Origin of the sequence: Corallococcus sp. AB030, assembly GCF_003668965.1 — a bacterium.
Classification (GTDB): Bacteria; Myxococcota; Myxococcia; order Myxococcales; family Myxococcaceae; genus Corallococcus; species Corallococcus exiguus.
Genome location: NZ_RAWQ01000069.1, coordinates 1 through 41,882 on the forward strand (window position 1 = coordinate 1; position 41,882 = coordinate 41,882).

Consider the following 41,882-nt stretch of genomic DNA (forward strand, 5'->3'; position numbering starts at 1 on the left):
GCCCGTCATCGTCCCGTCCCGTCCCGTGCTCACCCCGGTGATGGCGCCGAAGGTGACGGACGCGGAGCTGCTGGCCACCTGGGAGAAGTGGAAGTCGGCCCGTTCCCGCAATGATCTCGCCGCGGCGGAGGCCGCCCAGAAGGAACTGCTCACGCTGCGCGAGGAGGTGCTCGCCTCCGACCTGGAACCCCTGAGCATGGGCTTCGTGCGCGAGGCCGGGGTCCGCCGCCGCGCCGGGGACCTGAAGGGCGCGCTCGCGCTCCTGGACGTGGCCGTGGCCCTGTCGCCCGGGCTGCCCGCCGCGCGCTTCGCCCGGGCGGAGGCGTACGTGGTGGAGGAGCCGCTGAACGTGCCGCGCGGGCTGGGCGAGTGGAAGACCGCCCTCGTGACGCTGCTCGGAGACGCCCGCTACCGCCGGCCCGCGCTCACGGACCTGGGCGCGCTGGTGCTCGCGGCGTGGGCGGCCACTGCGGTGGCGGTGGTCGCGGTGCTCTTCCTGCGGCGGATCCGCTACGCGCTGCATGACTTCCACCACCTGCTCCCCCGGGCGGTGACGCGCTGGCAGTCCGGGCTCCTGGGCCTGATGCTCCTGTCGCTGCCCGCGGTGCTGGGCGCGGGGCTGGTGCCGGTGCTGCTCCTGCTCTTCGCCTCGGTCGCGCTGTACGTGGGCCGCGCCGAGCGCTGGGTGGCCGCGGTGCTGCTCATGGGCCTGGGCGTGATGCCGCTGGCCGCGGGGACGCTGACGCGCTTCACCGTCTTCGCCGGCACGCCCGCGGAGGACGTCTATCTGCTGGAGCGCGGGGGCCTGTCCGCGGGGGGCGCGGCGGCCCGCGTGCGTGCCCGCGCGGAGGCTCGCACCGCCCGCTTCCAGGAGCTGGGCGCGCTCGCCTGGTACGAAACGCGCCGGGGACTGCTGGAGGAGGCGCGGGCGGACTTCAAGGCCGCCTCCGCCCTCAAGTCAGGCGACGCGCGGATGCTCACGCGCTTCGGCAACGCGCTCATGGGCCTGGGCGACGTGGACGGCGCGGTGCTCCTCTACACGCAGGCGTCCAAGGCGGATCCGTCCATGGCGGATCCGCACTACAACCTGGGGCAGGTGTACCGGCGCCGGGCCCGGCTCCTGCCGGATGATCAGCTGGGCAAGGAGCTGGACCGCTCCACCTCCGCCATCGCCCAGGCGCAGACCCTGGACAACTCGCTGCTGCGCCGGGATCCGCCCCCGGAGGACCGCCCCCTGCTCAACCTCCTGCTGCTGGCCCCGACGGTGCCGGAGCGCGACTGGATGGAGCTGGCGGACGGCACCCAGGAGGGCGCCCGCGTGGAGGGCCAGGTGGGCCGGTGGCTGTCGCCCATCCTGCCTGCGGGCCCGGTGGGCTGGGGGCTGACCGCGGCGCTCGCGGCCCTGGTCGCCGTCTTCGGAGAGGCCTCCTGGCGCATGAAGGCGTCGCGCGGCTGCGAGCGGTGCGGAAACGCCGTCTGCCTCCGCTGCGACAAGGACCTGTCCGTGGGCAGCGCGATGTGCGGCCAGTGCGTCCACGTCTACGCGCGCAAGAGCCAGGTGCCCAAGGAGTTCCGCTCGCGCAAGCAGGGCGAGGTGGACCGCCACCAGGCATGGACGAAGCGGGTGACGTACGCGCTGGGCAGCCTGGTGTCCGGCGCGGGCCACGTGGGCACGGGCCTTCCGGTGCGGGGCGCCCTCTATGCCTTCCTGTTCAGCTTCGCGGTGGCCGCGCTGGTGCTCCACCGGGGCCTCGTCCGCACGCCGTACGGGGATGCTCCGCTGTACCTCAAGCTCGTGCCCGCGGGCACGGTCCTCTTCTTCGTCTACCTGCTGACCCTGCGCGGCCTGCGCCGCCACCAGCGGGGGGAGGCCTGAGCCATGGCCCTCAAGGGCACCCTCAAGGATTTCGGAATCGGCGACATCCTGCAGCTGATTGGTCAGCAGCAGAAGACGGGCACGCTCCACCTGCGCAACAAGGACCAGGAGGTGCGCGTCGGCTTCCAGGACGGCCACATCATCAAGGCCGAAAGCCTCACCCGGAAGCGCAAGGAGCTCATCGGCGCCATGCTGGTCCGCGCCGAGATCATCACGGAGACGCAGCTGGTGGCCGCGCTGGAGGTCCAGAAGCGCACCCTCAAGCGGCTGGGTGACGTGCTGGTGCAGAGCCACGCCCTCACCGCGGAACGCTTCCAGCACATGGCCCAGCTCCAGGTGACGGAGACGCTCTACCGCCTCTTCACCTGGAAGGCGGGCACCTACGAGTTCATCCAGGAGCCCGTGGAGCCCGGCCCCGAAGGCATCACCCCGCTGCGCGCGGAGACGGTGCTGATGGAGGGCTTCCGGATGGTGGACGAGTGGCCCGTCATCCGGAAGCGCATCCACCGCGACGACATGACCTTCGAGCGCGTCAAGGCGCTCCCGCCGCCCCGCGCCAACGCCGACGAGGGCGGAGAGCTGGGCGTCATCGGTCCGACGGAGCGCCACGTCTACGAGGAGATCGCCGTGGGGCGCGACCTGCGCCGCATGGTGGACCTCAGCGGCCTGGGCGAGTTCGAGACCTGCAAGGCGCTCTACAACCTGGTCAAGGGCGACTATGTGCGCGCCATCGACCCGGAAGGCCGCGCGCCCGTGCCGGAGGACAACCGCCTCGTCGCGCGGGTGGCCGGCCCCCTGGGGCGCATCGCGGTGACCATGGCGGTCATCGCGGGGCTGGCCTTCATCGCGTCCCGCTGGGCCGGGGGAAGCGGCCACGAGCCCGGCGCCTCCCGGTTGGGGGATCCCGCCGCCCAGCGTCAGATTGCCCACGCGCAGCGCGTCCGCATCGAGGCCGCGCTGGAGGTGTTCCAACTGGAGAAGGGAACCCTCCCGGAGCGGTTGGATGCTCTGGTGGATGCCGGATTGTTGAGTCCGGAGGAACTGCGCTACCCGTGGCGGGAGGAGTATTATTACCGTCGCACGGACGCCCGGCAGTTCATCCTCCTACCGCCCGTGCGCTAGCCTGCGGGCAGGCTCGCCGTCGAGAGATGGCGGGCGTGGGGGGAGGGGCGGCGTTAAATTGAGGGCAAGCGATCACTGAACGAGGAATGACGCGCATTGCGAAATCCCGCCACGCTGGAAGTGCCCGCAGCCCGCGCTGAAACCACTCCCACCTCCGCCAAGGTGGACGTCCGTGACAACGAGACGACCCTGGCCCTTTGCGGAAATCAGAACGAAAACCTCAAGCTGATGGAGCGGCGCCTGGGGGTCCGGGTGGGGCAGCGCGGTACGGAGCTGCTCCTGTCGGGGCCCGCGGACGCGGTCGCCTTCGCGGTGCGCCTCGTGGAGAACCTGGAGGGGATGATCCGCGCCGGACGCCCCGTCTACCGCGAGGACGTGGAACAGGCCATCAAGGTCCTGGGCCGCGGCACGGAGTCGTTGCAGGAGGTGATGCTCGGCACCGTCCTCAAGAGCTCCGGCAACCGGCAGATCGCCCCCAAGAGCATCGCGCAGAAGCGCTATGTGGACGCCATCCGCAACCACGACATCGTCTTCGGCGTGGGCCCCGCCGGCACCGGCAAGACGTACCTCGCCATGGCCATGGCGGTCGCCTTCCTCCAGGAGCGCAAGGTCAAGCGCATCATCCTGGCGCGCCCCGCCGTGGAGGCCGGTGAGAAGCTCGGCTTCCTCCCCGGCGACCTGGCGGAGAAGGTGAACCCGTACCTGCGCCCGCTCTACGACGCGCTGCACGACATGATGGCCGTGGAGCGCGCCCAGGCCCTGGTGGAGCAGGGAGTGGTGGAGGTCGCGCCGCTCGCGTTCATGCGCGGCCGCACCCTCAACGACGCCTTCGTCATCCTCGACGAGGCGCAGAACACCACCGTGGAGCAGATGAAGATGTTCCTCACCCGCCTGGGCTACAACAGCAAGGCGGTCATCACCGGCGACGTGACGCAGGTGGACCTGCCCACGGGCAAGCTGTCCGGCCTGAACCACGCGCGCTCCGTGCTGAAGAACATCGACGGCATCCACTTCTCGGAGTTCTCCGACGTGGACGTCGTGCGCCACCCGCTCGTACAGGAGGTCATCCGCGCCTACGAGCGCTCCGAGGCCGCCCAGAAGGCCGCCCCGGCGGCCCGCGAGACTGCCTCGGCCTCCGAAGGCACAGCCCCTGCGGTGGAACGCACGGAGTCCTGACGTCGTGACGCCGCACCCGCCACCCCCGCTCCCAGCCTTGCGCCGGGACGGGGGTGGAGTCGCTGGGTGACCCACACTGCTGCCTGTTGGCTTACCTGCAAATATCGCAGAGCGAACTGGCGTCCGGGCGGCGGCTGTCCCACCCTCACGAATTTTCCCCGTCGCTGCTTCCTTCTAGGGAGCCTGACGTCTTCGCAGGGTGAGGAGTTCCCCCATGGCCGATCCTGAATCACCAACCCCCGGGCCCAGTCCGCTGGACGCGCTCGCGGTGCGCCTGGGGCTCGGGCGGCGTGGGGAGTGGGGTCGGCGCATCGTGCAGGCCTTGTTGCTGCTCGTCGTCTCGGTGGGGGCGGGCTTCGTCATCTCCCCGGGCCTCTACAGCCAGCAGATTCCGGCGCTCACCACGGAGAACCTGGGCAAGCCCTTCCGCGCCAACTCGCCCGCCGGCTTCAAGGCCGCGCGCGATTACGACATCGTCCACCAGTCGATGACGGAGCAGCGCCGCCGCGAGGCCCGGAGCGCCGTGCGCCCGGTGTACGACCTCAACCCGGCGGTGGTGGGCAACCTGCGCGCGTCCGTGCGGGCGGGCTTCGCCTCCGCGCGTGAGCACCTGGAAGAGGAGAAGGACGCCCGCGCCGAGGAGACCCCGCAGGAGGAGGGCCAGACCAAACGCCGCCGCGCCACGCCGCTCACGCCGGAGGCCCTGGAGCGCCAGCGCCGCGACCGCGAGGAGATGCAGGCCCGGTTCCAGGAGCAGCTCTTTGGCCAGCGGGACGCGGGGCTGGAGTCCGAGGACTTCCAGGCGCTCGTCGCCAACGGCTTCTCGGAGGAGTCGGAGACCGCCACCCTGGTGCTGCTGGACCGGGCCTACCGTGCGGACGGCAGCCAGGTGTACGTGGCCGGCTCGCGGGAGGAACTGGTGCGTGAGGCACCCCAGGGCCTCACCGTGCGCGACGTGCAGCACAAGAACGAGGAGACGCTGCCCGCGGGCGCCGCCCAGGTGGTGGACATGCGGGAGGCGCACCAGGAGATGGACCGGTTCGCCTCCGTGCCCGGCAACGTGATGCCGGAGGCCCCGGCGGTGCAGCGCCGCGCGGTGCTGCGCATCGCCAAGCGACTCGTGCGCCCCAGCCTGACCATCAACATCGCGGAGACGGACCTGCGCCGCCGGCTCGCGGGCGACGCGGTGAAGGACGCCGTCATCGCCATCAAGAAGGGCCAGCGCGTCATCGGCGACGGCGAGCTCGTCAACGAAACGCACCTCGTCATGCTGCGCGGGATGCGCGCGCAGACGGACCGCCTGGACCTGCTCCAGCTCCAGGTGGGCGGCACGGGCCTGGTGGCCCTGCTGGTGGTGGCCTTCTACGGCTTCTGCCGCGCGGCCTTCCGCCGCTTCCGCCCCACGCGCAAGGACGGCATGTTGCTGGGCCTGTTGCTGGTGGGCCTGTTGGGCCTGCTCCAGGTCTGGGTGTCCATCGCGGACGCGGTGCAGGACCGCTACACGGCGCTGCCGATTGAGGCGTTCTATTACGCCTTCCCGGTCGCGGCGGGCGCCATGCTGGTGCGCTTCATCCTCGCGCAGGAGCTGGCGCTGTTCTTCGCCATGGTGTTCGCGTGCCTGGCGGGCGTGATGCTGGGCAACTCGCTGGCGTTCGGCATCTACACGCTGGTGGGCTCGCTGGTGGCGGCGGACCGCATCGTCAAGGCGAAGGACCGCGTGGGCATCTTCCGTGCGGGCCTCGTCACAGGCATCGCCAACCTCATCGCGGTGATCTTCCTGTTCCTCGTGGAGGGCAAGGGCCTGGCCGGGGACACGCTGATCACCGCGGTGTGTGCGTTCTTCGGCACCGCGCTCGCCGTCCCGGTCATGGTGATGGCGCTGACGCCGCTCATCGAGGCCACGTTCGGCTACGCGTCGGACATCAAGCTCTTGGAGCTGGCGAACCTGAACCACCCGGCGCTCAAGGAGCTCATCGTCCAGGCGCCCGGCACGTACCACCACTCCATCATCATCGGCACGCTGGTGGAGAACGCGGCGGAGACGATTGGCGCGAACCCGCTGCTGGCGCGCTCGTGCGCGTACTACCACGACATCGGAAAGGGCCGGAACCCGCTCTACTTCGGGGAGAACCAGAAGGGGGAGAACCGGCATGACGGGCTGGCGCCCGCGATGAGCGCGGTCATCATCAAGCGCCATGTGACGGAAGGCCTGGAGATGGCCCGGCAGTACCGCCTGCCCAAGCTGGTGGCGGACGCGATTCCGCAGCACCACGGCACGCGCACGGTGGGCTTCTTCTTCCACAAGGCCATGAAGGAGCAGGAGGGCAAGGAAGGCGCGCCCCCCATCGACGAGAGCATCTACCGCTACCCGGGCCCCAAGCCGCAGTTCCGCGAGGCGGCGCTGGTGATGATCGCCGACGCGGTGGAGGCCTCCACGCGCTCCATGCCGGACCCCACCAGCGCGAAGCTCCAGGCGCAGGTGCAGAAGATCATCAACATCATCTTCTCCGAGGGCCAGCTCGACGAGTGCGACCTGACGCTCAAGGACCTGAACCTCATCGCCCAGTCCTTCCTGCACACGCTGGAAGGCATCTACCACACGCGCCCCGTCTACCCGGCGGGCGCGATGGGTGGGGGCAAGGGCGGAGGCGCGCCGCTGATGATGGCGCCCGCCCCCGCCAAGACGGAAGCGAAGGACACGAAGGTGCGAACGGCGGGCATGTCATGAGCCGCAAGGTGGAGGGCGTGAAGCTGCGCAAGGGCAAGGTGATTCCGCGCGACGACGGCAAGCGCATCGAGGAGTTCGTGGGCGTGGCCAGCACGCAGACGGAGTCCGCGTCCGTGGCGCGCATGCGGGCGCCGCCGGGCTGGAGCGAACCCGCGCAGAAGCCGGAGTTCGACGAGGTGGTGCTCGTCCTCACGGGCGAGCTCACCCTGGTGGTGGACGGCAAGCGCGAGCGCATTGGCGCGGGCGAAGTGGGCCTGGTGCCGCGCGGCAAGCGCGTGGTGTACCGCAACGACTCGCAGGGCGCGTGTGACTACTGGTCCATCTGCGCCCCGGCGTTCCGCGTGGAGCTGGCGCACATGGAGAAGCCGGCGCCCAAGGCGAAGGCCGCGGACAACCACGTGACGGTGCAGGTGGCGCACGGCCAGGGCGCGGACTACGAGCGCCTGCTCACCACCTGGTCCCGCGACTACCTGAAGCGCCTGGGCCTCACCGACTGTGAGCTGTCGCTGTCGCTCGTGGGGGACCGGGCCATCCGCCGGCTCAACCGCACCTGGCGCCAGAAGGACAAGGCCACGGACGTGCTGTCCTTCCCCGCGGGCGACCTGCCCAAGGGCACCCCGGGCCCGCGCCCGCTGGGCGACGTGGTCATCTCCCTGGATACGGCGAAGCGGCAGGCGAAGGAGTACGGCCGCACGCTGGAGTCGGAGATGGCCCGCTACCTGGCGCATGGCCTCCTGCACCTGTTGGGGCATGACCATGAGAAGCCTCGCGACGCGAAGCGCATGGCGGCCCTGGAAGAGCAGCTTCTGGGTGAGCGGGGCATGGTGGCGGACTCGCTGACCATCGACTCGCGCGCCCGCCGCGCGAAGCTCATCTGAAATCCCCGCCGGGGGGCTTGCGGCCCCCCGTGCCTCGTGTTGGATGGAACGATGCCCCGCCTGTCGTCTCTCATCGTCGCAAGCCTGTTGGGTCTCCTGCTGTCCGCGTCCCCCGCGCGCGCCGCGTCGGTACCGCCGTGGGGCACGGGAGAGAGCCGGGGCGAGGACCTGTCCATCTGGCTGGTGACCTTCAGTCCTGGCGACGACGTCTTCTCATGGTGGGGCCACGGCTCGCTGGTGGTGGAGGACCGCGCCCGCAACATGCAGCGGCTCTACAACTACGGGATGTACTCGTTCGACGACCAGACGGTGGTGCACTTCGCCAAGGGCCGCCTGGAGTTCTGGGTCGGCGAGTCGAGCGTCAACGGCACCTTCCGCTTCTACAAGTCGCTGGGGCGCGACGTGCGCGTGCAGGAGCTCAACCTCACGCCGGAGCAGCGCGTGACGGTGGCGAAGAAGCTGGCGGACAACGTGCTGCCGGAGAACCGCGACTACCTCTACGAGCACTACAGCGACAACTGCGTGACGCGGCTGCGCGACATGATCGACGTGGCCGTGGGCGGCCGGCTGTCCGAAGCGGAGAAGGCCCCGGCCCGCATGACGCTGCGCGAGCACACGCGGCGCTACACGTCGGTGAGCCCGCCCGTGAGCTTCCTGCTCGACTTCATGATGAATGACTCCATCGACAAGCCCATCACCCGCCGCGAGGAGGCCTTCCTCCCGGACGAACTGGAGCAGCAGGTGGCGGAGCTGAAGGTGCCGGGCCCGGACGGGCAGCCGGTGTCGCTGGTGGAGAAGCAGTGGGACTTCTACGCGTCGCCCACGCGCCCCCGGCCCCCCGCGCAGCCTCCCGCGTTCGGCCCGTACATCCTCGCCCTGGGCGTGCTCCTGGGCGGCGCCGCGCTGGGCCTGGCCGCGTGGGAGAAGAAGGGCAGCCGCGCGGCGCGCATCCTCCTGGGCCTGGAGAACGTGGTGGTGGGCCTGGTGCTGGGCATTCCCGGGCTGGCGCTCGTCATCATGTGGGTGGGCACGAACCACGTCGTCACGCACCACAACGAGAACCTCTTCCTCGCGAACCCGCTGACGCTCCTGGCCGTGCCGTACGGCCTGCGCCTCACCTGGAACAGCGCGAAGGCGCGGGCGCGGCTCAAGTGGGTGTGGGGCCTGCTGGTGGCCACGGGCGCGCTGGGACTGGTGCTCAAGGTGCTGCCCTGGTCCGACCAGGACAACTGGCGCGCCATCGCGCTCATCCTGCCAATCTCCCTGGGCATGGCCGGCGCGTTCTGGCTGGACCGGCTCCGGGCGCTCGTGCCAGGAACGGCGCGCACGCCGCCCCGTCAGGATGCGCCGGTGACCTCGCTCAAGGCCTCCTGAAACACCCCGGCTTTCCCAACTGTTTCGATACGAAGGAGACGACGAACGCCATGGCGAACGATTCGATGGAGACGATCCACGCCCTGAAGGAGCGCCTCAACGCGCTCCGGGGGCATCTTTGACCTCGACCGCAAGCGGTCCCGCATTGCGCTGATCGAGCGTGACTCCACGCAGCCCGACTTCTGGAACGACAACACCAGGGCCCAGGGCCTGCTGAAGGAGAAGTCCACGCTGGAGGCCAGCGTGGGCGCCTTCGACAAGACGATGCGCGGGCTGGACGACGCGCAGACGCTGCTGGAGCTGGCGGCGGAGATGAACGACGAGGCGAGCGCGCAGGAGGCGGAAGGCACGCTCGCGTCGCTGGAGGGCGAGGTCGCGAAGCTGGAGCTGGCGCGGATGCTCTCCGGGCCGCAGGACCGCAGCAACTGCTTCATGGACATCAACCCGGGCGCGGGCGGCACGGACTCCATGGACTGGGCCGCCATGCTCCTGCGCATGTACACGCGCTACGGCGAGACGAAGGGCTGGAAGGTCGAGATCAGCGACGCGTTGCCGGGCGAAGAGGCGGGCTTCAAGAACGTCTCCCTGCGCATCGAGGGCGAGAACGCCTACGGCTACCTCAAGGCGGAGGTGGGCGTGCACCGGCTCGTGCGCATCAGCCCCTTCGACGCCAACGCGCGCCGGCAGACGGCCTTCGCGTCCGTGGACGTGTACCCGGAGGTCGACGACAGCATCCAGATCGACCTGCCGGAGAAGGACTACGAGTTGAAGTTCATCCGCGGCAGTGGCGCGGGTGGCCAGAAGGTCAACAAGACGTCGTCCACGGCGCAGCTGCGGCACCTGCCCACGGGCATCATGATCACCTGCCAGACGGAGCGCTCGCAGTCGGCCAACAAGGACATGGCCTTCCAGATTCTGCGCGGCCGCCTGTACGAGCTGGAGATGAAGAAGCGCGACGCCGAGCGCGACGCGGCCGAGGCGGCCAAGAAGGACATCTCCTTCGGCTCGCAGATCCGCAGCTACGTGCTGGCGCCGTACCGGATGGTGAAGGACCTGCGCACCGGCGTGGAGACGGGCAACGTGGACAAGGTCCTGGACGGCGACCTGGACGAGTTCGTCACCGCGCAGCTGCTGGGCGTGAAGAACCCGAACCGCAACGCCTCCGCGGACTAAGGCCAGGGCGCCCTGTCTGGCTGCATCCCACCCCTCCCGGGCCTTGAGTCCGGGAGGGGTTTTCCATGTCCGGGAACCTTTTTTCCGGGGCCGGTGTCAGGGGGCGGGGCAGGGTGGTGCGGTAGGATGGAGTAGGCCCTACACGGGGAGGCGCGGGTGTCACCGGGCGGAGTGCTCGACGTCGGACAGCAGGCCCTGGCCCCCGAGGCCCAGGCCGACCCGCGCCGCGAGGAACAGGCGCTGCTCGTCCGGCTGCGGCGCGGGGACCCGGAGGCCTTCGAGTCACTGGTGCACCAGCACCAGGACCGCCTCTACGACTTCTGCTTCCGCATGGTGGGCGACCGCGAGGAGGCCCACGACCTGGTGCAGGAGATTTTCGTCAGCGTGCACCAGAACGTCCGGCGCTTCCGCGAGGACGCACGCCTGTCCACGTGGCTGTTCCGCATCTCCAAGAACCACTGCCTCAACCGGCTGAAGTACCTCCAGCGCCGGGGGCGGGGCCGCTCGGAGGTCTTCGACGAGATGAGCGCCGCCGCCATCGCGGAGGGCGGGGGCGCCCCGCCGCAGCCGGACGCCGCCCTGGACGCGGCGCGTGAGCGGGCCCGGGTGCAGCGGGCCATTTCCCAACTGGACCCCGATGCGCGCATGCTGGTGGCGCTGCGAGACATCGAGGGCCTGAGCTACGACGAGATTGTCGACATCACCGAGCTGCCCGAGGGGACCGTGAAGAGCCGGCTCCACCGGGCACGCGAGAAGCTGGCGGACCTGCTGGGGCGCTTTGAACCATGAGCGGCGGCGGGTGGAGGTCAACGGACGTGGAACCTCGATTGGATCACCGGGAGGCGAAGGCGCTGTTCCTGGCGCTCGCCGACGAACAGCTACCTGCCCCCCAGGAGCAGGCGGTGCGCAGCCACCTGGACGGCTGTGAGGAGTGCCGCCAGGGGTGGGACCGGTACGCCCGCACGGTGGAGCGGGTGCGCACAGTGGAGCGGGAAAAGGCCCCGCCCGCGCTCGCGTCGCTCGTGGCCGCCCGTGTGCGCCGCCAGCGCCGCTTCGGCCTGAAAGGCCTGCACCTGGCGCATGCCCAGCACCGCTTCCCGGTGGAGATCCTCATCCCGCTGCTGTTGGCCGCGGCGGTGGGCGCATTTCTCTTGATGTCTTCCTGACGGTCATTTCCGGGGCCGCTACCCCCTGGGATGCGTTGCGTACCGGGGGAGGCTTGGCTACGGTGCCGCGCCTTTCACACGAGCGCGTCATGGCCGACACCGAGAACAAGACCCCCCCAGGTGAGAAGAGCGGCGAAGCGGCGGACTCCAGCTCCAAGGAGCAGGAGATCTACCAGCAGCGGTTGGACAAGGCCGCGAAGTGGCGCGAGGCCGGCTTCAACCCCTACGGCAACGGCTACGCCCCCAAGGACGTGGCGCAGCGGCTCCACGACGACCACGGCCAGAAGACCGCCGAGGACCTGGACAAGGAAGCCCCCCAGGCGGACGTCGCCGGCCGCATCGTGGCCATGCGCTCGTTCGGCAAGGCCGCGTTCATCAAGCTGCGCGACCGCTCCGGCGAAATCCAGGTGCACGTGAAGAAGGACGCGCTGGGGGACCTCTATGAGGTCTTCAAGCAGTGCGACCTGGGCGACTTCGTCGCGGCGCAGGGCACCGTCTTCAAGAGCAAGACGGGCGAGCTGTCCATCGCGGCCGCGAAGTTCATCCCGCTCACCAAGTCCCTGCGCCCCATGCCGGAGAAGTGGCACGGCCTCACGGACGTGGAGGTCCGCTACCGCCAGCGCTACCTGGACCTCGTCTCCAACCCGGACGTGAAGCAGGTCTTCCTGAAGCGCAGCAAGCTGGTGAAGTTCATCCGGAGCTTCCTCGACGGGCGCGACTTCGTCGAAGTGGAGACCCCGATGATGCACCCGCTGGTGACGGGTGCGGCGGCGCGGCCGTTCGTCACGCACCACAACACGTACGACATCGACCTCTTCATGCGCATCGCGCCCGAGCTCTATCTGAAGCGGCTCGTGGTGGGTGGCATGGACCGCGTCTACGAAATCAACCGCAACTTCCGCAATGAGGGCATCAGCACCCGGCACAACCCGGAGTTCACGATGCTGGAGTTCTATCAGGCGTACGCCACGTACGAGGACCTGATGGACCTCACGGAGGAGATGCTCTCGGAGGCCTCCCGCCACGTCACCGGCGACTCCAAGGTGAAGTACGGCGAGCACACCATCGACTTCGGCAAGGGCTGGAAGCGCATCCCCATGCCGGAGGCCATCCGGGAAGCCGTCCCCAGCCTGTCCGACAAGGACATGGTGGACGTGGACCGCCTGCGTCATGAGCTGCTCAAGACGGTGCATTCAGAGGCGGAGCGCCGCGCCGTGGACGCCATGAACCACGGTGAGCTGGTGGGCGCCCTCTTCGAGGCCCACGTCGAGCACACGCTCATCCATCCCACCTTCATCACCCAGTATCCCACCGCCGTCTCGCCGCTCGCCCGCCGCAACGACCAGAACCCGGAAATCACGGATCGGTTCGAGCTCTTCGTCGCGGGCCGGGAAATCGCCAACGCCTTCTCCGAGCTGAACGACCCCCTGGACCAGAAGGGCCGCTTCCAGGCCCAGCTGGACGCGAAGCAGCGGGGGCAGCAGGAGACCATGGACTACGACGAGGACTACATCCGCGCCCTCGAACACGGCATGCCGCCCACGGCCGGTGAAGGCATCGGGATTGATCGCGTCGCCATGTTGTTCACGGACGCCGCCAGCATTCGTGACGTGATTCTCTTCCCCCTCCTCAAGCCGCTGGCGAAGTAGCCACGAGGCCTCGTGCACCCCGCCGAACGGCAGACCGATTATCGCTGGCCCCTCCTGTGGGCCGGCGCCCTCGTGGCCCTCGTGGGAGCCATCCTCCTGGGGGTGGCCATCTCCGAGTCCGAGGCGTGGGCCGAGGTGGCCGGCGCCCTGGGCCTCTCCTTCGTGGGGTGGGGCGGGCTCGTCCAGTCCTTCGACGCCGGGGCGCTCGCCCTGGGCGCCCAGAAGGCCTCGGCCGTGGCCGGACCCAAGGCCCTGGTGGCCGGGACGCTCGTCTGGCTGGCCGGCTGGGGCCTCATCGCCGCCGGCATCCGCCGCGCGCCGGCCTCCGGTGAGGGGCCCAGCCCCGCCGCGGGTGCGCCCCTGTACCCGCGCCTGGCGCGCTACCGGGACTTCTACTGGAGCACGCTGGGCGCCTACGGCGGCGGCATCCTCCTGGCGGAGCTGGCGCTGCTGCTGCTCCAGACCGTGCTCTCCAGCGGCGTGCCGTCGGATCTGGGCGGCGCGGCGCGCGAGGCGAGCGGGGGGCTGTCGCTGCCTCCCACCATCGCCTTCGCCATCGCCTTCATCGTGAGCATGGGCGTGGCGTTCGCGTCCGGCTTCGTGGGCGCGTCCCGGGCGCAGCGGCTGTCGTTCCCGGAAGCGACCATCGGCGTGTTCTACCTGGGCCTGCCGGTGCCCATTCTCCTGTCGCTGATGGAGCGTGTGCCGTCGCTGCAACTGGCGCTGGGCTACCGGCTGCGCGAGGTGACGTACGTCGCGGGGCTCATCGGCCGGCCGGAGCTGGCGTACTGGCTCGTCTTCGCCGCGCTGGTGCTGGCGCTCGTGCTGGGCATCAACACGGGCTTCATCGCGGCGGGCAGCGGCCGGGTGGACCTGCGGCTGGGCTTCGAGCTCTTCGTCGCGCGCCGGCACGTGGCGGTGTTCCGCCCGTCGCTGCTGTTGGGCGCGCTCGCGGTGCTGATGTTCGGCATCGTCCCGCCGCTCATCGTCTACTTCATCATCCGCGGGGCGGAAGCCGCCGTGGAGCGCACGCGCGTGAAGTCCCTGGGCCTGGCGGATCCGCTCGCGGCCGCGTCCGCGCAGCACCGCATGAAGCTGCATGAGCAGTCGCCCACCATGATGATGACCGCGCTGTCCGTGGGCGGCGTGGGCGTGGGCGTGATGGCGCTCATCATCGTGCTCAGCGTGATGAGCGGCTTCGAGGCCGACCTCCAGCAGAAGATCCTCGGCACCAACGCGCACGCGGTGGTGTCTCGCTACGCAGGCGATTTGCCGGACTACGACAAGGTGATGCAGCAGGTGAAGCGCGTGCCCGGCGTCGTGGGCCAGACGCCCTTCATCATCAACCAGGTGATGATCGCCTCGGAGGGCAACGTCGACGGCGTCATCATCAAGGGCATCGATCCGAAGACGGTCGGCTCGGTGACGGACCTGCCGCAGAACATCCTGCCCGGCGGCGACCTGGGCCACCTGGAGCAGCCCGCGAAGATCCTCCCCAGCAGCGCGGTGGAGGACGCGGAAGGCAAGAAGGACGCCGAGGAGGAGGACCCCATCATCGGCAAGCCCTCCAAGCCCGCGAAGCCCACGGTGCTGCCGGGCATCATCATCGGCCGGGAGCTGGCGGCCTCGCTGCGCGTGGTGGTGGGGGACCGGGTGAACGTGGTGTCCCCGCTGGGCACGGAGCTGGGGCCGTCCGGGCCCATCCCCAAGAGCCGCGCGTTCCGGGTGGCGGGCGTCTTCTACTCGGGCATGTACGAGTACGACTCCAAGTTCGTCTACATCCTGCTCAAGGAAGCGCAGGACTTCTTCGCCGTGAAGGGCGCCACCGGCATTGAACTGAAGGTGGCGGACATCGACGACGCGCGCCGCATCGCCAACCAGGTGGTGCGCGTGCTGGGCGGCTACCCCTACCGCGCGCGCGACTGGGGCGAGATGAACAAGAACCTCTTCTCCGCGCTGCGCCTGGAGAAGCTGGTGATGGGCATCATCCTGTCCATCATCATCATCGTCGCCGCGGGCCTCATCGTCGCCACGGTCATCATGCTGGTGCTGGAGAAACGGAAGGAGATCTCCGTCCTCAAGGCGCTGGGCGTCCCGGACGGCGGCATCGTGAAGATCTTCCTCGCCGAAGGGCTCCAGATTGGCGTGGCCGGCGGCGTGCTGGGCCTGTTCTCCGGCCTCGCGTGGTGCCTCTTCATCGAGAAGGTCGGCATCAAGCTGGATCCGGAGGTCTATTACATCCCCGCGCTGCCGGTGCGCATCGAACCGGTGCAGACAGCGCTGGCGGTGATCATCGCGGTGCTCGTCACCTACCTGGCGTCCATCTACCCGGCCCTCAAGGCGAGCAGCGTGGAACCGGTGGAAGGTCTGAAGGCGGAGTAGCCATGGCGCTGTTGTCCATCCGCAACGTCTTCAAGAGCTACTTCCTGCACGGCAAGCGCATTGACGTGCTGCGCGACGTGTCCCTGGACATCAACGCCGGCGAGCTCGTCTCCATGATTGGCGCGTCCGGCGCGGGAAAGAGCACCTTCCTGCACGTGCTGGGCACGCTGGACGCCCCCGCCGCCGGTGAAGTCCTCTTCGACGGCAAGTCCGTCTTCTCCATGAACGACGCGGAGATCGCCGAGTTCCGCAACCGCACCATCGGCTTCGTCTTCCAGAGCCACTACCTGTTGCCGGAGTTCACCGCGCTGGAGAACGTGGCCATGCCCGCGCTCATCCAGCGCAAGGACCGCACCCCCGCCTACGCCTACGCCCGTGAGCTCCTGGAGCGCGTGGGCCTGGGCAGCCGCGTGGACCACCGCCCCGGTGAGCTGTCCGGCGGCGAGGCCCAGCGCGTGGCCCTGGCGCGCGCGCTGGTGCTCAAGCCCGCGGTGCTGCTCGCGGACGAACCCACGGGCAACCTGGATCCCACGACAGGCGAGGGTATCCACCAGCTGCTCCGGGAAGTGAACCGGGACCTGGGAATCACCGCCGTCGTCGTCACGCACAACGAGACGCTTGCTCGCTCCATGCCCCGCCGTCTGAGACTGGCCGGCGGGCAGGTGTCGGAGGCCTGATGGCCGCGCGCTTTTGGATTGAGGGGCCCTCCCCCCATCCCGTACATTGCCCCGCCTTTTCCTGGCCGGACTGCACTTGAGGCTCACCGTTCTGCGCAAGTCATTGCTCCCGCTGCTGGCGGTCGCCCTGTGGGCGTTTGGGCCCGTTGCTGCCTACGCCCAGGTGGACGTCGACGCGGGTTCGCCCGTCGTCCTCCCCCCGTCCACTCCCGCCGCCACGCCCGTATCGCCTCCGGATGGGGGCCCTCCCTCGGGCGCGGACGCGCCGCTGGCGTCCTCTCCGGACGACGAGGACACCAACGTCTCCCCCTCGGATCGCGTGGTGGAGATCCGCATCGAGGGCAACCGCCGCGTGGAGTCGGAGGCCGTCCGCCGCGCCATGCGCACCCAGGTCGGTGACGCGCTCACCCGCTCCGCGGAGGACCTCCGCGCCATCTGGGCCCTGGGCTACTTCACGGACGTGCAGCTGCTCGCGCAGCGCCTGGCCAACGGCATCGCGTACGTGGTGCGCGTGTCGGAGCGCCCCACCATCCGCGCCGTGGCGCTCCAGGGCAACGAGGAGCTCAACGCGGAGGACCTGAAGGAGCAGCTGGATCTCAAGGTCGGCACCATCCTCGACATCGAGGCCGTGCGCGCCACGCAGAAGAAGATCCAGGAGAAGTACGTCGAGAAGGGCTACTTCCTGGCGGAGGTGACCTACAAGCTGGAGCCGGTCGAAGGCGGCGCCGCGGTCACCGTCGTCTACATCATCAACGAGCACTCGAAGGTGATGGTGAAGCAGATCATCCTCCAGGGCGCGGAGAAGGTGTCCCCGGAGGAGCTCAAGGCGACCATGATCACGAAGGAGGGCGGCTTCCTGTCCTTCTTCACCGGCGAGGGCACCTACCGCGAAGAGGCCTTCCAGCGCGACCTCGCCGTCATCCAGATCGCCTACTACGACCGCGGCTTCATCAACGTGCGCGTGGACAAGCCCACCGTGCAGCTGTCCGCGGACAAGCGCGACATCTACATCACCCTGCACATCACCGAGGGTGAGTCGTACGACATCGGGAAGATCGACTTCGCGGGCGACCTGGAGCGCCCGCCGGAAGAGCTGCTGCGGCTGATGAAGTCGCGCCCCAAGGAGCGCTTCAACCGCGGCCAGCTCTCCACGGACATCTCCGCCATCTCCGACGTGTACTTCGACAAGGGGTACGCGTACGCCAACATCAACCCCGTCACCTCCGTGAACGCGGAAGACCGGACGGTGGACCTCACCTTCGACATCCAGAAGGGCCCGCTCGTCAACATCGAGCGCATCGACGTCGTCGGCAACACCAAGACGCGCGACAAGGTCATCCGCCGCGAGCTGCGCGTCTACGAAGGCGAGCTCTACAACGGCACCGGCGTGAAGCGCAGCCGCGAGCGCGTCACCGCGCTGGGCTTCTTCGAGACCGTCGAAATCACCCAGCACCCGGGCAGCACCGACAACGCCATCGTGTTGCAGGTGGAGGTGAAGGAGAAGGCCACGGGCACCTTCCAGGTGGGCCTCGGCTTCTCCAACGTGGAGAACTTCATCTTCACGGCCCAGGTGTCGCAGAACAACTTCCTCGGCTGGGGCCAGAGCGTGTCCGCGTCCGCCCAGATCTCGGGCCTGCGCTCGCTCGTCCAGCTGTCGTTCTACGACCCGTACTTCCTGGACACGAACTACCTCCTGTCTGCGGAGTTCTTCCGCGTGCAGGCGGACTACGAAGGCTTCATCCGCAACTCCACGGGCGGCACCATCTCCCTGGGCCGCCAGCTGGTGGACGACGTGCTCGCCACGGTCGGCTACTCGCGTGAGTACGTGGACGTGCAGGCGGGGCAGGGCATTGGCGCGGTGCTGCTCGCCAACCAGTTCCAGTCCGGCGTCACCAGCGCGCTGCGCCTGTCCGTGTCCTTCGACCGGCGCGACAACCGCCTCTTCCCGTCGCGCGGCTTCATCCACTACGGCTCGGTGGAGACGGCGCCCTCGTTCCTGGGCGGCACGTTCCTCTTCAACCGCTACACCGCCTACTCGCGCCTGTACTTCCCCCTGCCGCTGGGCTTCGTCTTCAAGACGAACGCCACGATGGGCTACGTGCAGCAGCTGGACTCCAGCAAGCCGCTGCCCATCAGCGAGCTCTATTACGTGGGCGGCATCAACACGATCCGCGGTTACTACCTGCGCAGCATCAGCCCCACGCTGCTGGTGCCGCGCGCGGACAACCCGGACGCCAACGTCACCGAGTTCCGGGTGGGCGGCAACAAGCAGCTCATCTTCAACTTCGAGCTGGAGTTCCCCATCTTCGAGAAGGCCGGCCTGCGCGGCGTGCTCTTCTACGACGCCGGCAATGCCTTCGGCTCAAACGAGAAGTTCTTCGAGGACCGGCAGGACAAGCTGCCCCTGGGCCTCTTCCACGCGGCGGGCTTCGGCTTCCGCTGGTTCTCGCCCATCGGACCCCTGCGCTTCGAGTGGGGAATCCCGCTGACCAAGCGGCCGTCGGACGACTCCATCCTGTTCGAGTTCACGATCGGTAACTTCTTCTGATAGGCATTGACCCCAAGGCCTTCCCGGTACGTCCTTCTCCGCCCTACCCGGGCGGAAGTGAACAGGCCGGGATGGCGGACGTCGGAGCCTGCAGCACCCTTTCCGAGGAGCCTTGACCCATGTCGCTTCGAAGCACCCTGGCGGCCGCCGCCGCTGTCCTGTCGCTCGCCCTCCCGGTTGCCGCTTCGGCCGCCGAGCTCAAGGTGGCCTACGTCGACCTGCAGCGCGTGCTGCTGGAGGTGGATGACGGCAAGGCCGCCAAGGCCCGTCTCCAGAAGTGGCTGGAGGACCGCCAGAAGGAGATCGACAAGGAGCAGGAGACGCTCCGCAAGGAGAAGGACACCCTGGACAAGCAGGCCAGCGCCATGAGCGAAGCCACGCGCACCCAGAAGGCCACCGAGCTCCAGAAGAAGGTGATGGAGCTGGCGCAGAAGTACGAGCGCAGCCGCGCCGAGGCCGCCAACAAGGAGCGCCAGGAGATGGAGCCCATCGTCAACCGCATCGACCAGGTCATCGCTTCCATCGCGGAGCGGGACGGCCTGGGCATGGTGCTGGACAAGCGCGACTCCGGCATCGTCTTCGCGCTGTCCCAGTACGACATCTCCAACGAGGTCGTGCGCAGCTACAACAACAGCGCCTCCAAGAAGCCCGCGCCGGCGGCCAAGGACGCCCCGGTCAAGAAGTAGGCGTTGGACACCCCCGTGCCATCCGCATCCAACGCGCACCGGCTGGGGGACATCGCCACCCACGTCCGGGGTGAGCTCCTCGGCGACCCCGGACTGCTCGTCCATGGCCTGAACGGCCTGGAGGAGGCAGTCCCGGGGGAGGTGTCGTTCTACGGCAACCCCCGCTACCGCAAGCAGTTCGAGGCCACCCGCGCCTCGGCGGTGCTGGTGGGGATGGATGCCACCGCTCGCGACGGCGTGGCCCTGGTGCGGGTGCCCAACCCTCACCTGGCCTACGCGAAGCTCCTCGCCCTGTTCCACCCGGCCACGCGGCCCGCCGCGGGCATCCACCCGGCGGCCCACGTGCACCCGGAGGCCACGGTGCACCCGGAGGCCACGGTGAAGGCCGGGGCGGTGGTGGAGAAGGGCGCCCACGTCGGCGCCCGCACGGTGCTGCACTCCGGGGCCTACGTGGGTGAAGGCGCGCGCGTCGGCGACGACTGCGTGCTCTACCCGCACGCCACGGTGCGCGAGAACTGCGTGGTGGGCTCGCGCGTCATCCTCCACGCCTCGTCGGTGGTGGGCGCGGACGGCTTCGGCTTCGCGTTCGACGCGGAGGGCGAGGACGGCCCCCGCCACTTCAAGATTCCCCAGGTGGGCATCGTCCGCATCGAGGACGACGTGGAAGTCGGGGCCTGCACCTGCATCGACCGTGCGACGGTGGGTGAAACGGTGGTGGGCCAGGGGACGAAGCTCGACAACCTGGTTCAGATCGCCCACAACGTGCGCGTGGGCCCGCTGTCGCTCATCTGCGCGCAGGCGGGCGTTTCGGGTTCGGCGGAGGTGGGCACCGGCGTGGTGCTCGCGGGGCAGGTGGGCGTGGTGGGCCACATCCGCGTGGGAGACCTGGCCAAGGTGGGCGCGCAGTCGGGCGTCGCCCATGACGTTCCGGACGGGCAGGTCGTCAGTGGCAGCCCCGCCATCCCCCACAAGGAATGGCTGCGCGCCAGCGCCGCGTCGGGGCAGCTGGCGGACCTGCTCAAGGAAGTGCGCGCCCTTCGCAAGAGGGTGGAGCTGTTGGAGAAGGAGAAGGGCGGATGATGGACATTGGCGAGATCCAGGCGCTGCTGCCGCACCGCTACCCGTTCCTCCTGGTGGACCGGGTGGTGGAAATCGTGCCGGGCCAGAAGCTCACGGCCTACAAGAACGTCACCATCAACGAGCCCTTCTTCAACGGCCACTTCCCGGGGCACCCGGTGATGCCGGGCGTGCTCATCCTGGAGGCGCTCGCCCAGGCCACGGCCATCCTTGCGTATAAGACGGAAGCCATGGACCCGACGCGGCTCGTCACGTACTTGATGGGCGTGGACAACGCGCGCTTCCGCAAGCCGGTGGTGCCCGGGGACCGGCTCCAGTTGGACATTGAAGTCATCCGCCACAAGGGCGCCATCTGGAAGACGAAGGGTGTGGCGTCGGTGGATGGCGCCAGGGTGGCGGAAGGGGAGTTCCTCGCCACCGTGGTGGACAAGAACAAGGCCGCCAAGGCCGCCAAGGGCGACGAGAGCGCGGCGCCGTAGGGCGCGTCATTCGCGCTGCTGAGGAGAGAAGGACATGGCGCAGGTTCATCCCACCGCGGTCGTCCATCCGGGAGCCCGGCTCCACGACACCGTGGAGGTGGGGCCGTTCTCGGTCATCGGGCCCCATGTCGTCATTGGCGCGGGCACCCGCATCGGGCCGCACGTCGTCATCGAGGGCCGCACCACGTTGGGGGAGCGCAACCACCTCTTCCAGTTCTGTTCCGTGGGCGCGGCGCCCCAGGACCTGAAGTACGCGGGCGAGGACACGGAGCTCGTCATTGGCGACGAGAATCAAATCCGTGAGTTCGTCACGGTGAACCTGGGCACGGTGGCCGGTGGTGGCGCCACGCGCCTGGGCCACCGCAACCTGCTGCTCGCCAACAGCCACATCGCGCACGACTGCGTCGTGGGCAATGAAGTCCTCCTCGCCAACGGGGCCGCGCTCGCGGGCCACGTGGTGGTGGAGGACGCGGTGAAGATTTCGGGCCTCGTCGCGGTGCACCAGTTCACCCGGCTGGGGCGCTACGCGTTCATCTCCGGCGGCTCCATGGTCACCATGGACGTGCCCCCGTACTGCACCGTGCAGGGCGACCGGGCCACGCTGGTGGGCCTCAACACCGTGGGCCTGGAGCGCGGCGGCTTCACCGAGGAGCAGATTGGCCGTGTGAAGGAGGCCTACCGCATCCTCTTCCGCTCCAAGCTGGGGCTTCAGGACGCGCTCGCGCAGCTTCGCGGGGAGCTCTCCAGCCACCCGGAAGTGGAGCACCTGGTGCGGTTCGTGGAGACGAGCAAGCGCGGCGTCACGCGCTAGGCCTCTTCACGAGGGAACGGAGGGGAGTGGGTGGAGCGCATCGGGCTCATCGCCGGTAACGGCCAGCTTCCCTTCCTCTTCGCGCGGGCCGCCCGTGCGCGCGGCCTGGAGGTCGTGGTGGCCGCGCACCGGGGAGAGACGGACCCGGCGCTGGAGCAGGAGGTCGGCCACTTCGCCTGGGTGCGCGTGGGGCAGGTGGGCCGCATCCAGAAGGTCTTCCGCCAGGCGGGTGTCACCCGGGCGGCCATGGCGGGCGGCATCGGCCGCGTGCGCGCTCTCACGGATGCCCGTCCGGACCTGGGCGCGGTGCGCATCATCTCCCGCCTGCGCAGCTTCCGGGACGACGCGCTCCTGCGCGCCGTGGCCGCGGACTTCGAATCCCAGGGCATCACCATCATCGCGCCCACGGACTTCCTGGGCGAGGTGCTGTGCCCCGAAGGGCACCTGGCGGGCCCCACGCTCAAGCCCGCGCAGGAGAAGGACGTGGCCCTGGGCCGCGAGGTGGCGGTGCTCCTGGGGCAGGCGGACGTGGGCCAGACGGTGGTGGTGCGTGACGGCCACGTGCTCGCGCTGGAGGCCGTGGAGGGCACCGACGAGACCATCCGCCGGGGCGCGAAGCTGGGCGGCCCGGGCGCGGTGGTGGTGAAGCGCTGCAAGCCGGAGCAGGACCTGCGCTTCGACTTGCCCGCCGTGGGGCCTCGGACGCTGGAGGTCATGGCGGAGGTGGGCGCCCGGGTGCTGGCGCTGGAGGTAGGGCGCACGGTGCTGTTGGACGCACCCGCACTCTTCGCGGGGGCCACCGCGCGAGGCATCACCCTGGTGGGCGTGCGGTAGGCTTCCGCGGGAATCCGTTCCCCCGGGCTGGAGTTGCCTCCCCACCTCCCCCGCGACGCCGAGGTTGACGCCGCATGTCCGTTCGACTCCTACCTCTCTTGGCCCTGCTGGGCCTGCCGCTCACCGCCTCCGCGGAGGCCATCCGGGTATCGCTGGAGGGCAAGGCGGCGCTGGGTGAAGGCGTGCCCACGCTGGTCATCCACATCGAAGAGCCCATCGACGGCTTCGAGGTGAAGCTCAAGCGCAGCGACGGCAAGGCGGTGGAGCTCAAGGGGGGCGGCAAGCCGGGCATCACCCGCCGCCTCGCCCTGGAGCAGCCGGAAGGGAAGTTCCACTACGAGGGCGAGCTCACCGTGCGGTTCCCGGGCGGGGCGGAGCCGGGCTCCATGCCTCTCTCGTTCGACACGGAGCTCAACGGCCCGCTGAAGCTGGAGGTTCGCCCGGAGGACGTGGACGTGCCCGGGCGCAAGCTGCGCTTCACGCTGTCGCGCCCGGCCGCGAAGACGGAAGTGACGGTGAAGATGGACACCGGCAAGACGGCCTTCGCGGGCGACGTGGACTTCAAGGGCGCGCCCGCGGGCACGCCGTTGGAAGTGAAGTGGCTGCCGGCGGAGGGCAAGGTGATGCACATCCGCCTGAGGGCCTACGACACCTCCGACTTCTACACGGGCGTGGACCTCTACCCGTGGCAGGTGGACATCCCGCACGAGGAGGTGACCTTCGCCTCCGGCCGCTCGGACGTTCCCTCGGCGGAGAAGGGCAAGCTGGACGCCAGCTACAAGAGCATCACGGAGGCGTTGAATAAGTATGGCCGCTGGGCGTCGCTGCGCCTGTACGTGCTCGGGCACACCGACACGGTGGGCAGCACGAACGACAACCGCGAGCTTTCGCTCAAGCGGGCGAAGAGCATCGCGACCTACTTCCGCCAACGCGGCCTGAAGGTACCAGTGTTCTACGAGGGCTTTGGTGAGCAGTCCCCGGCGGTGCCCACGCCGGACGAGACGGCGGAGGCGGGCAACCGCCGCGCCGAATACATCATCGCGGTGGAGGACCCGTCCCTGACGAACGCGCCCTTCGCCCCTCGCTGGCGCAAGCCTTGAGGTGTCACATGGTGGAACTTGCTCGCATCCGTTGGGCGCTCGCCGTGGCGGGCCTGGGCTTCTTGGGGACGGTGGGCTGCGCGCACTCCGTGCCCCTTGAGCAGCGCGTGCAGGCCGAGGACGAGAAGTGCACGCTCCTCCAGGCGCTGATGCGCCAGCCCGCGCCCGCGAAGGCCATCCAGAAGTTCGTCGCCGAGGGCAAGGAGGAGAGGGCCCCCGTGGTCGTCTACGTGCGCCACCCGGAGGAGGCCACGCTGGAGCGCTTCTTCACCGGCGACACCCAGTGCGCGAACGAGTCGTTCAAGGTCGTGCAGGAGAACGTCGTGGACGCCGTGGTGGTGTACCTGCAGGAGGTCCAGGGCGGCTACGCGTACGACGCGCAGCGCTCCAGCCCGGACCGCCTCACCATGGACGGCCGTCCCCAGGGCACCGTGCGCAAGGACGGCGCCGTGTGGGTGGCGGGCGCGGACGCTATTTGAGCAGGTCCTTCGCCCCGTCCGCGATGAACTGCACCGCGATGGCGGCCAGGATGAGGCCTGACACGCGCTCCAGGATGGCGACGCCGGACTGACGCAGCACCCGCTGCACCAGGCTGGACGCGTTGAGGATGAAGTAGGTCACGGTGAAGGTCAGCACCACCGCCGCGACCACCGGCAGCGCGGAGACGAAGGACGTCCCGGAGCGCGCCATCAGCACCATGGCGGTGGCGATGGCGCCCGGCCCCGCGAGCAGCGGAATGGCCAGCGGGACGATGGCCACGTCCTCCTTCACCACGCCTTCTTCTTCTTCCGTGGGGCTGGTGCGCGTGGAGGACGGACGGGCGCGCAGCATGTCCAGGGACGTAATCAGCAGCAGGATGCCGCCCGCCACGCGGAAGGCGCCCAGCGACACGGCGAACACCTGGAAGATGACGCGGCCGAAGACGGCGAAGAACAGCATCATCCCGCACGCCACCAGGCAGGCGCGCAGGGCGGTGCTGCGAATCTGCTGCTTGGTGTCCCCCGCCGTCATCGCCAGGAACAGCGGCACGACGCCAATCGGGTCCACCACGAAGAAGATGGCGGACAGCGAAACGAGGAAGGTGGACACCATGGCGGACATCGACATGGCGCTTTAGACCGTGAAGCGCAGCTTCCAGACCATGCCCAGCGCTTCGACGAAGATCTTCTTGTTCATTTTCGAGTGCCCCACACGCCGGTCCTCGAACACGATGGGGACCTCGCGCACGGTGAATCCCTTGCGCAGGGTGCGGTAGGTCAGCTCAATCTGGAACGCGTACCCGGTGCTGCGCACCTCATCCAGGTTGATGCTCTCCAGCACGCGGCGGTTGAAGCACTTGAAGCCGCCGGTGAGGTCGCGCACGTCCACGCCCAGGATGCTGCGCGCGTAGAGCGAACCGCCGCGGCTGATGATCTTCCGGCCCACGCCCCAGTTCACCGTGCCGCCGCCATCCACGTAGCGCGAACCCAGCACCAGGTCCGCGCCGCCTTCCGCAGCGTCCATGAAGGTGGGCAGGTAGCGCGGGTCGTGGCTGAAGTCCGCGTCCATCTCCAGGATGTACGTGTAGCCCTCGGCCAGGGCCCACCGGAAGGCGGCCAGGTACGCACGGCCCAGGCCCTCCTTCTTCTCGCGGTGGAGCACGCGCACGCGCGGGTCCTTCGCGGCCAGCTCATCCGCGAGCTGTCCCGTCCCGTCGGGCGAGTTGTCGTCGACGACGAGGATGTCCACACGGGGGTCCGCCGCCAGCACCGCCTGGGTGATGGGGCCGATGTTGTCCCGCTCGTTGTAGGTGGGGATGCAGACCAGCGCACGGTTCATGACCCGGCGGACATACCCCAAACCCGGCGCTGGAACAGCACTCCCGACGCCAACCCGGTCGGTTCTCCGGGTCAGGAGACATGGCGCGGGGGCAACAGCTCCAGCACCGTCTGGGCCGCGCGGTGGGCGGCTCCCACCTCACCCAGGCGTCCGCGCACCTCGGCCAGGCCCTGGACCATGGCGTCGCGGGGCTCACCCGGCAGCCACACGCGCCGCACCTCGGAGGCGATGTTCTCCGGGGTCATCTCCCCCTGGAGCAGCTCCGGCACCACGCGCCGGCCCGCCAGCAGGTTGATGAGCGACACGAAGGCCACCTTCAGCATCAGCCGGCCCACCCAATACGTCACCAGCGACACGCGGTACACGACGACGAGCGGACGCTCCATCAGCCCCGCTTCCAGCACCGCCGTGCCGGAGGCCACCACTGCGGCGTCGCTCGCGCCCACCACCTCCGGGGCGCGCCCGTCCACCAGCACCGGCGTCACGCCGCTGCCCTCGAAGCGGGAGAGGATTTCCTCCTTGGCGATGGTGGGCGCCACCGGCACCACCACCTGGAGCCCCGGCCGCTCGGAGGCCAGCTGCTTCGCGGCCCGGACGAGGGTGGGCAGGATGCGGCGAATCTCACTCATCCGGCTGCCGGGCAGCAGCGCGAGCGTGGGCGCGTCCTGGGACAGGCCCAGGCGCTGCCGGAACTCGAGGGCGCTGGCGGCCTTGGGCATCTGCTCCAGCACGGGACTTCCCACGTAGCGTGCGGGCACCCCGGCCTCCCGGTAGAAGTCCTCCTCGAAGGGCAGGATGCAGAGCATCCGGTCCACCAGCCGCTGGATGGTGCGCACGCGGCCCCGGCGCCAGGCCCAGATCATCGGGGACACGTAGTAGGCCACGGGGATGCCCAGGGCCTTGAGCTTCTTGGCCAGGCGCAGATTGAAGTCCGGGATGTCCACCAGGATGGCGCAGACGGGACGGCGCTCCTCGGCGGCCTGGGCCAGGTCCTTCATGATCCGCAGGATGCGGGGGATACGGGGGAGCACCTCGGTGATGCCCATGACGGACACTTCGCGGGCGTCGTGGATGAGCTCCACCCCCCGGGCGGCCAGCCGGGCGCCTCCCATGCCGAAGAAGGTGAGGTCGGGGCGCAGGGCCTGGAGTGCGGCGACGAGCTCCGAGGCGTGGGTGTCGCCGGAGGCCTCGCCGGCCACGACGAGGATGCGGGGGGAGGATGGCTGCGTCATGGGAGGCAAGACCCTCATCGTAGCTGATGCGCGGAGGGAGGGAGGTTGTAGACTGCGGCCCCCTTGAAGACGCTTCTGCTCGCTGAGAGCCACCCCCCGACCCTGGAGCACCTGACGGGCTTGCTCTCGCAGGCCGGGTACACCGTTCGGGCGGTGAATGACGCCGTGATGGCGTTGGAGCACTTCTCGGCGGACAACCCGGACGTGGTGGTGCTGGGCGTGGACCTTCCGCGAGTGGAGGGACAGCACGTCGTGCACCTCATCCGAGGGCACAGCCAGGGTGGGCGTGTGCCCATCGTGGCCATCGACAAGGGGCACCTGGGCCGCGCGAAGGGCGTGAGCTCGGTGCTGGACCTGAAGGTCAACGCGTACATCCCGGATCCGCTCAAGCCGGGCGAGCTGGTGCCTCGCCTGGAGGCACTGGTGAAGGCCGCGCAGGCCATTACGCTCACGGGCCTGTCCGCCACGCTGTCGAGGCCCGCGGTGGCGGCGGGGGACCTGAAGGCCTTCCCGCTGCCGGCGCTCCTTCATTCGCTCTACCGGCTGCGCCGTGACGGCGTGCTGGTGGTGGCCCTCAAGGGTCTGTCGCGCCGGGTGTTCTTCCTGCGAGGCGGGCCGGTGAACTTCGACTCCTCCGCGAAGGAGGACGCGCTGCCACGCTTCCTGCGCGAGCGTCGGGTCCTCACGGAGGCGCAGGAGCAGCCGGTGGTGGAGTCGCTCGCCTCCGGCCTGCGCATCGGCGCGGCGCTGGCGGACGTGGGCGTGGAGGCGGTGGGCGAAGACCTGCTGGCACTCCTGCGCGACTTCACCCGGGACCGGCTAGGGCGCGTGCTGGCCATGCGCGAGGGCCGGTACGCGTTCTACGCGGGCGACGAGTTCTCCTCCGAAGTGGCCTCCGTGGATCAGCCCGCCCTGGCCCCGCTGCTGGAGGCCGCGCGCAGGCGCATGCCCCTGCGGGTGGTGGCGAACGCGCTCAAGGCGCACCTGAACGAGTACCCGGTGCGCTCGGCGGACTTCGGCCGGGACCTCCAGTCGATGGCGCTGGACACGGAGGACATCAAGCTGGCCATGCAGGTGAACGGCCGCATCGTGCTCAAGGACCTGCTGGCGCACGGGCGCGCGGAGCTGCGGGCGGCGTACACGCTGCTGTGGTTCCTCAAGCTGACGGGCGGGGTGACGTTCTCCGCGACGCCGGTGGCCACGGGGACAGACGTGTTGAGCGCGGCGGCGGTGCCGGACGTCATCGCGCCGCGCAAGCGCAAGAGCCTGCCCGCGGAGACAGCGGCGGCGCTGCGCGAGGAAGCGGTGCGCATCATCACGCGCAGCTACTTCGGCGGGCTGGGGTTGGACCTCGCGGCGGACAAGGAGGCGGTGGAGCGCGCGTACCACGAGACGGCGATGCGCTTTCACCCGGACACCTACGCGGAGTTCGACCTCTCCGACCTGCGCGACCTGTTGGAGCAGGTGCAGGAGAAGCTGTCAGCGGCGTACCGCGTGCTGAGCGTGGATGAGAAGCGCCGCGCCTATCTCCAGTATTTCTTCAGCCGGCAGGAGGTGGTGGGCCGCGCGACCGCCATCAACGTGGACGCGGAGCTGGCACTGCGCCGGGGCGAGTCCGCGATGAAGCGGGGCGACTACAAGGCGGCCATCCAGGGCTTCGAGGAGGCGGTGTCGCTCAACGGCGGTGAGCCCGAGTACTACTCGTACCTCGCCTGGGCGAAGTACCGGGGTTCGCCCGGGCCGTTGATGCAGCGGGCGCTCGCGGCGCGCAAGGTGCTCAAGCAAGCGCTGACGTTGGATCCGTACCTGGAGCGGGCGCAGATCATCGCGGCCATCATCGAAATCGACCTGGACGACGTGCCGCTCGCGCGCAAGAAGTTGATGAAGGTGCTGGAGCTGAACCCGTATTCGGTGCTCGCGAGGGCGGCGTTGCAGAAGGTGGTGAAGTAGTCATGCATCACGCGCTCCGGCGGCTGCTCCGCTACGCGAAACCGCACGCGGGAATCCTCGTCCTGGCCTTCGCGTGCATGGCGGTGTTGGGGCTCGCGACGGGCGCGTACGCGTACCTGCTGGGCCCGGCGCTGCGCTTCCTGTTGTCGGGAGGCGAGGAGGGCTTCGCGAGCGCGCACCGGGTGCCCTGGCTGGCGAACCTGCCGCGCGAGGCAGCGCTCTGGGGTTTCCCGGTGCTGGTGCTGTGCGTGGGCGCGGTGAAGGGCGTGGGGTACCTGGGCCAGTTCTACTTCATGGGCCTGTTCGCGCAGCGAGTGGTGAAGGACCTGCGGCGCGACCTGTTCCTGCGGCTCACGGCGCTGTCGCCGTCGCAGCTGTCAAAGGAGCGGACGGGAGATCTGCTCAGCCGCTTCTCCTCGGACGTGATGGCCGTGGAGCTGGCCGCCATGTACACGGTGGGTTCGTACCTGCGAGACACCATTCAGGTGCTGGTGCTCGCGGGAGTGGCGCTGGCGATGAGCCCGATGCTCGGAGGGCTGATGCTGGCGGTGATTCCGCTGGCGGCGCTGCCCGCATCGAGGCTGACGCGCAAGGTGCTGAAGGGAACGCGAGAAGGGCAGGCCCACCTGGGCCAGCTCGCGGGCCAACTGCACGAAGGGCTGGGGGGCCTGCGCACCATCCAGGCCTTCAACGGACAGGAGGCGGAGTTGGCGCGCTTCGAGTCCTACGCGAAGGCCCACGAGGAAGCGGTGGTGGGCGCGGCCTGGGCGCGAGGAGGTGTGCCGGGGTTGATGGAGGTGCTCGCCGCGGCGGCGCTCGCGGGAGCGCTGGGGTACGCGGCGGCGACGCGAGCGATGGAGCCAGAAGCGCTCTTGTCGCTGCTCACGGCGGTCATCCTCGTGTACCAGCCGGTGAAGGACCTGGGCCGGGTGACGCAGTTCGCGGTGCAGGCGGGAGCGGCGGGAGAGCGCCTCTTCGCGCTGCTCGACCTGAAGCACCCCGTGGAGGACGCCACCGGCGCGGGGCCGGCGCCAGCGCTGCGTGAGTCGCTGCGCATGGAGGACGTGCGCTTCTTCTACGGCGAGCGCCGAGCGTTGGACGGGCTGACCCTGGACCTGAAGGTGGGGCAGGTGGCGGCGCTGGTGGGAGGCAGTGGAGGCGGCAAGAGCACGGTGACGTCGCTGCTGCTGCGCTTCGAGCGTCCCCAGCAGGGGCGCATCCTCCTGGATGGCGTGGACGCGGACACGTACACGGCGGCGAGCGTCCGGAGTCAGTTCGCGCTGGTGACGCAAGAACCGCTGCTCTTCCACGGCACCGTGCTGGAGAACCTGAGGCACGCGAGGCCCGAAGCGACGAAAGAGGAAGTGGAGGCCGCGGCGAAGGTGGCGAACGCGGACGCCTTCATCCAGGGCCTGCCCCAGGGCTACGACACGCGCATCGGAGAGCGAGGCGTCATCCTGAGCGGAGGCCAGCGCCAGCGCCTGTGCATCGCGAGAGCGGTCCTATCCAAGGCCCCGGTGATGGTGCTGGACGAAGCGACCAGCAGCCTGGATCCAGAGAACGAGCGCGAGGTGCAGGCCGCGCTGGCGAAGGTGCTCCCCGGCAGGACGGCGCTGGTCATCGCGCACCGGCTGTCCACGGTGACGAGCGCGGACGTCATCCACGTGGTGGAGGCGGGCCGCATCGTGGAGAGCGGAAGCCACGCGGACCTGCTCCAGAAGGAAGGCCGCTACGCCGCCATGTGGCGCCTGCAGACATCAGGTCCCGTCGAGCGGGGAGCGGCGTGAGCAAGGCGGGCTCGGTGACGCAGCCCCTCGCTCTGGCGATAGCGCTTGGAAGGCCGCTGCGTCGCCACAAGGCGCCTGCAGACGTCGGGTCCCGTCGGGCGGGGAGCGGCGTGAGCAAGACGGGCTCGGCGACGCGGTCCCTCGCTCTGTCGATAGCGCTTGGAAGGCCGCTGCGTCGCCACATGGCGCCTGCGGACGTCAGGCCCCATCGAGCGGAGAGCGGCGTGACCAATGTCGTCACGGCGGAGCAGCCCCCCGACCTGGCGATAGAGCAAGGAAGGGCGCTCCGCCGCCACGTGTCGCTGGACGTAAGGCCCTTCGAGTGGGGGGCGGTATGAGCAAGCCAATCACGGCCAGGCGGCCCCTCTCCCTGGCGATCCGCGCGGTGTTCGGTGTGCTGTTCCTGCTCCTGGGAGTCGCGGGCTTCTTCGCCTTCGCGGCGGGCTTCGCGGACTACCCCGTCGTCGAGCCTGTCCCGGACGCGAAGCCGTGGATCCGCGGCGCGTACCACGTGCACACCACGCGCTCGGACGGGAACGGGACGCCCGCGAAGGTCGCCCGGGAGGCGAAGGCCGCGGGCCTCGACTTCGTGGTGCTCACCGACCACAACGACTTCAAGCCGCCCGCCGCGACCTGGATGGACGGCGTGCTGCTCATCCCCGGGGTGGAGATTTCGACCAGCGCGGGCCATCTGGCGGCGTTCGGCATGCAGAGGCCCATCGAAGGCGTGAAGCCCTGGGGCCCACCGGAAGAGGCGGTGGCCGCGGTGGAAGCCGCCGGAGGCACGGCGGTCCTCGCGCATCCGGTCCAGACGAAGAACCCCTGGAAGGACGAAGCGACGGCGCACCAGGTCCCAGGCTTCGAGCTGTACTCCGCGGACACCTTCTTCCGGCAGGCGCTGCGAAGTCCGGTGAGCCGGCTCCTGCCCGCGGTAGGCGCCTCCCTGGTGAGCCCGGTGCACGGCGTGATGCTGCTAGCGGTCCCAGAGCCACGCCCGACAGAGCGCTTCCTGGAGCTGACGCGAGAGCGAAAGCGCATCGCCCTGTGCGGCAACGACGCGCACGGAGTGCCCGCGTACGAGGACATCTTCAACGCGCTCGACATGGAGCTCCCGCCGGACGTGCTGCCGGGCCCCCTGTCCCAGAACGCGCGCGAAGCCGCGGCCCAGGTCACGCAGGTGCTGGCGAGCGGCCAGGCCCTCTGCGTCTTCCGAGCGCTCGGAGCGCCAGCTGGCTTCGCCCTGGAAGGTTTCGACGCGAACACGAGGGAAGCCCCCGTGGGCACGGTGCTGACGGTCCGCCTCCCGGAACACACCCCGGGCACGGTGGAGGTCCGGGTGTGGGGTGACGGCCGCCTGCAACCCGACGGGCAGCACATCGAGCTGACCGGTCCCGGAGCAGTCCAGGTGGAGGTCTGGGCCCACGCGCCCGGACGTTTCTTCGGCCACGAGTGGCGGCCCTGGCTTGTTCCCAGCCCGGTGCGAGTGGTGCCGAGACCGCCGGGCATCTGATAGAGCGCGGGACGTCGCCCATGCGCCTGCTCTACGTCGTCGCCACCTACGTCCTCTTCGCGCTGTTGTTCCCGGTGCTCTGCGTGTACCGGAAGACGCGTCACGGGCTGAAGCAGCGGCTGGGCTTCTATGGGCCGGGAGACCTGCCGAAGGGAGAAGGCCCGCTGCTGTGGTTGCACGGAGCCAGCGCGGGAGACCTGCTGGCCCTGTCGCCCATGTTCGGCCCCCTGCGCCAGCGTTTCCCTGGCTGCCGCATCGTGCTCTCGACGATGACGGACAGCGGCCACGCGATGGCAAGGGACCGCCTGGCGAAGCAGATCGACGGAGTCGTGTACGTGCCCTACGACCTCTGGGGAGCGACGCGAAGGGCGGTGCGAGCCCTTCAGCCGGACCTCCTCATCCTCGAGTACACGGAGGTCTGGCCCAACCTCATCCGAGCCGCGAAGCATTCCGGAGCGAGCGTGGTGATGACCAACGGGCGCTTCTCCCCGGCGAACGTGGGGAAGTACCAGACGCTCTTCGGCCTCATCGAAAACCCGCTGAAGGACATGGACCTGCTGCTGATGCGGCAGGACGAGGAAGCCGAAAGAGCAAAGGCCCTCGGCGCACCGGCCGAGCGGGTCCTCACCACCGGGAACACCAAGTTCGACGCCCTCGCGGCGGGGCCAGCCCCGGAGGACGAAGCCCTGCGAACCGCCCTCGGTCTGTCTCCAGCGGATCCGGTGTGGCTCGCGGGAAGCACGCACGAGGACGAGGAAGAAATCCTGTTGCAGGTGTATCAGCGTCTACGGGAGCGCTGGCCCACGCTGAGCCTGGTCATCGCGCCGCGCTACCTGAACCGGGCGGAGCGGATCCAGACCCTCGCCAGGGAGCGGAACCTGACCGTGGGCCTGCGCTCACAGGGCAACCCGGAGCGAGCGCCGGTGGTGGTGATGGACTCGATGGGCGAGCTGTCCCGAGCCTACCGCCTGGCGACGGTGGTGTTCGTGGGAGGCTCGTTCACGAAGCGAGGCGGCCAGAACATCCTGGAGCCAGCGGGGCAGGGCCGGCCGGTGTTGTTCGGCCCGCACATGGACAACTTCCGAGACAGCGTCGCGGTGCTGCAAGGCAACGGAGGCATTCAAGTGGCGGATGGAGAAGCCCTGCACGCCGCACTGGAGGACCTCCTCGCCCATCCCGAACGCCGGCAGCAACTGGGAGCCCAGGCCGAAGCCACGGTGCGCCGCATCTCCGGAGCCAGTGAGCGCAATGCGGAAGCCATGGCCGCGCTAAGGAGGGCTCCTCGATGACGCTCATCGTCCATCCCCACTTCCACAAGCGGTACACGGGAGTGACCCGGCACGTGGAGTCCGTGGTGCCAGCGCTGGCCCAGGGCGACGAGACACGGGTCATCGGCTCCGGCCTGACGGAGGCCCTGCCGCGCATCACCTGGGGAGAGCTGATCCGCCGCTCGCACCAGGAGCCCATCGTCTGGCACGCGCACCGGAACAACGAGCTGCTGGCGGGGATGCTCCTGAAGGCCTTGGGAGGAAGGGTCCAACTCGTCTTCACGAGGCATACGTCGGTGGCCCCCACGAGCTTCACCCGCTGGCTCGCCAGGGGCGCGGACGCGCTCGTGTCGCTCACGAAGCAGATCTCCGACGTCATCGCGCTCCCCTCCACGGTGATTTCGCACGGCATCGACCTCAAGCGCTTCCACCCACCGGAAGACCGCGACGCGGCCTGGGCCCGACTCCAGCAGGGAGGCCGCTACGGCATCGGCGTCATCGGCCGCATCCGCAAGGAGAAGGGGCAGGGCGACTTCATCGAAGCGCTGAGGCCGCTGTTGCCGCAGCGGCCGGACTGGCAGGCGGTGCTGGTGGGGCTCGCGAAGGGGCCGGACCTGGCATGGGTGAACGGGCTGCGCCAGGGCATCGAGGACCGGGTGCGCCTCGCGGGCGAGCAGTCCACCATCGAGCCCTGGTACCAGGGCCTGAGCATCCTGGTGCATCCCTCCTACGCGGAGGGCTACTCGCTGGTGCACGTGGAGGCGATGGCCTCCGGGTGCTGCGTGGTGGCCTCGAAGCTGCCGTACCTGGACACCCTCATCGAGCACGGCCGCACGGGCTTCTTCTTCGAACCCGGAGACGTGAAGGGCCTGCGCGACCTGTTGGACGAACTGACCCGCGAACCGGAGCGGGCCCGTCAGGTCGGCCGCAACGCGCAGGAAGAAGCGCGCAGCCGCTGCGGCGTCGAGCACGAAGCCCGGGCGCTCCGTGACCTCTACCATTCGCTGGTGAAGCGCTGATGCGCATCCTGCACCTGCTCGCGAGTCCCTTCTGGAGCGGCCCGGCGGAGAACGTCGCGCTGTTGGCCCAGGCGCAGCGGGCCCTGGGCCACGAGGTCACGGTGGCGGTGGACCGCAAGCGCCGGGACATCGCCGCCGAGGAACCCGCCGTGCCGCGCTTCCAGCAACTGGGCCTCCTGGACGAGGGCGGCCTGACGTTGTCCGTGAAGTCTCCACCGTGGGAAATCTGGAGCGACCTGCGAGCCCTCCGCCGCAGGACGGTGGACGTGGTCCACGCCCACTTCACCCATGATCATCTCGTGGCGCGCTGGGGAACGCCGAAGGGCGCGGTGCGGATCCGCTCCATCCACGCGCCCCGTTCGCTGCGTGCATCGCTGCCCGAAGCGAGCGCGTACACGGTGCCCGCGAGCCACCTGATGGAGAAGCTCGAAGGCCGGCACCGCCCCGTCCAGGTCCTGCCTGCGTTGGTGGACCCGATGTTCGAGCCCCCCCAGGACCGCAAGGCCCTCCGCCGGACCCTGGGCCTCGAAGACACGCATCTCGTGGGAATGATCTCCACGTTCCAGCAGAGCCGCCGTCACGCGCTGGGAGTCGAAGCCTTCGCTGCGTTCCGCCAGCAACGTCCCGAAGCTCGCCTCGTACTGGTGGGCGACGGGGCCCTGCTCGAAGCGACGCGGACACAGGTGACAGAGCGAGGCCTCACCGAACAGGTGACGCTCGCGGGCTACCAGCAGGGAGCGGACTTCGCGAGGTGGCTGCAGGCCCTGGATGAAGTCTGGATCCTCGGTCTGGGAAACGACTGGAGCGCGAGGGCCGCGGCACAGGCCAGGGCCTGCGGCGTCCGAGTGGTCGCGGTGAACGAGGGAGCACTCCCGGAGCTGTCGGACGCGAAGGTGGAAGCGCCCACGGTAGAAGCCGTCGTCACCGCCGCGCTGTCCGGAGCAAAGGCAGGCACCCGGCACCCGACGAACGAGCACATCGCCCGGGATATCCTGGTCCTCTACCAGAAGGCAGCGGAGCCACGGCGATGACGGGTGGACCCACGGCCCTGGAGCGGATCTTCTATCCGCCGGCACCGGAGCCCTGGACCCGTCGTGCCCTCCTGTCACCGCTCACGCTGTTGTCCTGGACCTACAGCGGAGCGGTCCGCCTCCGAGGTGCCCTCTACGATTCGGGATTGAAGCGAGCCGAACAAGTCGAAGGCCTGCGGATCATCTCCATCGGCAATCTCAACGTTGGAGGCACGGGCAAGACCCCCGCGGTCCTCCATCTCGCGGAGATGCTGATCCGCGAAGGACGCAAGGTCGGCATCCTCACCCGAGGCTACGGACGCGAGTCCCAGGAGCCACTCACCTTCACGGGCGCGGAGGCCCTGCCCGCGGTGACGGAAGCCGGAGACGAACCCCTGCTGCTCGCGCGCAGGTGCAAAGGGGCCCGGCTCTTCGTGGGAGCGGACCGCGTCGCGGCGGCATTCCGAGCCCGGGACGACTTCGGCCTCGACACGGTCCTGCTGGACGACGGCTTCCAGCACCGCCGCCTGCACCGTGACGAAGACCTGGTGGTCGTGGACGAAGCCGTGGGCCTCGGCAACGGCCAGCTGCTCCCAAGAGGCCCGCTGCGCGAGCCCCCATCGGCCCTGCGCCGCGCCACGCTCCTCTGGCTGAGAGCCGCTTCCGGAGACACTGCCCCCAACCCATGGCTCGAAGGAGTGACTGTTCCCAGGGTTCGGACGCGCTATGGACCCACTGCGTGGTGGGACCCTTCGGGGACCGAGCACGCGACGAAAGCGCTCGAAGGAAAGCCGGTGCTCGCCCTGGCGGGGCTGGCTCGGCCCGGAGGGTTCCTGAAGACCGTGACCACACTCGGAGCGGAGGTCCGGGACGCGGCCCTCTTCCCAGATCACCATCGCTTCACGGCGGACGAGCTTCGCCAGGTCGAAGCCCGGGCCCGCCAGCACGGAGCGCTCGTGGTGACGACGGAGAAGGACGCGGTGCGCCTGCCCGCCGGCTTCGAGGCCTGGGTGGTGCGCCTGGGAGTGGAGGTCCTGGAGGGCGAAGCGCATCTGAAGCGGGCGCTCGGGCTGCAGGGAGAGACGCGCGACTTGTGAGGGCTGGACCGCTGTGGGACAACGCGCGCCCATGCCAGCGGCCCCGTCTTCACGTCCGGCAGCTTCGTCTTCGCGCCTGCCACTCTCCTTCGCGCGCCGTCGGGTGTTGCTGGTGGGAGACCTGGTCGCCGACCACTACCTCTACGGACAGACGGACCGGGTGAGCCGCGAGGCCCCGGTGCTCATCGTCCGGTACGAGTCGTCGGAGGTGAATCTCGGAGGCGGGGCCAACGTGGCGGCCAACATCCGAGCGCTGTCGGGGCAGGTGACGGCGGTGGGCGCCCTGGGCGTGGACTCCATGGGCAGCGAACTGCGCAAGCTCTTCGAAGCCGCGGACATCCGGCTGCACGCGGTCAGCAGCCGAAGCATCCAGACGGAGACGAAGACGCGCATCCTCGCGGGAGGCATCAGCACCACGAGGCAGCAGATGCTCCGCGTCGACCGGGGCCAGCGAGGCCCCCTCCCGCCCCGGATGCGCAAGGCCATCGCCAGGCAGGTCGAAGCCGCCGCGAAGGATGCGGACGCGGTGGTGGTCTCGGACTACGGAGCAGGCGTCGTCAGCGACGAAGTCCGGACAGCGTTGCGAAAGCTCGCCGCGGACGGCCTCCCGGTCTGCGTGGACAGCCGCTACGCGCTCATGGCCTTCGCGGGCCTCACGGTATGCAAGCCCAACGAGCCGGAGCTGGAAGCGCTCACGGGCCGTCCGGTGCGCACGAAGGAAGACCTGCTGGAGGCCGGTCACGAAGCGGTCCGCAAGCTGGGCTGCCAGGCCCTGCTGGTGACGCGAGGCCGGCACGGCATGGCCGTCTTCGACGCGAAGGGCGGCGTGGACCTCATCCCCGTGCACGGAGCGAAGTCGGCGGTGGACGTGACGGGAGCGGGCGACACGGTCATCGCGAGCTTCGCGTTGGCACTCGCGGCCGGAGCCTCGTTCGGTGAAGCCGCGAGGCTCGCGAACGTCGCGGGCTCGCTGGTGGTGCAGAAGCCCGGCACGGCGACGGTCTCCCGCGAAGAACTTCTCGAAGCGCTGCGGAGCCCACGATGAACACCCTGGACAAGCTTCGTCCCCTCGCCGCCATCGCGGAGGAGCGGGAACGCTGGCGCGAGCAGGGCCGCACGGTGGCCCTGGCCAACGGCGTCTTCGACCTGCTGCACGTCGGGCACGTCCGCTACCTGGAAGGGGCGAAGGCCCTGGCGGACGTGCTGGTGGTGGCGGTGAACTCGGACGCTTCCACCCGGGCCTACAAGGGGCCGGGCCGTCCGCACATCCCGGAAGCGGAGCGCGCGGAGTTGGTCGCGGCGCTGGCCTGCACGGACCGCGTCGTCGTCTTCGACGAGCCGAACGTGCGAACCATCATCCGCGCCCTCAAGCCCGACGTGCACGTGAAGGGGACGGACTACACGCCAGACTCCATTCCGGAAGGTGACGAGGTCCGGGCTTACGGAGGCAGGACGGCGGTGGCGGGAGACCCGAAGGACCACAGCACCACGGACCTGGCCCGCAGGCTCGGCCGCGAAGGCGCGAAGTAGCCCATGGACCTGGACCCGGTGCTGAGGTCCATCCTGGGATGTCCCCACTGCAAGGGCCCGCTCGAAGAGCACCAGGGCCCCCCGCCCGAAGTCCGCTGCGGCAGGTGCCTGCGAGCCTGGCCCGTGGAGGAAGGCGTCCCCCAGATGGTGCCCGAGCAGGAGCGACCGCTCACCCCGTGAGCGAGGCCCGCCCCGCGACGAACGACCGGACCTCCGAGGCCACGCGCTGCTCCAACCCCACGCCAGAAGCCCCATCCACGATGGGCGTCAGGTCCACCATCCGGTGGGGCGCCACCGCATGGCCCCATCGCTCCATGTCGATGCGCAGGAAGAACGCGAGCGTGGGTGCGCCCACGGCGACCGACAGGTGCATGGGCCCGGTGTTGTTGCAGACGGTAAGGCCGGCGGTCCGCATGAGCGCACCCAGCTCATCGATGCTCGTCGCCGGAGCCAGCTCCGCCCCAGGAGCGCCGGAGATCACGCTCCGAGCCAGGGCCTCCTCTCCAGGTCCCCAGGTCACGACCGGCGAATAGCCGAGCGAAATCAGCTCCCGGGCCGCCGCCGCGAATGCCTCGGCGGGGATGCGGCGCTCACCCAACCGGCCCCCCGGGTTGATGACCGCGCGCCGCGAACCCGTCCCGGAGAACGTCGCCAGATAGCCGCGGAACGCCTCGCCCAGCACCGGCTCCCGGAACGAAAGCCCCTCGGCGACAGCGCCCTTCGTCAGGGGCGTCAGCAGATGTGTGCGCTGAATGGCCTCGTGCCGCGTATCGGACCTGGCCGGCACGGACACCGACTGCAGCAGCGACACCGGCCAGATGCCGGGTCCAATGACGACCGCCTTGGGGCCCACCATTCGCGCGATGAGCGCGCTCGTCACGGATGGAGCACTCCAGTTGGCGCAGTCCACCACGGTGTCATAGCCCGCGCGACGGAGAGCGCGGATGCCAGGCGCCAGGGGCCCCAGCCAGAGCAGGCGCCGGTCGAACGCCAGGACCGCGTCCGCGTCAGGGTGTCCCTGGAGGACGCGAGCCACCTTGGCGTGCACCAGCACGTGCACTTCCGGAGGCGGGTGGAGATGTGCCTTGAGGGTCCGCATCAGGGGCGTGGTGAGAAGGGCCTCGCCCACGCGGTTGTCGGGCCGGACGAGCAGGACCTTGCGCGGGTGGGGAAGGGGCGTTCCGGGAGGACAGCGACGTCCGGGGCGCCAGAACAGGAGGGAAGCCAGGAGCGTCAGTGCCAGCTTCGCCCACGTTTCAAGCCGCTTGTGCCACGCCATCGGCGGCGGACCCTACCAGAATTGGAACGGACACAAGACGCTGGCTTGACCTTGGGACCGAAAGCCCCTAGCACCCGGCCCGATGCTCAAGAGCATGACCGGATTTGGCTCGGGCCGCGCCCGCGTGGGGGACGAAGAGGTCTCCGTGGAAGCACGCTCGCTCAACCACAAGTTCTGTGAAGTGAAGGTCCGGCTGCCGCGCGAGCTGTCCGCGCTCGAGCCCGCCCTCGTGAAGCAGGTGAAGGACCGCCTCGCGCGAGGCTCGGTGGAGATTTTGGTGCGCCGGCAGGCCGCCACCGTCTCAGGCAACGTCCCCACGGTGGATGTCGCCCTGGCCCGCGAATACGCACGCGCCTTCCGCGAAGTCGCCGAGGCCATGGGCCAGTCGGTGGAGATCGCCTGGTCGCAGGTGGCCAACCAGCCGGGCGTCATCCGCCTGGAAGAGAAGGGCGTGGACGTGGAGGCCGCCACCCAGGCCACGCAGACCGCGCTCCAGCAGGCGCTCGCGGCCCTGGAGACGATGCGGAACACCGAAGGCGAGTCCATCCACACGGACCTGGACGCCCGGATGAAGCTCATCGAGGGCTGGAGCCAGGAAGTCGCCCGGCTCGCGCCTCGCGCGGTCAGTGACTACCAGCAGCGGCTCACCGAGCGTGTCGCGGAGCTCGCGCGCGGCGTCGCGGTGGATCCGCAGCGCCTGGCGCAGGAAGTGGCCCTGTTCGCCGAGCGCACGGACATCGCGGAAGAGGTGACCCGGCTCGCGACCCACCTCGAGCAGTTCCGGCTCCTGATGGCGAGCCCCGAGCCGGTGGGCCGGCGCATGGACTTCCTCGTGCAGGAGATGCACCGCGAGGTGAACACGACAGGCTCCAAGAGCCAGCACGCGGAAATCTCCGCGCGCGTGGTCTCGATGAAGGCCGAGGTCGAGCGCATCCGCGAACAGGTGCAGAACGTCGAATGAACGAACCCACTGGACTCCAGCCTGGCCTGCTCCTCGTCCTCTCCGCGCCGTCCGGAGCGGGAAAGACCACCCTCGCGCACCGCCTGCTGAAGGAGATGCCGGACGGCATCTTCTCCACCAGCGTCACGACCCGGCGCCCCCGGGGCAAGGAGCAGGAGGGCGTGGACTATCACTTCGTGGGCGTCGCCGCCTTCCAGGAGAAGATCGAGAAGGGGGAGTTCGTGGAGTGGGCCGAGGTCCACGGCCACTTCTACGGCAGCCCCCAGTCCGTGGTGGACGAAGCCCGCACGCGCCGTGGCACCGCCATCTTCGATATCGACGTCCAGGGCGGGCAGGCCATCAAGCGCAAGCACCCCGACGCGGTCCTCATCTTCGTGCTGCCCCCCTCCATGGAGGAGCTGGAGCGGCGGCTGCGAGACCGTCAGACGGACGCGGACGAGACCATCCGTCGCCGGATGCTGGCTGCCCGCTCGGAGATCGAGCGGGGAATCGCGTCCTACGACTACATCGTGGTGAACGACGACTTCGAGCGCGCTTATCAGGAGCTGCGCTCGGTGGTGGTCGCGGAGAAGTGCCGGCGGGGGAGGGTGGACCTCTCCAAGCTCAGGTTCGGGAGCTGAAATCCGCCAGGGGAATGGGTGGAACCGCCCCACGGGTTCCCCCTCCACCACGTCGCACCGCGCCGGCAGTCTGCATCAAATTTCTTGCGCTGGCCGATCGCCTGATGGATAAGCCGCCCACCTCGCGGCGACACGCAGGCGCCACTCCGATGGCACCTGGGCGACGCAGAAACGGGGGGGAGGCGCAGTCGGCCTCATCGGTGACGGGAAGTTGACATTCTCCGAACCGATTCTTAGATGGTGCCGCAGCAGGGCAGTCGATCAGCGGGCGTTGAAGGTGTCGGAGCGGGTTGCCGCCTCACGGGAGGCGGAGCAGATCGGGAAGTAGAAGCAGCGGTCGAACGGTTGACACAGGATGCGGCGGTGGTAGAAGCCGCGCCCCTCACCTCGAAGCCCGCGCACTGGCGCGGAAGGCACTTCGGGGAGAGAGCAGCACCGAAAAGAAAATAGGGCAGTCAACCAAGCGAGTTGACAGCGAACGCGGCGAAGAGATAGAAGCCGCGCCCCACCGAGGAAGCAGCGGTCCGGAAGGCAACACAACGGACGCAAAGCGGTGAGGAAAGCTGACAGCAAGCGGTTGACAGGGAGGACGGCGCTGAAGTAGAAGCCGCTCCCCTTCGGAAAGAAACGGCGGAAGTCACTGGACGGCGCCGATGAATTTCGAAGCAGCCCGCAGGACGCAAAAAGCGAAGTTGACGCTGAATGCGAACTGAAATAGAAGCTGCAACCCCGCTGGTTGAAGCAAAACCAGCAACGAAGTAGACGGTAGCAAAAGTCGCGAAGCAAGACAAGCGGCTCGGTCTTTGAAAACCAAATAGCAAGCCCAAGCAGTAATGGATTGCGGAAACCCGCAGTCAATTTTTTGAGGGCGCTTCACCTCAAGAGCAGCGCTGAAAAGCGCAGCGAGAGGGAAGTGCCGACGAATCAGCGAGCCGAGGCTCCTTAGCCGGGTCTCGGGGAACGCCGGTTCAAGCAAACCAAGAATACAATTGGAGAGTTTGATCCTGGCTCAGAACGAACGCTGGCGGCGTGCCTAACACATGCAAGTCGAGCGCGAATAGGGGC

The 41,882-nt window shown here is 69.2% G+C and carries 35 protein-coding genes and 1 rRNA gene; 32 read left to right on the forward strand and 4 right to left on the reverse strand.

Going from position 1 to position 41,882, the window contains the following annotated elements; all coding sequences use genetic code 11:
* The 20 genes from D7Y15_RS46600 to D7Y15_RS18280 all read left to right on the forward strand — a co-directional run.
* The coding region (locus D7Y15_RS46600) for a tetratricopeptide repeat protein (protein WP_121753370.1) at positions 1-1,876 on the forward strand (1,876 nt) is incomplete at its 5' end.
* 3 nt (positions 1,877-1,879) lie between these two features.
* A complete protein-coding gene (locus D7Y15_RS18190) occupies positions 1,880-2,998 on the forward strand; it encodes a DUF4388 domain-containing protein (protein WP_121753371.1) in 1,119 nt (372 codons plus the stop codon).
* Between the two features lie 96 nt (positions 2,999-3,094).
* Positions 3,095-4,174: a PhoH family protein gene (locus tag D7Y15_RS18195; protein WP_121753372.1), complete on the forward strand. Its 1,080-nt coding sequence runs from the start codon at positions 3,095-3,097 to the stop codon at positions 4,172-4,174.
* 214 nt (positions 4,175-4,388) lie between these two features.
* Entirely contained in the window at positions 4,389-6,902 is a 2,514-nt protein-coding gene (locus tag D7Y15_RS18200) for an HDIG domain-containing metalloprotein (RefSeq protein WP_121753373.1), read from the forward strand.
* Complete coding sequence (gene ybeY / locus D7Y15_RS18205; RefSeq protein ID WP_172811405.1) at positions 6,899-7,780, forward strand: rRNA maturation RNase YbeY; 882 nt, start codon at positions 6,899-6,901, stop codon at positions 7,778-7,780. The genes D7Y15_RS18200 and ybeY overlap by 4 nt, the downstream gene beginning before the upstream one ends.
* A gap of 51 nt (positions 7,781-7,831) precedes the next feature.
* Complete coding sequence (locus D7Y15_RS18210) at positions 7,832-9,154, forward strand: DUF4105 domain-containing protein (RefSeq protein ID WP_121753374.1); 1,323 nt, start codon at positions 7,832-7,834, stop codon at positions 9,152-9,154.
* 50 nt (positions 9,155-9,204) lie between these two features.
* Positions 9,205-10,327, forward strand: a protein-coding gene (prfB, locus tag D7Y15_RS18215; protein ID WP_233605000.1) for a peptide chain release factor 2 whose coding sequence is annotated in 2 segments (ribosomal slippage) — positions 9,205-9,273 and positions 9,275-10,327 — 1,122 coding nt in all. Because the reading frame shifts where the segments join, the coding sequence is not laid out codon by codon here.
* Positions 10,328-10,483: 156 nt separating this feature from the next.
* On the forward strand, positions 10,484-11,116 hold the full coding sequence (locus D7Y15_RS18220) for an RNA polymerase sigma factor (RefSeq protein WP_120576356.1): 633 nt from the start codon (positions 10,484-10,486) through the stop codon (positions 11,114-11,116).
* Complete coding sequence (locus D7Y15_RS18225) at positions 11,113-11,493, forward strand: anti-sigma factor (protein WP_120576357.1); 381 nt, start codon at positions 11,113-11,115, stop codon at positions 11,491-11,493. Before D7Y15_RS18220 ends, D7Y15_RS18225 begins: the two co-directional genes overlap by 4 nt.
* A gap of 89 nt (positions 11,494-11,582) precedes the next feature.
* Entirely contained in the window at positions 11,583-13,142 is a 1,560-nt protein-coding gene (lysS, locus tag D7Y15_RS18230; RefSeq protein WP_120576358.1) for a lysine--tRNA ligase, read from the forward strand.
* A 12-nt stretch (positions 13,143-13,154) separates the two neighbouring features.
* Positions 13,155-15,524 (forward strand): ABC transporter permease, encoded by a 2,370-nt coding sequence (locus D7Y15_RS18235; protein WP_121753375.1) that lies wholly within the window; start codon positions 13,155-13,157, stop codon positions 15,522-15,524.
* A gap of 2 nt (positions 15,525-15,526) precedes the next feature.
* Entirely contained in the window at positions 15,527-16,201 is a 675-nt protein-coding gene (locus tag D7Y15_RS18240) for an ABC transporter ATP-binding protein (protein WP_120576360.1), read from the forward strand.
* A gap of 76 nt (positions 16,202-16,277) precedes the next feature.
* The gene (gene bamA / locus D7Y15_RS18245) at positions 16,278-18,749 is read left to right on the forward strand and encodes an outer membrane protein assembly factor BamA (RefSeq protein ID WP_233596847.1); all 2,472 of its coding nucleotides are present in this window, start codon (positions 16,278-16,280) and stop codon (positions 18,747-18,749) included.
* A gap of 119 nt (positions 18,750-18,868) precedes the next feature.
* Positions 18,869-19,435, forward strand: coding sequence for an OmpH family outer membrane protein (locus tag D7Y15_RS18250; RefSeq protein WP_014395493.1), 567 nt, complete (start codon positions 18,869-18,871; stop codon positions 19,433-19,435).
* A 15-nt stretch (positions 19,436-19,450) separates the two neighbouring features.
* Positions 19,451-20,515 (forward strand): UDP-3-O-(3-hydroxymyristoyl)glucosamine N-acyltransferase, encoded by a 1,065-nt coding sequence (gene lpxD / locus D7Y15_RS18255; RefSeq protein WP_120595198.1) that lies wholly within the window; start codon positions 19,451-19,453, stop codon positions 20,513-20,515.
* A complete protein-coding gene (gene fabZ / locus D7Y15_RS18260) occupies positions 20,512-20,991 on the forward strand; it encodes a 3-hydroxyacyl-ACP dehydratase FabZ (RefSeq protein ID WP_367303409.1) in 480 nt (159 codons plus the stop codon). Before lpxD ends, fabZ begins: the two co-directional genes overlap by 4 nt.
* Before the next feature lie 34 nt (positions 20,992-21,025).
* A complete protein-coding gene (gene lpxA / locus D7Y15_RS18265) occupies positions 21,026-21,802 on the forward strand; it encodes an acyl-ACP--UDP-N-acetylglucosamine O-acyltransferase (RefSeq protein ID WP_120576362.1) in 777 nt (258 codons plus the stop codon).
* A gap of 30 nt (positions 21,803-21,832) precedes the next feature.
* Positions 21,833-22,636, forward strand: a complete 804-nt coding sequence (locus D7Y15_RS18270) for an LpxI family protein (RefSeq protein ID WP_120576363.1) — start codon at positions 21,833-21,835, stop codon at positions 22,634-22,636.
* Positions 22,637-22,710: 74 nt separating this feature from the next.
* Positions 22,711-23,736, forward strand: coding sequence for an OmpA family protein (locus D7Y15_RS18275; protein WP_120576364.1), 1,026 nt, complete (start codon positions 22,711-22,713; stop codon positions 23,734-23,736).
* An 8-nt stretch (positions 23,737-23,744) separates the two neighbouring features.
* Complete coding sequence (locus D7Y15_RS18280; RefSeq protein WP_120576365.1) at positions 23,745-24,215, forward strand: hypothetical protein; 471 nt, start codon at positions 23,745-23,747, stop codon at positions 24,213-24,215.
* Here the strand turns inward: D7Y15_RS18280 and D7Y15_RS18285 are convergent.
* The 3 genes from D7Y15_RS18285 to lpxB form a co-directional block, all read right to left on the reverse strand.
* Positions 24,208-24,837 carry a MarC family protein gene (locus D7Y15_RS18285; protein WP_121753388.1) on the reverse strand — a complete coding sequence of 210 codons (630 nt, stop codon included), beginning with the start codon at positions 24,835-24,837 and terminating at the stop codon, positions 24,208-24,210. The genes D7Y15_RS18280 and D7Y15_RS18285 overlap by 8 nt on opposite strands.
* Positions 24,838-24,849: 12 nt before the next feature.
* Positions 24,850-25,554 (reverse strand): polyprenol monophosphomannose synthase, encoded by a 705-nt coding sequence (locus D7Y15_RS18290; RefSeq protein WP_120576367.1) that lies wholly within the window; start codon positions 25,552-25,554, stop codon positions 24,850-24,852.
* A gap of 71 nt (positions 25,555-25,625) precedes the next feature.
* Complete coding sequence (lpxB, locus tag D7Y15_RS18295) at positions 25,626-26,786, reverse strand: lipid-A-disaccharide synthase (RefSeq protein ID WP_120576368.1); 1,161 nt, start codon at positions 26,784-26,786, stop codon at positions 25,626-25,628.
* A 63-nt stretch (positions 26,787-26,849) separates the two neighbouring features.
* Between lpxB and D7Y15_RS18300 the strand changes: the two genes are divergently transcribed.
* The 9 genes from D7Y15_RS18300 (at position 26,850) to D7Y15_RS18340 (ending at position 37,957) form a co-directional block, all read left to right on the forward strand.
* A complete protein-coding gene (locus D7Y15_RS18300) occupies positions 26,850-28,736 on the forward strand; it encodes a DUF4388 domain-containing protein (RefSeq protein ID WP_120576369.1) in 1,887 nt (628 codons plus the stop codon).
* Between the two features lie 2 nt (positions 28,737-28,738).
* Positions 28,739-30,523: an ABC transporter ATP-binding protein gene (locus tag D7Y15_RS18305; RefSeq protein ID WP_121753376.1), complete on the forward strand. Its 1,785-nt coding sequence runs from the start codon at positions 28,739-28,741 to the stop codon at positions 30,521-30,523.
* Positions 30,524-30,857: 334 nt separating this feature from the next.
* Entirely contained in the window at positions 30,858-32,033 is a 1,176-nt protein-coding gene (locus tag D7Y15_RS18310) for a PHP domain-containing protein (RefSeq protein WP_121753377.1), read from the forward strand.
* Between the two features lie 20 nt (positions 32,034-32,053).
* Positions 32,054-33,322, forward strand: a complete 1,269-nt coding sequence (locus D7Y15_RS18315; protein ID WP_121753378.1) for a 3-deoxy-D-manno-octulosonic acid transferase — start codon at positions 32,054-32,056, stop codon at positions 33,320-33,322.
* Positions 33,319-34,320 (forward strand): glycosyltransferase family 4 protein, encoded by a 1,002-nt coding sequence (locus D7Y15_RS18320; protein ID WP_121753379.1) that lies wholly within the window; start codon positions 33,319-33,321, stop codon positions 34,318-34,320. The genes D7Y15_RS18315 and D7Y15_RS18320 overlap by 4 nt, the downstream gene beginning before the upstream one ends.
* Positions 34,320-35,351 (forward strand): glycosyltransferase, encoded by a 1,032-nt coding sequence (locus D7Y15_RS18325; RefSeq protein ID WP_121753380.1) that lies wholly within the window; start codon positions 34,320-34,322, stop codon positions 35,349-35,351. The genes D7Y15_RS18320 and D7Y15_RS18325 overlap by 1 nt, the downstream gene beginning before the upstream one ends.
* Positions 35,348-36,427: a tetraacyldisaccharide 4'-kinase gene (gene lpxK / locus D7Y15_RS18330; protein ID WP_121753381.1), complete on the forward strand. Its 1,080-nt coding sequence runs from the start codon at positions 35,348-35,350 to the stop codon at positions 36,425-36,427. The genes D7Y15_RS18325 and lpxK overlap by 4 nt, the downstream gene beginning before the upstream one ends.
* A gap of 31 nt (positions 36,428-36,458) precedes the next feature.
* The gene (locus D7Y15_RS18335) at positions 36,459-37,472 is read left to right on the forward strand and encodes a bifunctional heptose 7-phosphate kinase/heptose 1-phosphate adenyltransferase (RefSeq protein WP_121753382.1); all 1,014 of its coding nucleotides are present in this window, start codon (positions 36,459-36,461) and stop codon (positions 37,470-37,472) included.
* The gene (locus D7Y15_RS18340; RefSeq protein ID WP_120576377.1) at positions 37,469-37,957 is read left to right on the forward strand and encodes an adenylyltransferase/cytidyltransferase family protein; all 489 of its coding nucleotides are present in this window, start codon (positions 37,469-37,471) and stop codon (positions 37,955-37,957) included. Before D7Y15_RS18335 ends, D7Y15_RS18340 begins: the two co-directional genes overlap by 4 nt.
* Positions 37,958-38,126: 169 nt before the next feature.
* Here the strand turns inward: D7Y15_RS18340 and D7Y15_RS18345 are convergent, their stop codons facing one another.
* A complete protein-coding gene (locus D7Y15_RS18345) occupies positions 38,127-39,236 on the reverse strand; it encodes a glycosyltransferase family 9 protein (RefSeq protein WP_121753383.1) in 1,110 nt (369 codons plus the stop codon).
* An 82-nt stretch (positions 39,237-39,318) separates the two neighbouring features.
* On the opposite strand from D7Y15_RS18345, the gene D7Y15_RS18350 reads away from it, so the two are divergent.
* The 3 genes from D7Y15_RS18350 to D7Y15_RS18360 form a co-directional block, all read left to right on the forward strand.
* Positions 39,319-40,197 (forward strand): YicC/YloC family endoribonuclease, encoded by an 879-nt coding sequence (locus tag D7Y15_RS18350; RefSeq protein WP_121753384.1) that lies wholly within the window; start codon positions 39,319-39,321, stop codon positions 40,195-40,197.
* On the forward strand, positions 40,194-40,817 hold the full coding sequence (gene gmk, locus D7Y15_RS18355) for a guanylate kinase (protein WP_121753385.1): 624 nt from the start codon (positions 40,194-40,196) through the stop codon (positions 40,815-40,817). Before D7Y15_RS18350 ends, gmk begins: the two co-directional genes overlap by 4 nt.
* 986 nt (positions 40,818-41,803) lie before the next feature.
* Positions 41,804-41,882: ribosomal RNA gene (locus D7Y15_RS18360) — 16S ribosomal RNA — on the forward strand; the annotation flags it as partial.

Bases quoted from the DNA above. Each gene is read 5' to 3' on its own strand.
- ybeY (WP_172811405.1), top strand. From the start codon at position 6,899: ATGAGCCGCAAGGTGGAGGGCGTGAAGCTGCGCAAGGGCAAGGTGATT.
- D7Y15_RS18280 (WP_120576365.1), top strand. From the start codon at position 23,745: ATGGTGGAACTTGCTCGCATCCGTTGGGCGCTCGCCGTGGCGGGCCTG.
- D7Y15_RS18335 (WP_121753382.1), top strand. From the start codon at position 36,459: ATGCCAGCGGCCCCGTCTTCACGTCCGGCAGCTTCGTCTTCGCGCCTG.
- D7Y15_RS18340 (WP_120576377.1), top strand. From the start codon at position 37,469: ATGAACACCCTGGACAAGCTTCGTCCCCTCGCCGCCATCGCGGAGGAG.
- lpxK (WP_121753381.1), top strand. From the start codon at position 35,348: ATGACGGGTGGACCCACGGCCCTGGAGCGGATCTTCTATCCGCCGGCA.
- gmk (WP_121753385.1), top strand. From the start codon at position 40,194: ATGAACGAACCCACTGGACTCCAGCCTGGCCTGCTCCTCGTCCTCTCC.
- D7Y15_RS18315 (WP_121753378.1), top strand. From the start codon at position 32,054: ATGCGCCTGCTCTACGTCGTCGCCACCTACGTCCTCTTCGCGCTGTTG.
- D7Y15_RS18275 (WP_120576364.1), top strand. From the start codon at position 22,711: ATGTCCGTTCGACTCCTACCTCTCTTGGCCCTGCTGGGCCTGCCGCTC.
- D7Y15_RS18350 (WP_121753384.1), top strand. From the start codon at position 39,319: ATGCTCAAGAGCATGACCGGATTTGGCTCGGGCCGCGCCCGCGTGGGG.
- D7Y15_RS18200 (WP_121753373.1), top strand. From the start codon at position 4,389: ATGGCCGATCCTGAATCACCAACCCCCGGGCCCAGTCCGCTGGACGCG.
- D7Y15_RS18250 (WP_014395493.1), top strand. From the start codon at position 18,869: ATGTCGCTTCGAAGCACCCTGGCGGCCGCCGCCGCTGTCCTGTCGCTC.
- D7Y15_RS18310 (WP_121753377.1), top strand. From the start codon at position 30,858: ATGAGCAAGCCAATCACGGCCAGGCGGCCCCTCTCCCTGGCGATCCGC.
- D7Y15_RS18285 (WP_121753388.1), bottom strand. From the start codon at position 24,837: ATGTCCGCCATGGTGTCCACCTTCCTCGTTTCGCTGTCCGCCATCTTC.
- D7Y15_RS18290 (WP_120576367.1), bottom strand. From the start codon at position 25,554: ATGAACCGTGCGCTGGTCTGCATCCCCACCTACAACGAGCGGGACAAC.
- fabZ (WP_367303409.1), top strand. From the start codon at position 20,512: ATGATGGACATTGGCGAGATCCAGGCGCTGCTGCCGCACCGCTACCCG.
- D7Y15_RS18210 (WP_121753374.1), top strand. From the start codon at position 7,832: ATGCCCCGCCTGTCGTCTCTCATCGTCGCAAGCCTGTTGGGTCTCCTG.
- lysS (WP_120576358.1), top strand. From the start codon at position 11,583: ATGGCCGACACCGAGAACAAGACCCCCCCAGGTGAGAAGAGCGGCGAA.
- D7Y15_RS18240 (WP_120576360.1), top strand. From the start codon at position 15,527: ATGGCGCTGTTGTCCATCCGCAACGTCTTCAAGAGCTACTTCCTGCAC.
- D7Y15_RS18345 (WP_121753383.1), bottom strand. From the start codon at position 39,236: ATGGCGTGGCACAAGCGGCTTGAAACGTGGGCGAAGCTGGCACTGACG.
- D7Y15_RS18190 (WP_121753371.1), top strand. From the start codon at position 1,880: ATGGCCCTCAAGGGCACCCTCAAGGATTTCGGAATCGGCGACATCCTG.
- D7Y15_RS18320 (WP_121753379.1), top strand. From the start codon at position 33,319: ATGACGCTCATCGTCCATCCCCACTTCCACAAGCGGTACACGGGAGTG.
- D7Y15_RS18225 (WP_120576357.1), top strand. From the start codon at position 11,113: ATGAGCGGCGGCGGGTGGAGGTCAACGGACGTGGAACCTCGATTGGAT.
- D7Y15_RS18325 (WP_121753380.1), top strand. From the start codon at position 34,320: ATGCGCATCCTGCACCTGCTCGCGAGTCCCTTCTGGAGCGGCCCGGCG.
- D7Y15_RS18305 (WP_121753376.1), top strand. From the start codon at position 28,739: ATGCATCACGCGCTCCGGCGGCTGCTCCGCTACGCGAAACCGCACGCG.
- lpxA (WP_120576362.1), top strand. From the start codon at position 21,026: ATGGCGCAGGTTCATCCCACCGCGGTCGTCCATCCGGGAGCCCGGCTC.
- lpxB (WP_120576368.1), bottom strand. From the start codon at position 26,786: ATGACGCAGCCATCCTCCCCCCGCATCCTCGTCGTGGCCGGCGAGGCC.